Source organism: Corallincola spongiicola (assembly GCF_004284785.1).
GTDB classification, from domain to species: Bacteria; Pseudomonadota; Gammaproteobacteria; order Enterobacterales; family Neiellaceae; genus Corallincola; species Corallincola holothuriorum.
In genome coordinates this window covers 865,071-922,741 of the sequence record NZ_SHLY01000002.1, presented here as the reverse complement: position 1 = coordinate 922,741, position 57,671 = coordinate 865,071, and the positions used below count along the sequence as shown (strand labels likewise).

Sequence of the window (57,671 nt, the reverse complement as noted above, 5' to 3'; positions counted from 1 at the left end):
GAAATGAGTATCGGTTTGCCAACCCTGAAGTTCCCAAGCGCAGAGAGTTCCAATCTAAGCCGTGCAACGCACTATTAGCTGAAGAAACAGCAGTGACCAGAGCCACCGCCCGTCATCAATAGATTCAAACGACAAACGCCTAGGGCGCCAATCGCTCAATTTGCCAGAGGTCTTCACCTTCCATCGCTTTAGAGTAGAGGAAGCGATCATGCAGCCTATGTTCGCCACCCTGCCAAAACTCGATGGTTTCAGGCACAATTCGATAGCCGCCCCAAAAACTTGGCAACGGTACCTCCCCTTTGGAGAACTTCTGTTTTATCTCCATAAACTTAGACTCAAGCACCTGCCGCGCGCTGATACGACTGCTCTGCTTTGACACCCAAGCAGCTATTTGGCTATCACGGGGGCGAGTCACAAAGTACTTCAAAACTTCAGTATTGCTTAACTGCTCTACCTGCCCACAAACAGCCACTTGGCGATCAAGTGCATGCCAAGGAAAAAGTAGCGAGATACGAGGATTAGCAGCCAGGTGCGCCGCCTTACGGCTACCCAAATTGGTATAAAAGATAAATCCCTGAGCATCGAAACGCTTCAGCAAAACAATACGCTGAAAAGGTTGGCCACGCTCATCAACCGACGCCACCACCATCGCCGTTGGATCAGTCAATTTAGCATCGCAAGTTTGCTGCATCCAACGCTCAAACAATGGCCATGGCGTGTCGGGTAGTTCCGCCTCACTCAACCCGCCTGCGGTGTATTCGCGCCGAAGATCACTTAAATCACTCATAGGTAGCCGCTTGAAAAATAGAAAATGTTTTCCATAGTTTACGGCAGAGCAACCTATTTAGACCAATAAAACTGTAAGCTGAACCCCTCTAAGCTGTTGAAATTTTAACCGCTCCACCTTATAAAATGATCAACCGTAGGAAAGAGGAAGATAAAAAAGCGTCCAGCGATGAATCAAACGGCTCACTTTCCAATCCCCTTGGTGATATTGGGGGGTAAAGATCAACGCCCGGCAAAGCTGCCGGACGATGTCAGCGATAAGCACGCGTTGTCCGCGTATAAAGGCATGGCTATACGGATCAACAATCGCCCGATTATCGAAGTGATCATTGAGCGTATTAACGCCTGTGGCATGTTTGGCCCCATCTACATCGCCGGCCCGATGAACGTCTATCAACCGGTATCGGATCTGGCACATATCATCGACACTGACGGCAAACTAGATGAGAATGTTGATGCCGCACTGCAAAGCGTATCGCTATTGCATCCAAATGATCCCGTTGCTTTCTTTGCCTGCGACGTATTACCTGATCCCGAGACACTCAAGCAGCTCACCGAGCTATATCGTCAATCGGGTCACAGTGATATTTTCTTTCCATTGATCAAAGTACCGGAACAAACAGAGCAACTAGGCTCATCCGGCTGGAAACCCAAGTACCAAGTCATCCCCACAGGCGATACCGAGCCAACCACCGTACTGCCCAGCCACTTACTGATCATCAACCCCAAAGCGCTGCGCCTGAGACTGATTTTCACCCTAACAAGACTCGCCTACCAAACTCGCAACCGTGGAATAGAGCAGCGGAAAAGCACCATGATCCGTGGTGCCCTCTGGTTTCTCATCAAAGAGGATCTCAAGCAGTTAGCCAAGTTCAAGCTACCGCATCTCACCACCACGGTACTGAGCAATGCCATTGCGGGTGCCAGAGAACTGGCTTCGGGTTCCATCGCCCAGCACACGTTGGAGAGACGCCTGCGGAAAATACTGATCAAAGCCCGCCGCCGCGTGCGTCACCGCAGGCCGCTGGTTTATCTGCCCGTAGTGGATGCCCTAGAGCTAGCAAAAGATATTGATACGCTAGAAGAAGTGGAAGAGTTAGGCGCTGAGCTGACGGCGGATGAAGTATCAGCAAGCCCATCTAAAGATCCATAACAACACGTTCTGGTCACTGGGCAGTAAAGCAGCGCTTTCAGGTATCTGCTGTGGCCAACATAGATCATGCTCTCATCATCTAAATTAGCTGCCACAAAATCATAATAATGAATAACTTATTCAGATAAACTGAACCGATAAAAAGTGCTTGTCACTATAGGTTCTGGAGAGCAACTCAGTGCATTCGATTTTCAGTGGATTATTCCGCCACCCTGTCGCCTTGATGATCACCGCCGTCGGGCTTTGGATGCTCTATCCGCCTGTCGTCAATTATCTGGTTGATCAAACCAGTGTCTTCTATGTCGCTGCCGTTGCTCATTCATTTGCTGCTATCTGCACGCTCGCCTGCGTCGCGACACTCTTTATCGGCAAGGATAAGATCCCGTTGGCGAATGTCGCCACACCAGCAACATTTAAAACAGTCTCTGCGCCCACCCTCTTTTCTGGCATCTTGATTTGCGCCAATCACCTGTTGCTATACGCCGCATTGAGTGTTTCCGAAGAGTTTGATGTGATAGCCATTCTGGTCTTTGAAACCTGGCCGATCCTATTTTTCTATATCGATAGCGCCCTGCGGCGCGACAAGCGCAAAACATCCATTAACGACTATGTATTTTCTGGCGCAGCGTTCGCGGGGTTTCTGGTACTCACTGCACCCAATGTTGATATCGCAGACTGGCTACTACTCGACAGCCCGATGCTGAAAACCATGGGATTAGCTGCGGCAGGAGGCTTAGCAATGGCCATCAACTGCTATTTCCGCATGAAGTGTATGGATGCATGGAGCACGATATCAGAACAGCGTTCACTCAATCTCAGCAGCTTTAAACGCGGCTTACTGACAGAGGCAGGCGTCAGGTTGGTTGCCGCCCCGCTATTGATCCTGGTATTGCTATATTCAGGCGAGACGATCCCCAGTACCAGCATGAGCAATTTGTTACTGCTCGCCTTCGTCGGCATCGTCATTCTGGCCTTGGGCAGCTTGCTCTATGACCTATCCGTGTTTAATGCAGATAACGCATCCATTAGCGCATTGTGGTACCTAATGCCTGTAGGCGCAGTGCTTATCCTGGCGGTAATGCAGGGGCGTATGCTGAATCAATATGAGGCCGTCGCCTCCGCCCTGATCGTATCCTCAAACATTTTCCTGGCACTCAAATATCCTCTGCGATCTTCATTGCTCGTGCTTTTTGTCTCCGTTTGCACCATCGGCATCTGGATCCTGTTTGCGCCTGTCGCCACCATCAACCACTATTACGATCTATTGGCCGTATCAACAGTGTTCTTCGTCCTACTGGCAACTTTTGCACTGGATAGAACCACCTCACTTAACCGCGAGCGTGAAAGCCTACTCGGCGAGTTCAACGAACAAGTAATCGGTCTATTAGAACAACGTTCGGCAACTGATGAAGGCCAAGACAAAGCCTGTCCCCCCCCTGCGTACCTGAATGAAATCAAACAGTACGTGCTTTGGAATATGCACAGTTTTCTGCGAGCGTTTTCGAGTTTTCAACAGTTAGCGAGTAACCAGAAAACAGCCGAAAGTATTAAATACAATGTGCTGCCACAACTCAAACAAGATGAAGAGGTACGCGAACGCGTGCTTGGGTTGTTTAAGGTGGGCGACAAACTGCTGACGATGGAAAGCGACCGGATCCCGCCAGAAGAGTTCGTCATTTTAATCCTACTTGGTGCCACCAACGTTTTCTTTTCTCTGGTATTTCGTCCTGACACCCTATCCGCAGGACTATTCGCCTTAATAGTCGGTGCCTCAATGATCTATCTGCTACTGATCATTTTTGAGCGGGACAGATACGCCCAGATCAGACACGACCATGCCATGGTGTGTACCAATCTTGTGACCTATGTAGAACAGCAACTTCCCGATAAGGATGAAGCCAATACTGAGCAGACCGTCAAGCAGGAGATCCACCAGGCGATCACACTCAAATCAGGCAATATAGAAACCCGCGGCCGCGCCTATTGGATCTTCAGTGTGTTTGCGTTCCTATTCTTCGGATTTGGCTACGGTTTTCTTTACGAATCCCTGCAAGAGCAACGTTCACTGGAAACATCTCCCCTTACCTCAACACGCAGCATCCAGGAAACGGAAGTCAATATCGCGCTATTGGATTGGCCAGCGGCACAGATAAAAAGCCATATTTTGGCAGGGATCATCAATCATCACACAGAGCTAAACGCATCGGTGATCTCGGTGTCCAGCGAGCAAGCATTTCGAGCGATGGACGATGAGGATGGCATCATCGACATTCATCCAGACCTCTGGGTTGAGAACAACCCAGATATGATACGCCGCTACGTAAAAGCCTTTGGCTCTGTCGCCTTAGGTCAGCAATCGGTCACCGGATCACAAGGGTTGTGTTACACCGACTTTACCTCTGCGCATCCCATCTCTATGTCAGATCTATCAAGTCCCGCTATCGCCAAACAGTTTGATCTGTCCGGCGATGGCAAAGGTGATATATGGGTGGGCGCCAAAGGCTGGGCATCCGTCGACATAGAGCAGCGCCGCCTTTCAGCCTACGGTTTAGATAGCCACTACAACTACCATGTGTTTGACCCAGATGTGTTGCAGATGCTGGTGGAGCGTAATAATCAGAGTCAAAAAGCCAGTCTGTTCTTCTGCTACTACCCAGATGCCCTGTTTATTGATCAGCACGTTCACTTCCTCAACGAATCAACCCATGATGCGAAAAACTGGGCAGCTATCCTGCAGCCCCGCCACAGCAAAGCACCTAGTACAGGTACGTCTTGGCCAAAAACCCACATCAAACTGGCTTATCGCAGCAGTTTGGCGACTAAATCCCACGAATTGGTGACGTTACTTAATAGTTTTGCCATCAGTAACGAAGAGTTAGTCACCATGATGGCACAGGTCAAAGCTGGACAACCAACTGAAGAGGTCGCCCAGCAGTGGATCAGCAATCATCAAGACACGGTTTTGGAATGGCTAACGGGATTTCGGTTACCTGAAAAAGATCAGGTTAATTAACGCCCAAAGTATGGGCGGATAGAGCAGGCTAACCTAAGGAGCGAAGCGACGAAAACCTACGAAAATCCATCTGCGTGAGTTGGCTTGTTATAAGCCATTGCCCAAAGTAGAAATTATAGTAAATCCGACTGCTCCACTTGAGCAAGCTAGGAACAACACAAACAAGCCATAGTACATTCGAAACGCCGGAAAGAGGCCATTCTTGTACTTCTTCTTCGCAAGTTGGAACCTTTTGCTTCGGTCAACAAGTGCTCCTCCAAGAAGCATGAGACCCACGGTCACCACCATAAAAAGAATGAAACCATCGCCGTGCATTGCTGCGGCAACAGCTATGACTAGTCCAGCAGGCACTCCGAGCCAGAGCAGCAATTTCAGAATACGCAGATCTTTTGGGCGATTACTCAAACTCATAATGGCTTATAACAGCGTTCTAGACCGCGGTCAGTATCAACACCTGCCACCGTCCATTTGAATTGGCTCCACTATACCTATCTAACTTTAACCCTATCAAGCAGTTAGGTCACAGTCTTCTATACAGGTTTTGACGTTTTGAAATATAAAACTAAGAACTCGGCTCTCAAGGGAACCGACATTAGAATGGTGCAAGAGTGACTCGGACAAACCAACTTAAAGACAACCTAGACCTACACCCATGTGGTGGGTGATCGCCATGCAGGCACCACCAGCCCGATTGATTTTATCGCCGATGAATAAGCGAGGGGGCATGATGCACATAAAAAAAGAGGCACTCGAAGTGCCTCTTTTTTATCACGAGTTCTATCGTGATTTTTATTGCAGTTAAATGCGCGCGCCTAAAACAGCGTATAGATAAATGTTGCCAGTGCGCTCTGTTGTGTCACAACAACCAAAGAGCCAAGTAACGCCAAGATCACCACAATCGGCAATAACCACATCTTTTTTCTTACCCGCATAAAACGCCACAGGTCACCGATAAACTCTACCATTAGAAAGGGTTCTCCATCTGTTTCTTGTCCAGCGCTTGGCGGCGCTCTTTGTAACTGTCTCTTTTGGGATCAAAACCCTGCTTAAAGTGCAATTTGCCACGCCAGTACAACCAGCTACCCAATGGCAATAAGAGCAGGAAGAATACCACGCCCAAAATCAGCCGCGTATTGATCCAACCTAACGCCAGCGCGATCACTATCCATACCCGAAATAGCGGGTAGATAGCCACTGGCAGTAGCAAAGCAATCAACGCAATCAATGAGCCAGCATAAACTGGCCACAATGAACGCTCATAACCAAACCACCAGGGCAACAAGGCCCAGAAGAACAGGGCCAGCAGCGCAGCAAAACCTAAACCAAATTTACGCAGTTCAGTTTTATTGTCTGCCTCAATCATGGGCGCATTCATTAGTCGAGTTCAAACTCCCGTTGTTTTGCCGTAGCAATCGCCTCTGCAGGCATATCGGCTTTGTCGAGGCGCCAATGACCCAGCACCAAGGTATCCATCTCTGTCGATAAAAAGCAGTCGATAGCGTCATCAGGGCTGCATACCGGGGGTTCACCACGCACATTAAACGAGGTATTAATCACCATAGGTACACCGCTTTGCTCAGCAAAGGCGCTAATCAACTGATGGTATTTCGGGTTGGTTTCTTGATGCACCGTCTGCACCCTTGCCGAATAGTCCACATGGGTGATAGCAGGCAGGGTTGAGCGTTGATATTTCAACCGCTCAATGCCAAATGCGGGCATGTCGTCGCCTTCCGGTAGATGATGCTGTTTAGCGACGTCGGCGACCAGCAGCATGTAGGGGCTGGCACAATCCATATTGAAGTAGTCAGTGACATTTTCAGCCAACACCGATGGCGCGAACGGTCGGAATGACTCGCGATATTTGATCTTTAAGTTCATCACCGACTGCATCTGTTGGCTGCGTGGATCACCAAGGATCGAACGATTACCTAAAGCACGAGGACCAAATTCCATTCGACCTTGGAACCAGCCAATCACGCGGTCAGATGCCAACTCGCCTGCCACTTTCTGCATCAGGCGACCATCATCTAACAACTCGGCCGGCAGCCCCCGTTGTTGAAGTATCTTGTCAACATCATCATCACTGTATTCTGGCCCCAGGTAACTGCCCTGCTGCAGATCCGTGCCGTTCAACTCCCGTGGCTGGCCACAATGCTGATACACACCCGACATGGCAGCACCCAACGCCCCACCAGCATCCCCTGCGGCAGGCTGGATCCAGATATCGTTGAAAACGCCGGCTTCCAGTAGTTTGCCGTTGGCGACACAATTGAGGGCCACTCCCCCAGCGAGGCAAATATTCTCGCAACCGGTTTCAGCTTTCAGGCTTTGCGCGAGTTTAATTACCACCTCTTCGGTGACCACCTGGATCGAACGTGCCAGATCCATCTCTTTCTGTGACACATCAGACTCTTCACTACGGGGCTCGCCGCCGAAAAGCTGATGAAACTTAGAAGATGTCATGGTGCTACCCGTCACATAACTGAAGTAACTCAAATCTAAACGGAAGCTACCATCAGCCTTAATGTCGATAAGGTGTTTACGGATAAGATCTGCGTATTTGGGCTCACCATAAGGGGCTAAGCCCATCAACTTATATTCGCCAGAATTCACCTTAAAGCCGCAGTAATAAGTGAATGCGGAGTAAAGCAACCCGAGTGAGTGGGGAAAACGGATCTCCCAGAGCGGCTGCAGATCATTACCCTCACCCAACCAGGCGCTACTGGTCGCCCATTCGCCAACACCATCAAGACAAAGCACAGCGGCTTTTTCAAACGGGCTAGGAAAAAACGCGGAAGCTGCATGGGATTGATGGTGTTCAGCAAACAGCAGTTTGGGTAGTTCAGCCTTGCTAACGCCAGACATCTGGCTCAATTCGCGACGTAATAGGCTCTTAAGATACAACTTCTCTTTCAGCCAGATCGGCATCGCCCGCACGAACGAGGCAAATCCCCGAGGTGCTGACGCCATATAGGTTTCCAGTAAGCGTTCAAACTTAAGCAACGGCTTGTCGTAAAAAACGATATGGTCAAGATCGATCAACTGACAGCCTGCGGTATCCAGGCAATACTGGATCGACTGCACAGGAAACGAGGGGTCGTGCTTTTTACGACTAAATCTCTCTTCCTGTGCTGCTGCAATAATCTGCCCATCTTCAACCAGTGCCGCAGCACTGTCATGGTAGAGGGCGGAGATACCAAGAATTCGGGTCATGTCCTGCTTCACACTTCTGGGAGTGCGGGCAGTCTAGAGCCCCGCCAACATTGAAGCAACGACCAGTTTTAGCTAGTGTGAGGCGCTTAAAAACTTAAGATGGCCAACGCATTTATGGGTTCTCACAATATCAAATCTAGATCTCGTCTATTTCTAATCCTGACTTTGCTGAGCCCCGTCATATTTTTTGTCCTGCTTGAGCTCATTTTAAGAGCCGTAGGTTTTGGCCACACCTACCCGCTGTTCGTTGACGCCAAAGGAATGCCTGGCTATCTGCAAGCCAGCGATCAGGTGATCAAACGCTATTTCAACGACCCCAAACAAGCACCGAATGTCAGCATTGATACGATCTACTTCAAAAAAGAAAAGCCAGCGGCAACGTTCCGCGTAGTCGTTCAAGGTGGCTCTAGCGCGGCAGGTTTTCCTTATGGCCGTTGGGGTGGTTTAGCCGGCATGTTGAATGACCGGCTGGAAGCCAGTTTTCCAGACAAAGATATAGAAGTGATCACCACGGCCATGAGTGCGGTCAATAGCTACACCATGCTCGACCTAGTCGATGAGATCATCGCCATCCAACCGGATGCCGTGCTTATCTATGCTGGCCATAACGAGTACATTGGTGTCATGGGCGCGGGTTCAGCACTCACTTCAGCCCAAAGCCATGGTGCCAAGCTTTTGTTTTTAAAATTAAAAGATCTCCGCATCTATCAATTAATGCAACGGGTTATGGGCCTATTCAGCCCTGCACCACCCGCCGCTCAAGGTGGCGCCGCCCGCAGCACATTAATGGCAAAAGCAGCCGCAAATCGCGAAATCCCCTACCAATCTGAGATCTTCGATCAAGGGCAGCAACAGTTCGCCAGTAACTTGCAGTTAATCCTGAGTAAATATCAGCAAGCCAATATCCCGGTGATGCTAGGCACGTTGGCCAGTAATGAAGGTGACCAAAAGCCGTTTGTCAGTGATCCAACAAAAGAATCAACGACTGCGTGGCAACAGAAATGGCAAGTTTATGAACAAGCAATGGCGGATGGTCAGTACCCCAATGCATTAGCTGCCGCTAGCCAATTAGCACAACAATTTGATACCGCAAACAGCTGGTTTGCCGTCGGCCAAGCACTGCTCGCCAGCGGAGAAAACGAAGCAGCGCGCAACGCGTTATTGGCGGCAAAAGATCGCGATCAACTGCGTTTTCGCGCCCCTGAAGAGATGAATACCATCATCAAAAATGTGGCTGAGCAGTTTTCTGCGCCGTTAGTCGATGTACAGCAATATTTCGTTATGCACTCAAAAGACGGCATCATCGGCAATAGTTTGATGCTGGAACACTTACACCCCAATAAACGCGGCTATTTTCTTCTGGCAGAAAGTTATTTTAATACCATGAAGAAAACTGCTCTTCTGCAAGATTGGTCGCAAGCCCAGCCAAGTGCAAAAGCGTGGCGCGAAGTGCCGATAACAGAGGTAGACGCGATACTGGCAGACTATAAAATCGCCACGTTAAAAGCGGACTTTCCATTTACCGCCACACCATACAAAGTGAGTTTCCCGACGCCCAACGACACAGTGACCCAGCTGGCACTAGCCCGCCAGTCAGGGCAGCAGGGTTGGATCGCCAACATGCAAAGCTTGCTCGGCTATTACCGGCAGCAGCAAGATCACCCACAGGCCCTCATCGTGGCACGTATGCTGGCACAAGCGTTCCCCAGTCAACATGGGCCGCAATTCGCGTCAGGGATGCTATTCCTCGGTTTAAAAGAGTACCCGCGGGCAATCAAGTATCTACATAAAGCCTTGGCGCTGGAACCACGCAATAGTGAAGCAAGAAAAGCCTTAATTTACGCCTTGGCCAACACCGGCGCCAGCCAACAAGCAAACGCCGAGCTGGAAATATTGCAGCAACAACTGGGAAACGACCCCGTGATTAAAAGCTTGGAACGAACCATTCAAGCAGCAAAACAGTAAAGCGCGATATTAACGGCCGTAGTATCACGACCTTAACGTGGTGCGGCCGTCATTTATCGTCAACGCAGCGTTCCCACCGACAGACCTAAACCGCTGTCGCCAATGTTTAAATAAACGCACATGTTTACTTCATTCTAATGACCATCTATGTTAACTAATATGTTTATTTAATAAATGGTCACACCCTACATTGACCACCCGCTCCCATGGCCAAAGCTGGCATCGGGCTGAGAATCAAGGAGTTCCTATGCAAGCAAGTGCAGATAAGCTGTTGTACCTGCTAAAAACCCGCGGTGCACTGACGGCGCAGCAGTGTGGCGAAATACTTGAAATGACCTCCATGGGGGCGAGAAAACACTTGCAACAACTGGCTGCGCAAGCGCTGGTTAGCTATGAAGATATCGCCAGTAAAAAAGGCCGTCCCAATCGCTTTTGGCAACTCAGCGACAAGGGACATGCCCGTTTTCCTGATCGCCATGCCGATCTAACTCTGCAGCTGATTGATTCGGTTAAAGCCGTGTTTGGTGACGATGGATTAGACCAGCTGATAGCCAAACGAGAGAGCGAGCTTACTGCCGCCTATTTAGCTGCACTTAGTGACCTACCGCTGGCCCAAAGAGTGCAAAAACTTGCCGCGCTAAGAGAAAAAGAGGGATATATGGCGTCGGTTCAACAGATAGAAAACGGCTGGTTGCTGATTGAAGATCATTGCCCTATCTGTGCTGCAGCGCAACAATGCCAAGGCTTTTGCCGTGCAGAACTGCGCCTGTTTCAAACCTGTATTGGCGAGCATGGGACGGTAGAAAGAACGGAATATTTACTCGAAGGTGCTAGGCGCTGCGCCTACCAAATAACCATGAGGATGTAAGATCCTCCCTCTCAATGCGGTCGTATATGTATTCAGGAAAGCTTTTTGCATGCCGATAATAGTGTAGACGGTTAGTTGACACCGACAGGTGCAAGGGGGATCGGATGAAACACTCCCCAGTAGTAGTACAAAAACAGCAATACCCTCTAAACCAGCAAACGACACCGCAAGATGTCAGAGTTAGGCGACCATTAAAGCATGCCGCCAACTGGGTCAATCAAGTGGTTGCCCAACTAGAACAAAATGGCGGCGTCAGCTTTCGCGACCGGCAGGGTCACCTGATTTTGGTCACCAAAAGTGCCAAACACAGCGGATACTGGCAAGCAACCTGGTTTAAACCTGAAGGCCCTTACCAAGACCAACTGTCCCACACAGCAAAAAAGCTCATTCTTAATTTAGCGCCGATGATATGCGAATGGCTAACGCCAAGCGGATTTGAAAGACAGGTCAATCGCTGGCTTCGTCTCAAGCCACATCCGCTATAAATTGGATAGTAAGCAAAGGTATCGCTCGCATGCTTTTTTAAACAGAATGAATTAACGGTTGGAGCTTCTACCGTTAATTGCTTAAACTGGCCTCAATCTCAAGCTATTGCAGAGTGTTTGTATCTTATGAGTCCGATCCACGATTATGGTCGTAGCTTTCCTTTAGGCCCCACAATTATTGATGGCGGTGTAAATTTCAGCCTCTACAGCAAAAACGCCACAGCCGTTGAGTTGCTGCTTTTCAAATCAGCTGAAGACGCCACGCCAAAAGTCATGACGCTCAAGCCAAGTGTCAATCGCACGGGTGACTACTGGCACATATTTGTCAAAGGGTTGGGCGAAGGTCAGCTCTATGGCTATCGCGTTTACGGCCCGTATGATCCAGCAAGAGGCCTGCGTTTTGATCCACAGAAAGTCCTGTTAGACCCATACGCTCAAGCTGTCGCCATGGGCGATAACTATAGCCGGAAGGCGGCCATGGTTCCCGGCGACAATGTCGGCCAGTGCATGAAAGGGGTTGTGGTAGAGCACCGCGGATATGATTGGGAAGATACTGGTCCACTGAATCGGCCATTGGCCGAAACAGTCATCTACGAGATGCATGTCAAAGGCTTCACTGCTAATCCGAACTCAGGCGTTAGCGCTGACAAACGCGGCACCTATGCCGGTGTAATTGAAAAAATTCCCTACCTGAAAAGCCTGGGTGTCACCGCTGTTGAACTGTTACCCGTTCAACAATTTGATCCAGAAGATTGTCCAGAAGGCGTTTCCAACTACTGGGGCTATGCGCCAATCAACTTTTTCTCTCCCCATTCACAGTACAGCTCCGACAAATCACCCACGGGGGCATTTCGTGAGTTCCGCGATATGGTCAAAGAGCTGCATAAAGCAGGGATTGAAGTCTATTTGGACGTGGTGTTTAACCATACCGCTGAAGGCGACAGCAATGGCCCAACCCTTAGTTACAAAGGGCTAGGTAGTACAACCTACTACATCCACGGTGATGACAAACGCGACTTCCACAACTACTCAGGTTGCGGCAATACGATCAATGCCCACAACTCAGTGGTGCGCCGGATGATCCGTGACTGTCTCAAGTTCTGGGTGCAAACCATGCACATTGACGGTTTCCGTTTCGATTTAGCCTCCGTAATGTCTCGTGGTCAAAAAGGCGAAGTGCTGAAAGATCCACCGGTACTCTGGTCAATTGATACCGACCCTGTGCTTTCTGGTACCAAGATCATTGCCGAAGCATGGGACGCTGCAGGTTTATACCAGGTGGGCAGCTTTATTGGTGGCCGCTGGCAAGAGTGGAACGGCAAATATCGGGATCATGTGCGTAGTTTCTTGCGCGGCGAAAAGGGCTACGTCAGCCGCTTTGCCGACCGCCTAATCGGTAGTCCTGATCTCTATTACGATCAGCACCGCAGTCCGCACCGCTCGATTAACTTTGTCACCGCCCATGATGGTTTCACTCTCAATGACATGGTCAGTTATAACGAAAAGCATAACGAAGCCAACAATGAGGGCAATCGTGATGGTGACAATCACAATCGCAGTTGGAACTGTGGTGTAGAAGGCCCCACCGATGATCCTGAGGTGTTGGCGTTGCGTGAACGTCAACGCAAGAATTTCATGACTGTGTTGCTGGCTTCGCTGGGTACACCGATGCTCACCATGGGCGATGAAATTGGCCGTACTCAGCACGGTAACAACAATGCCTACTGCCAGGACAATGAGCTGAGCTGGTTTGATTGGGATCTGGTGGAAAAGAATGCCTCTCTGTTGCGCTTCACACAGAAGATGCTGCGCTGGCGTCAGCAGGATCCAGCGATGGATCAGCAGCGCCACTACACCTTGGCAGACGTGTTAGATAGCACCAAGATCCAGTGGCATGGTGTTCATCCGCAATCGCCAGATTGGTCGGAGAATTCCAATTCATTAGCCATGACCATTCGTGATCCCAACACCGGTGAGCTAGTGTATATGGCGATTAACGCTTGGCATCAGGAACTGGAGTTTGAACTGCCGGATCCTGAATATGGACGCTGGCATCGTATTGTTGATACCAGTCAACCGTCGCCCTATGACATCATTGAAGACCCTGAATGCGCAGAAGCGGTAACTTACCGTATCTATCGCGTTAAAGGACGCTCAGTGGTTATGTTGGCAGCCTACGAAGATTAGGCTAAGCGAAAGGGCCTCTTGCCGCTTCAATGAGTAAAACGACAAGGCCCGCTAGCGGGCCTTTTTGATAATGTGGTAACCATGGACAACAGTGACACTTTAGACACCATTGAAATAAAGCCCGTGGTCAACCGCTATGGTTTGACCCTCTCCCTGCTCGGAGGGGTCAGCGCCTTGTTAAGTTTAGTGGTGATATTTCTGCTGACCTCGATCCCGAAACTACCGTTCTATGTCATGCTGGGAGGCTCAGTTTTTACCCTGCTGTTAGGGCTGTTAAAACAGTTAGAACCCAAGGTAAGTTTGCGCTTGTGCCCCAACTATCTGCAGTTTTATCACCGGCACGGTCAATGGACGCTAGCGTGGCAAGATATTCAGCGAATAGATATCCCAACCCTTGGTTTAGAGGACAATTATCAACCCCTGAGCTATGTTGGTATCAGACTCACCAGTCAGCATCGCCTACTGAGTAACATCTCACTGCGACTGGCTAGCCGGATCTTGCTGGAACAACGTCCAGTCCTGATGCAAGCGATTAAAAACGAATGTGCTGATGGCACCTGCCCTAGTGAATTGCTGTTCGAAGGTGATCAGTTTACCGATGATCAAGGCACTCACTACACCGGCCTACTCGCCATGTTAGGACAACGGATGCAACGTTTAAGGGAGATGCTGGGATATGATATTTATTTGCCAGAAAACTCACTGGACAGACCCGCCGAAGAGTTCATTGTTTTACTGCGTAAATATCACTCGCAAGTTCAACAGCTGGATGCTTAAATAGGCGATGAAACACCAGCTTAAAACTATAAGAAACAAAGACTCAGGGAGAAACCCAATGTACAAGAAGACATTACTATCATGTGTCGCTGGCGCTCTTATCGCTACCGGCGGTATTGCCGTAGCAAAAGAGAGCCCCTATGCTGACCCAGAGCCAGCGATCGAATATCGCCAGAAATCATTCTCTTTAATTGCCGCTAATTTTGGTGATCTCGTGGCAATGCTAAAAGGTAAAAAAGAGTATGACGCAGCGGTCGCACAGCGTCGTGCTGATGCCGTCGCCGCCCTGTCACATTTGCCATTAGAAGCATTTGCCGTCAAAGGCAGCAACGAGGGTGATACCAAAGCTAAGCCCGCGATTTGGAGCAGCTGGAGTGACTTTGAAGAGAAGATGGCCGCTCTGCAGAGTGCAAGCACCGAACTAGCGAAAGTCGCCGGTAGTGGCGACATGGATGCCTTCAAAACAGCGATCGCCGCCACAAGTAAAACCTGTAAAGGTTGTCACGACGACTACAAAAACAAGTAGTGTTCCTCTCGTCGTTGTTAAAAAAGCCGCTGAAAGCGGCTTTTTACATATAAATCCGAGCATAGTCGTTATTGCCTACTAATTTGCGGATTCTATTATCGCCTTTATCGGTGATACCAAGGCGCTAGCGAACAGCTTGTGTTGCTCCGCACGCCAATGTATTCCCTCTTTTGGGCAGCTATGAATGACGCTGGCAGCATCAAAAAAACCGCAATTCAGCTCAGCTGCTTTGGCCTTAAACCGCTGGCCAAACTCTGCCGACTTTAACTCGCCATCACGAAACATATCGGCGAAATATCCAACTTCACGGATTGGCGGCGGTGCAATTAATAAAAGTTTTGGCGATATCGGTTTAACCCAACTTTGAAATGTCAGGATCTCATTGCCAAGCCTGCCTACCCCTTCGGCCACATCAAAAGCAGACAAGCCTAAGCGATGCTTAAGGTCATTTGTCCCCAGCAGCAAAACCACTAAATCCGGCAGGTGGGACTCCAAACAGGGGCGCAGATAGCGCAGGCCATTTTTTTCGCCCTCCACCGGATCATCATGCACCGTGGTTCTGCCGGGTTGCCCCTCTTCAATGACCTCAAAGTCAGCAGGTAGCAGACCACGCAATCGTCCCGGCCAGCGTTCAGAGGCAGCAAAGCGTCGGTCTTTTCCGGGCACGGCACCCCATGTATTTGAATCACCGTAACAGAGAATGGTGGGCATCAGTTAACTATCCATTAGCAAGGAATGAGGTAAGAGGCAGAGCACACACTCAAGATCACCAGGGTATACTGGGTTGCCACCAGTAATACAGCACACCACCCCCGATCAACAGCACCAACCACCACAACCAGCTAGCACGGAAAGTGACTTCAGGCTCACCGTTGCGCAGACGTACGCCGCTGAACATGGCGGAAATAAGACGATGACCTTTAACTTCATAAACAATGACAGCCAACAGGTGCAGAGCAACGGCCGCCAATAACAAATTGAAGTTCACCTCATGCCACCACCCCATAAAGCTTGCCACATCATCGCTGACTAAACTGTACAGTGGTCCCTCGGTAAAGATATCGTCGCTGGTAAATAGTCCAGACCCAAACTGCAACCCCATCAGCAGGAGCAGTAACATCACCATCCAGCCACCAGCAGGGTTATGGCCTAACTGCGTATGCGGCGAGCCGCGAAGATAACCCCAAGCGGCTATCGGTGAACGCAAAAATTGACTAAAACGTGCAGTATCACTACCGATGAACCCCCAAACAATGCGGCTAGTCCAGAGGGTGATCAGACAATAAGCCAACCAGAGATGCCAATCCATTTCGCCGAACTCAGCGGTCGCCCACATCGCTACAAATAGACCCGCTTGGCACCAGTGAAACAAACGCACAGGAAGATCCCATACGCGTATGCTGGCTTGCTTGACATCGAGGTTCTCAGCCATGGGTACAGACCCTGATTTTTCAACTATTGGAATAAGCAATTTAGCAGAAGTGGACGACCCATCACAAACTGTCAGGGAACTTTACGATGCGGAAAAAAACGTGACCGAAATCAATTCCAATGGAACTCTGACCGCGATAGTCTGTCTATGCAATAAGTGATAACAGTGACAAGAGGAGAATGCCTATGCGCATCGAAATCACCGCTAAACACATTGAAATCACCGAAGCTCTTCGCGAGCGTATTGAATCTCGGTTTGATAAGTTAGAACGTCTCGACATTTCTCTCATTAATCCCCATGTCATCCTCTCGCAAGAGAAAAAACTGCATCAAATTGAAGCCTCCATTACCGTGCCAAACGACAAAATCTTTGCCAAGGCAGAGCATGAAGATATGTACGCGGCCATTAATTTGCTGGGACAGCGCCTGGAGCGCCAACTGAATCGCTACCAACATAAGCCTTCCGCCCACCGTGGCAGCCGCAGTGGCAAAGATCAGTGTCGCCAAGGATTGATCGCCGGAGAGCCACTTGTTGAAGAAGCGCTCTATGACGAGCCCTATTTTGAAGAATCAGTAGACGACGTCGAAAACGCTGCATAAGCATGATGTCAAGCAAATGAGCGGGGATAATCCCCGCTCTTCTGTATCGTCGCCTTGACACATCCCACGATCCACCATAGATTGAGCATCATGAAGATCCAAACGCTGTTTTTCTTTCTTTTTGCCTTTACCACCGGTTCACCGGGGGGCGATTTCGTCGTGTAAAGACACAAAGAAAGACGAATTGATAAGCCTCCCCATTGTGGGAGGTTTTTTTTTACCAAATTTCAGGAGCCACTAGGATGGATAAGCCGCTTTCACTGGATGATATCCGCAAAGAGATCACAGAGCTGGACACGACAGTTTTAAAACTGTTGTCGCGTCGACGTGAACTGTCCTTGGATGTCGCCCGCAGCAAAATTGAAGCGACCCGCCCGGTGCGAGACCAGACCCGAGAAGAAGCTTTGTTAGTCACGCTGATAAAACAGGGGCGCGAGCTTGATCTGGATGCCCATTATGTCACCCAGATTTATCACACCATCATCGAAGACTCAGTGCTAACGCAGCAGGCAATGTTGCAGCAGTTGGCCAATCCAGAAAACCGTAAACCAGTTTACCGTGTGGCCTTCCTTGGTGACAAAGGCTCCTATAGCTACCTGGCAATGCGCAAATACTTCTCCCGCACCTGTGATGATTTGGTAGAACGGGGCTGCACTAGCTTCAGTCAGATCATCAATGAAGTGGAATCAGGCACAGCCGACTACGCCATGTTGCCCATTGAAAACACCTCCTCAGGCGGTATCACTCAAGTTTACGACGTCCTGCAACACACCACCTGCTCCATCGTTGGTGAGATGACATTGCCAGTCGAACATTGCTTGTTAACGGCTGTGCCCTCCTCTGAGAGCCAAATCAATACCATCTACGCCCATTTTCAACCGGCACAACAGTGTAGTGAATATCTGGATTCGTTAACCGGTATTAAAATTGAGTCTTGTGATGCATCCTCCGCTGCATTTCTGAAAGTCAGTGAACTTAAAGATCCTCATGTGGCAGCGATTGGCAGTGCCGATGGTGGTGAGCTGTATGGCTTAACTCCAATCAAAACCGGACTGGCCAACCAAAAAGAAAATTTCAGCCGTTTTATCGTCATCGCGCGCAAACCGGTACAGGTGGCAGAGCAGATCCCAGCAAAAACCACGCTGATCATGTCGGTGGAACAAAAGCCGGGCTCCTTGGTTGAAGCCCTGTTAGTGATGCGTGAGCACGGACTCAATATGTGCAAGCTGGAATCACGCCCTATCCAAGGCAACCCATGGGAAGAGCTATTTTACATTGATGTAGAGGGCAACCTGCAAAGCAGTCATATGCAGAGTGCCTTGGAAGCCCTGACCCGGATCACCCGTTACCTGAAAGTATTAGGCTGTTATCCGTCGGAAGAGGTCAGTCCCACCCATGTGCCGCTAGATAAGCTGCCATTACCCAATAATACCGCCACATCAGCGAGCAAAACCGAAAGCGCGGCGGCTTCTGCTCATTCATTGGTTGCCAGAAATGGCCACCCTGACACTGAAATACGGGTACGTCACACCGTCATCGGTAGTGATCAGTTCATCACTATCGCAGGTCCTGGCATCATTGAATCACAGGAGCAGTTAAATGCCTGTGCGCAACAAGCCAAAGAATGTGGGGCAGCCATTTTGCGCGGGGCGCTCTATCCGCCACAAATCAACCAAGATGGCAATCTTCCTAACGAACAGCAGAGCCTGCAGTACCTGCGCGAAGCTGGCCTGCGCTTTGACCTACCATTCATCACTGAAGTACACCACCCTGAGCAAGTCACGGAAACGGCGCGCCAAGCAGATCTGCTGCAGATCGGTGCTCGTAACATGCAGAATATTGAGTTGTTGCAAGAAGTGGGTCGCACCCATCGCCCGATCATTCTGAAACGTGGATTGATGGCCAGCTTAGATGAGCTGTTGCAAGCCGCAGAAGTGATCATGGCGCAAGGAAACCGGCAAGTGATCCTATGTGAACGCGGTATCCGCACCTTTGAAGGCGCCAGTCGACAAACCCTTGATCTGGGCGCCATCCCCGCCTTGAAAAGCATGACTCATCTGCCAGTGATCGTCGACCCCACGCATGCTATCAGCCATATCAATCAGCTAGCACCGCTGGTATATGCGGCAAAAGCGGCAGGTGCCAACGGCATTATTCTCGATATTCACCCGCAACCAGCAGCAGCACTGTCTGACGGTGAAACTTTAGACTTTGATGGCTTTGCCGAGATCATGAGCGAACTGCGTCAACGCTAACGTTGCCAGATAGAGCGAGCCTTCGTCGATGTCGAATGCTCGCTCTAGATAGCATCACCAAACCAAGGAAGCAGGGGTAATGGAAAACACCAAAAAAGGGATCTACAAAGCAACTCTGCTTGTTCTGCTCGCTATCATCATAATCGGCCTGTTAATTCCAAGCCAAATGACGATCCCGGTCAAGGGCGCATCAAGCAATGATTGGCATCCCGATACATTTTGGTATGAACCCTGGGGCAGCTCAGGCGTCCATAAAGGTATCGACATTTTTGCCAGCAAAGGGACACCCGTTATCGCAGCGACTAGCGGCCTTGTGCTTTATTCCGGCGAATGGCAAAAAGGCGGACATGTGGTGGTAGTACTCGGCCCCAAATGGCGGATCCACTATTACGCTCACTTAGCTTCGCGCAGTGTCAGTAGCGCCAGCTGGATATCCAAGCAGGAACAACTGGGGACGCTCGGCGATACCGGAAATGCAGCAGGCAAGCCTCCTCATCTACATTACTCTCTGGTGACTTTACTGCCCTACTTGTGGCGCTATAGCACCCAAACCCAAGGCTGGAAGCAGCTTTTCTACCTCGATCCTAACGCCTATTTATCCAATCGCTGAACCAGCGACCTGCACAAACTCCTCATTTTGCCAACGCAAAGCTCCTCATTGGGAGTCAGCTCGCAATTCGGTTGCTTCATCAGCAGCACCTCTACCGACTGCTAATATTAAAGTCAGCAGCTAATCAGCAGCGCCTGATTGATTAGGTTTTGCTTTAGATTTTTATCACAGATAACAGCTAATCAATGGAGTGCTGCTTTGGATAGAAAGGTAGTCGTTTTGAATACACCAAACATCCCCGCTGACGAAAAAAAGCGGTTGGCAGCGTTAAAGCTGGCAACGATCGATGAACTAACGGGAACCGGTAATCGCCTGGGATTTATCTTCTTGGCTCAGCACATGCTCAATCTGTGTGCGCGTCAGGGAGCACCAGCCACACTGGTTTGTTTTGAACTGAATAACCTCAATGGCGTAGAAGGAGCCCCTCAGAACCTTCACACCTTGAAACTGTTTGCAGAACAGATGCGAAAAACGTTTCGTGTCAGCGACATGACTGCGCGAATGTCCAGCAATCAGTTCGTTGTGCTACTAACCAATACCCCCCTAGCCCATGCAGAGTTGGTATTGGAAAAGTTCCATGAACATATCGCGGCAATACCCGACAAAGCAGATATGAATAGGCTGAGTTTTTCCGCCGGTATTGCTGGTTTCTTTCCAAACCGTTCTACCGAGATCGAAGATCTGATCACGGAAGCAACTGCACAGATTTATCCCCATCATCTACATATGGAGCAACGGGCCTAAATCTCACCGGCTAATTGAAGTGCGGTGACGCACCATGAGCAGACAAACAAATACCAAAAAGCGCCGACCACGGCGCTTTTTTATTGCTGCTATCGCTTAGCATAAGCTAACGGATAGCTAACGACAGACACAATGATAGCTGTCCAGTAAAATGGTTGAATGCACCAAAGTCGTCACTGCTCAGTGGCCGCTCTGTTTCAGCCCTATCACTGTACACCACCCCCAAACACTTACCATTCACGGCCAATGGCGCAACGAAGAATGCTGAGTCTTCACACAAACCCCGTAGCGCTGGCGTAACCTTCTGCCGCCATTGTTCACTCTCAGGCTTGTCCACCCAAAATGGCAATTGCTGATTGTATGCATCGTCAAATACCGTCGCCAACGACGTTAGCGGAAAGACAAAACCAGTTTCAATGCGCCCGGCATTGGCACAGGAAACAAATCGCGGGGTCAACTTATCCTTTTTCTGGTTCACCATCAGCACGATCACTCTATCCATGCCAACGCCGCGATGCAGGCCCTCTATCGCTGTGTTCACCAGTAAATTGAGATCCGCGCGTTCCATCGATAACTGCGTCAGTTCCCGAAGCATTTTCAACTGCATCACTTCGTCAGACAGATGGTGAGGCGCTTCATCACTCGAAAAACGATTAACGTCAGCTTCTGGATCGAGAAATTCGGTCAACGACTCCGCCCCATAGGACACCGCCAACTCAACCGAATCCTGGGTGCATTTCTTAATCCGCCGCTTTAAACCTGGAATGGGAACTCCAACCAATTCAGCCATCTCAGATAGACACATCTGCACATCTATCTTGGCATTGGGGTCAGTCAGCGCTTGGCTGTAATTTGAAGCAAGTTCGATGGCACGCATCTCTGGCGTGCGGCGATTAGGATCTTCGATCGACCGCACCAACATATCCCCCATATTCCAGGAACGGGCTAAGCCAGCACTGATCTTGTCGAAGGTGGTTCCGAGTATCTCCTGCGATATCTTTTCCCGAGGTGCTCGGCCATTGGTCAAAGCCTCATCTAATCGCTCAGTGACACCGCCTCCCATTGACCAAAATGCTATCTCTCCCAACTCATGCAGTAGCGCCGCGATATAGACCTCTTCCTGAGTATCTTCATCATGCTCGCCAACCAATACCCGCGCCAGCATCGCTGCGTGAAATGACTTTGCCATCAAACGCAGTAAGCGTTTATGCACCGGCTTACTGATATCCCGGTTACGCAGCATGCTGTCGATCATCTTGGCAGTAATACAGATATGTTTAAGGGTGTTGTACCCCAAGATCACGGCGGCCCGGCTCACCGTAGTGACACGGTTGCGCCCAACACCATAACTGACACTATTCACCACCCGCAGGATACGTGAAGTTAAGCCTTGGTCATGGAGTACCGATTGCCCCAAACTGGCAAGCGAGGCGGTATCATTGCTCGCCATTTTCTCCAGATTTCGCACGGTAGCTGCCAAAGCTGGCAACTCGTGCTCACTGATTTTTTCAACCCAAGCTTCCGTGCCTTGTAATTCATGCTTACTCATATCACGTTGGCACTTCTATATTACGCCTACTATTAAGCTTAGGCGTTTTGTTACTTTTCATTAAACAAGCAGAAACAAAACTGCAACCCTACTAGCAGCATGACCTACAAATCTGCAGTGCGCAAAGCCTAGGCGTCGCCGCGTGATCCAAGTTATGACGTTTTTCGCAAATCAGATAAGACAAGCGCTACCAAGATCACACTTTTATTGGTAAATTATTCAGCAATCAATCTTGTAAACGGAGCTGCGAGCGGTGGCCATGAAGGCGAATAACAGCCTCAAATCACACCAAGTCACTTGCCAAGACCAGCCCTTATACCCACACAGATAAAGAGAATTCAGATGCAAACACACTTTTTTGCACGTATCGCGCTGGCGTTCAAAGTCATTTTCAGCCGCCGCTTCACCAACACCTTAGTCGCCTCATCGGCTGCCGAGAGCGAAACAGCACCAGCAGTAGAGCCAGCAGTCACGCTCACCAGTAGCAACAGTGATGGTGCCCTACAGATGCTTGCTCTGCTCCAAAAAGAGGGGCGACTGCTCGATTTTATTCAGGAAGATGTCACCAGCTTCAGCGATGAGCAGGTGGGTGCCGCTGCCCGCGTCGTCCATCAGGGTTTAAAGAAAGCGATCAGCGAACACGTCACTTTAGCGCCAATCACCAGCAGCCTTGAAGGTAACCCAATAACCGTGCCTGAGGGCTTTGATCCACAAGCCTATCGCCTCACGGGTAATGTCAGTGGCAGTGCGCCATTCCATGGCACCTTGTTACACAAGGGCTGGAAAGCAAACGCTATCAATCTGCCGCAAACCATCGAAGGCTACGACTTTAACGTGCTGGCAGCCGCAGAGGTGGAGCTATGAGTGAAGCGCAATTTACCGTAGGGATCGACCTGGGCACGACCCATTGTGTGATGGCTTTTGCAACCATCAGCGACGATGGCGAACCACAGCCACAGCAGTTATTTACTATTCCCCAATTAGTCGGTCCAGGCCAAATTGAAGAACGCAATGCGCTGCCCTCATTCGCCTACCTGCCCCACGAGTCAGAGCTGCCGCCATCACAGCGCCAGCTGCCATGGGGAGAGTTTCCCTATGTTGCCGGTCAACTGGCGAGAGAACTGGGAGCAAAGACACCGACCCGCCTAGTCAGCAGCGCTAAAAGCTGGCTCGGTCATGGTGAAGTGGACCGCCGCTCAGGGTTGCTACCGTTGCAAGCCCCGGAAGATGTTAGCAAGTTATCGCCCTATGAAGTCAGCAAGCACTATCTGCAGCATCTGACCCGCGCCTGGGATCAGCGCCACCCCGATGCGCCCTTAGCCAAGCAGCAGCTCACGATCACAGTACCGGCCTCCTTCGACCCCTCGGCACGGGAACTGACCGCCTTAGCGGCACAAGAGGTCGGCCTGCATCAAGCCACACTGCTGGAAGAGCCACAAGCCGCGCTGTATAGCTGGATCTCAGGTAGCCATGGTGACTGGCGCAATCAGGTGTCTACCGGTGATGTCATTCTGGTGATCGATTTAGGCGGTGGCACCACGGATTTGTCACTGATTGCCGTCACTGAAGAGGATGGCGCACTGGCATTGAATCGCATCGCCGTCGGTGACCACCTGCTATTGGGTGGTGACAACATGGATCTGGCGCTGGCTCATACCGTTCGCCAAAAACTGGCACAACAAGGGACGCAACTGCAACCCTGGCAACTGCTGGCGCTTTCCCATGGATGTCGCCAAGCCAAAGAGACACTGTTCTCACAACCTGAACTCACTGAAGTGCCAATTGTGGTTCCCAGCCGTGGCTCCAGCCTGATTGGCGGCAGTTTACGCACCGAGCTCAGTCGTGCCGAAGTGGATGCAGTATTAGTCGAAGGCTTCTTCCCACGTACCGACATAGAAACCCCTGTGGTACATCGTGCGCGCGGGGCACTGACCAAACTAAACCTGCCTTACGCGCAAGATCCTGCAGTCACTCGTCACTTGGCTGCCTTTTTAAGTAAACAACGTCACGCCACCGATGAACTAAGCGATGTTCAGTTGCCGGCTGGGGCACGTTTTCTTCACCCCACTGCGGTACTGTTTAATGGTGGTGTCGTCAAAGCCTCACCACTCACCAACCGTATTGTTGAGGTGCTGAATCAGTGGCTGACTGATGATGGCGCGGCACCAGTAAAAGTGCTGGCAGGTAACGATCCCGATCAAGCGGTAGCCCACGGTGCAGCCTATTACGGCTCGGTTCGCAGTGGCAACGGTGTGCGCATTCGAGGCGGTATTGCTTCCGCCTATTATGTCGGCATCGAGAGTGCCATGCCTGCGGTACCCGGCATGGAAGCGCCGATTGAAGCCTTTTGTATCGCACCTTTTGGCATGGAAGAGGGCACTGAAGCCAGCTTACCAACCCAAGAGTTTGGTCTGGTTGTTGGCCAGCCGGTACGCTTCCGTTTCTTTAGCTCAACCGTGCGCCGCGACGACCAACCTGGCCATATTCTTGATTTCTGGAATGAAGGTGAGCTGGAAGAACTGCCCGCCATTGAAGCACTACTCCCCGCCGAAGGAAGAACTCCCGGCGATGTGGTTCCCGTGCTACTACAAGCCAGTATCAATGCCCTTGGTACGCTGGAGCTTGCCGCTATGCCGATCGATGGCAGCGAGCATTGGCAAGTTGAATTTGATACCCGTGGTGAATCCGCTTGAACTTAAATTATGAGGGTAACCACCCTCTACCAGCTAATTCATGACGACATCAAACACCGAGTCAGCGCGCTATGTGATAGGTATCGATCTCGGTACCAGCAACATCGTGCTGGCCTATGCCAAGCTCGGCCGTTCGGCGAAGCCGTCAGCTGCGGCCTCCGCATTTCAGGTATGGCCGATCCCGCAATGGCTGGATAAAGGCCAATGGGGTACAGCCCTTACCTTGCCAGCGCTGCGATATCATCCTGGTGCCGAAGTGTCCGCTGCACAGCAACAGCTACCCTGGCCCAGCAGTCAGCTACAGCAACAGTTGCCGAATGCCTTACTTGGGCACTGGGCACAACAGTTGGGTAGTGCGATGCCCGGTCGGTTGGTGCAAAGCGCGAAAAGCTGGCTTTGCCAGCAGACAGCCGAGACAGCATTGCCATGGCGCGCCGAAGCACATGTCGCAACGGTCTCACCGCTGCAGGCCACTGCGAGTTACCTCGATTATCTGCGTTGTGCCTGGGATCATCAGTTTGCCGATGCACCAATGGCACAACAGCAGTTACAGATAACCGTCCCAGCGTCTTTCGATGATCACGCCCGCGCCCTAACACAAGAAGCGGCAGCTCTGGCAGGTCTAAATCAACCGGTACTGTTAGAAGAGCCGATTGCAGCCACCTATGATTGGCTATTGCGCGAAGCAGACAGCGATACACTCGCAGATCGTGAACAAATGTTAGTGTGTGATATTGGCGGAGGCACCAGTGACTTTACGCTAATAAATATCAAGCCATCTGCAGAGCAAAAGCGTCCGCAGTTGGAGCGTGTGGCCGTTGGCGAACATCTGATGCTCGGCGGCGACAACGTTGACTTGGCGCTCGCAGTACAAGCGCAGCGCAAGCTTAACACGAGTGATAAAGCTGCTCGCCCCGATTTTAAACAGCTACAGCAACTGAGTCAGCAAAGTCGGCAAGCAAAAGAAACACTGCTGGCCACAGATCCGCCAGACGAATTCAAGATCAACCTGTTAGGCAGCGGCAGTGCCTTGATTGGCGGCACCCAGCAAACCCGTTTAACCGCTAAAGAAGTGGAACAGCTGGCACTGGATGGCTTCTTTCCCTTAGTCGACAGTACTGCCTACCCACAGCAACGCAAAGGTGCTTTAGTACAAACAGGGTTGCCCTATCCTGCTGACGCAGCGATCACCCGCCACCTGGCAGCTTTTCTTGCGCCGCACATCAAACAGACCGGGATCACACCAGACACCCTGTTGCTCAATGGCAGCCCGTTTCATAGCCCACAGCTACGCCAGCGTTTAATCGCACAGCTACAACAGTGGTCAGAACGGCCAATTACTCTGCTGGAGAATCCCGCACCGGATCTGGCAGTTGCCCGCGGCGCGGCTTACTACGGCTGGTTAAGACAACAAAAACAGCAACTGATCCGCAGCGACAGCGCCCGCAGTTACTTCGCCATTGTCGACAGCCAAAGTGGTAAACAGGCTTTTTGTATTCTGCCCAAAGGTAGCGCAACAGATCATAGCCAGACTCTTAGCACACCGGATTTCACCCTCATGTGCGGTGAGCCGGTGCAATTTGAGATCGCCAGTGACCACGGTGCCACACGCTATCAACTCGGCCAACGCATTGCTGACAGCCACCAACTGCACCACCTCCCCAAACTCACCACTGAGCTAGCGGGTAGCGGCATGGTGAACGTCAGACTTAGCACCCGACTGACCGAGCTGGGACAGCTGGCTGTCGCTTGTCAGGCGATTGATGAGCCCACGCAACAGTGGCCGATCAGTTTTAACCTCCGCGCCCATGAACAGGCAGACATAGCCCCAGCTTGTCAAAGCACACCAACGGCCGCATTCAAGCTTATTCATCAAGTATTCGGTAGCAGCAAAGCTGTACTCAATGTCTCTGAGCTACGCAATCAGCTGGAGAAACAGCTGGGAAAACGCGACAACTGGAGTGCTGATACCGCTAGGCATTTGGCCGATCAATTACTGGAAACTGCCGGTAAGCGCCGCCGTAGCCTAAAACATGAGCGGATCTGGTTTAATCTGTCAGGGTACTGCCTGCGCCCCGGCAGCGGTATGCCCAATGACAATCAGCGGATCTCACAGCTGTGGCAGCTATATACTAGCGGCTTGCAGTATCAACAAGAAAATCAAGGCTGGCGCGAATGGTGGGTGCTTTGGCGTCGCGTTGTTGCCGGTCTAAATGACGAACAGCAAGCCACATTACTTGATGATATCGGCATGGTATTGGTGCCGGGATATGCCCGCAGCGCAGGTAATAAGCCACGCCAACAAGCAGGTATCGAAGAGCGGATTCGCTTAATCGGCGCGCTAGAGCGGATCCCGGTGGAAGTCAAAACGGAAGTGGGCAATCTGCTATTGGATAAATTGCAAAAGCAGGATGAATTAGCAGCTTCCTCCTGGGCGTTGGCCAGAATCGGCGCCCGCCGACTTGCCTATGCCACGCCAGAATTTCGGATCACTGCTGACGTTGTCAGTGAATGGTTGCAAACCCTACTCACTCTGGATTGGAAGCAACACCCACAACTCTGCTTTCCAGCGGTTACTATGGCTCAGCCTACCGACAGCGCATTGGCAGTGAATGACGACTTACGCCGCCAAGTGAGCGATAAACTGCGGCGCGGCCGCCGCAACGAGGGCTGGTTACGCTGGTTGTCCGACGACGCAGATCAAGCCGGTGACCAGCAACAGATCTGGGGAGACAACCTACCGACGGGCCTGCGGCTGGCAGAAGATTGAGCGGCAATACCAAAGCTGCATCGGCGACATGGTGAAGCCATCAAAATCAGCAATTTCGGCTCACAATTCACATTCCCGAAACAATAGCCTTTGCAGCAAAAATAAGCTGTCGTTAAATAGCCTCCTTTATCCTATAGCGAAAAGTCTTGCCTATATGCTTAACGGATCAAAGTCTCGGCATCACACCCTCGGCAAGCATTCACCCGCTCGGTCGACAATACAAAAGGACTGAAGATGTATTGTGTCAATGTAGAGTCCCTCTATTGGGGAGATAAAAATGCGCTTGAGGATCTGCCTCCGGTCGAAATCAGTTTTGACACCCAGCAGGTCTCCGTAGAACAGATAATAAGCCGCGCTGTCACCGCTCAAGTCAACGCGCTGCAGCAAACCAACCACGAACAACGCCAACGTTTTCAACGCCAGTATCTCTCTACCGATGAGATAGAGCAGCAAGCCAGAGATGGCCGCATTAGTATGCACAACTGCCATCTGCCGCCGCTGGATCTGGCTACTTGCATTGGTGACGCCATCAGCGGGTTTGGCAAGGGCCACTTTTTTATCGCTGTCAATGGCACCCGACCAGTCGCTCTGAATGATCAAATCATTCTTATGCCCAACAGCAAAGTGCAATTTGTGCGATTAATGCCCTTAGTAGGAGGTTAGTAAATGGAAGACTCAACTCAGTTAGACGCACTCGCGCTAAAACTTGGCCAATGGGGGTTGCATTGGCTGCCCGCTCACCCCCTGTTTGGTAACAGCTTGGACCTGCGTACTCGCCGGTTAAAAAAAGAAGATCCGGATCGCCTGCCTGAACTATTTAAAGACGCAGCAGAAGCGATCACAGCAGAATTTGGCAAACAAGCTCTGATGGCCACCGCAGCCTTCTACTGCACCCCTAAAAGCCGCGGCTTGCCTCTTATTTATTCAAGAGATAAGCAAGAAGAGAGCCGGGTTCACAGCCACTTGCTTACCATCTGCGAAGGCCTGCTGGTACTCAAAGGTGATACCCACAGCAACGCCATACTGATGACACGACTAAAAGGGCAGCTTACCCGTTCCCTGCCAATAGAAAATTGTGAAGCATTGTTAGGCGGGATGTTCAACCATTTCAGTTTTGGGCGGGAAGCCGAATATGGCTACCTGAAACCCACAACCACTCAACTCTGTGAAATGCTAGCCGAATGCTGGGATCCGGCAACTGATAGCGCAAACGCTGAGGCCTTATTGAATTCAGAATGGAACAGCGAATTCGAGTGGATCGATAATTATGATGAGAAAGAGCAACTTTGCAGCTATCAAATCCACGATTATGCACTGCAACCTCTGATCCTGAAATCGGTTTACGACGCCATCGCAAAAGATGCGTTTAGCTATGAGGCCTATTGCCAGTTGGCTGATCTGGATAGCTATCTGGTCATGGATGATGACTTCATGTACCACAACGACGACGGCAAACTATCGCAACCACTCTCTGCTGCGCAGGCGGCTCTTTACGGGTATATGCAACAATGGACATGGCAGCGTTATCAGGCGTTGGATCTACCCGTTGAGATGGCTCTGGGCAGTAACGACGACGCCTATCGATATCGTGAAAAGCAGCTCAGATCTCTCACACACTGCTCGGACTTCAATCTTCCCGGTGCTCGCTGGCTGGTGCAAACCTGCGAACATATCGAACGGTTAGGATTGGGAGCGAAACAGGTCAATGCCGACAGCTATGATAAGCTATCTAGGCTGTTGTATAACTTTGCCCGCTTCCGCTGTTTTGAGGCCGATGAAAATGTCGAACAACTCGCTGTTCAGCTAAAAAAATTCAAACCTGCAACCTTATGGTTACTCTTGCCATTCGCAGGCAAAACACAGAAGGCGATACTCAATGTACTGGAAGCAGAATCGCTAATCCCGCTGATTGAATTTATCGCTCTTCTGGTCAGAGATACTCCCTATAACTCGGAGCCACAGATCCACACCTTTGATAATTCCGAGAGTGAAACCTGCGGCGTGGTTGACCTGCACGCTTTCCATGCTGCGGTCAAGGATCTGCCAGCCAAACTTATCACCACCTATTTCAAATCACTGAAAGGGTCAAAACTCGGCTATACCCGCGCCATCTATCTTTGCGAAGCCATTCTAGGGAACAACCAAAAAGTCCTAGAAAAGAGCATCGACAAACATAATCAGATCGCAGTAAAGGCGCTCGGCTTACTTCCCATCAACACCGACCAGGACGCGGTAAAGCGTTACACCACCCTGCGTCAGGTCTGGAAAGAGTGCAGCAAATATGGTGCTGAACGTCAGGCAAATACTCGAGCAGCAGTCACTGTAGGCCTGAAAAACCTGGCACAAACGGCCGGCTATCCAGATGTTGCCCGCTTAGAGTGGGATATGGAGTCAAAGCTCAGCGAAGCAAACGCCCAGCTGCTGTCCGAGCAGAGCATCGGGGACTGGACCGTGAAAGTCGATATTATCGGACTGAAAAGCAACCTGCAGGTGCACAAGGACGGGAAACAACTGAAAAGTGTCCCCGCAGGTTTACGCAAATTTGCCGAATACACTGCACTACGGGAGCAAATGAAAGAGCTTGATGATCAAGCCCGTCGATTTAAGCAGGCTCTTGAAAACATGATGTGTATGGGCGAAATCCTCAGCCCGGAAACGCTGAGCAAACTCGCTCAGATTGCCTCCGTCAACTGTTTGCTTGCCAACCTGGTAGGCATTGACAATGACGGACAGCTTGGTCTGATCAACGCCACGGAAGCGACACTGACAAGCCTTAATGGCAAACTTCCGATCCAGGGAGATCTGCGCATTGCCCACGTAGAAGATCTGTACAAAACCAAGCTGCTTAGCGAGTGGCAGCGCGCCTTGGTGGAGATAGGGCGAGTACAGCCGTTCAAACAACTATTCCGTGAACTCTATGTACCGACCCCGGCAGAACTAGATTCATCACCGAAAAGCCACCGTTACAGTGGCAGAACAATTAGCACTTCCGTGGGCTACCGACTGTTACAGAGTCGCGGCTGGAACGCGTTTGGCGGCGAAGGTGACTGCGTCTGCCGTAAGTTATTTGCTTCGGCGGGGATCCATGCTTACTGGTCATTCCCGGAAGTACACCACTTCTTCAGTGAAGACGAGGTACAAGTTGCCGATGTAATTGAATTTTTCAATGCGGACGGGGCGATGGCGATCGCCGATGTGCCCTCTAGGCTGTTCTCCGAAGTGATGCGGGATGCTGACCTGGTGGCGTCAGTGGCTGTGGTCGATGACGACGGCGCCTATTGGTCAGCAGAACTAAGCGCGTCGCGGATCGATGTCGTTCGCGAGGTGATGGCCAAATTAGGCTTCGACAACCTCTCTTTTGACGGCCATTTTGTCTACGTTCAGGGCAAGCGGGCGAAATATCGCATCCACTTGGGCAGTGGCAATATCCACATCATGCCCGGCGCCTACCTCTGTATCGTGCCGCAAAGTGATCGCAAGGCAAAGCCTATCTATCTGCCATTTGCTGAAAGTGATCGTAAAGCCACAGAGGTGATCTCTAAAGCGATTCTGCTATCTGACGATGACAGAATCAGCGACGACACCATTACGCAACAGATAGACGCAGCAGTGAAAGCTTAACGGAGCGGAGGAAAAATCTCATCGCTGGAGATATCGGCGATAGAGTGACATTAGCAGGACCATGCAAGCTCTTGACGGCATTCTTGCCGTCAAGAAGCATCAGCCGTGGGAGTTGTGTAGATGACCGCGGCGCTTCAATTGAGCGCTCCAAACTGCCTCAACCGTTGCAGAAGCTGAGCCGCAGCAAAAACACACCACTCTTGATACACTCTTTCTACTTTCAGCAAAAAGAAAGAACAAGTAATGACCGAATACGAAAAGATGCTTAACGGCGAGCTGTTTAATGGCGGCGATGCCGAAGTGGCGCGGGTACGGGATAACGCCTTTGCCCTGCTCAAACAGATCAATCATCACGGCGTATTTAACAAATCTAAAAAGCTATTTCGGCAGCTGCTGGGCGAGCTAGGCCAAGGCTCAATTATCACTCCCCCGTTTCGCTGCGAGTTTGGCCAGCAGATCCGTTTGGGCGAACGCACCTTTCTCAATATGAACGTGCTGATGCTTGATGGTGCGACCATCACATTAGGCAATCACGTCTTGGTGGGCCCCAATGTGCAGTTTTATACCGCGTCACACTCTATGGATTATGAGAGCCGTCGCCGCTGGGAAACCTTTTGCAAACCGATCACGGTTGAAGACGATGTTTGGATCGGCGGCAATGTAGTGATCAACCAAGGCGTCACCATAGGCGCACGTTCAATTATTGCTGCTAATTCAGTGGTCAATCACGATGTTCCTGCCGACACCTTGGTTGGCGGTGCGCCAGCTCGGGTGATACGCAGTCTGCTAGAGGAAACGCAAGAAAAATAGTGGCTGTGCAACACATTAGCGGCGAGCAGCTAGCCACTGCTCAAAGTCATACACCGACATCGGTTTGGCAAACAGATAGCCCTGATAAATAGTGCAACCAAGTTTCTTCAAGCGGATCGCCTGTCGGTCATACTCCACCCCTTCGGCCACCACATGTAAATCCATATTCCGGCCGATAGCGATCATCGATTCCGTTAGAGGTGAGCTGTCGCTGTTCTGCAACTCATCAATAAACGCTTTATCTATCTTCAAAATATCAATGGGCAGATCACGTAAATAGGCCAACGAGGAGTATCCGGTGCCAAAGTCATCCATGGCTATCTGGATCCCCAATGAGCGCAGCCGTTTGAATTTTTTAATGGTGTCCTCAACATCAACAAGGATCCCTGTTTCGGTGAGCTCCAAAGTGATCATTGCCGGATCTACGTCACCGATCCGGATCATTGATTCAAGGTGTTCAACAAAATTGGGCAAGGCAAACTGCCAGGGCGACACATTGATAGAAAGGTGACCAGCAAACGGCAACCCTTTGGCCAACCAACCTTTCAGTTGCGCTAACGCCTCTTGCAACACCCAATCACCTAACGCGTGGATCAAACCCGACTCTTCGGCGATAGGAATAAACTCTGCTGGAGAAACAAAACCAAGTTCAGGATCATGCCAACGCAGCAGTGCCTCGGCACCAAACATCTGGCCGTCGGCGGTCAGTTGTGGCTGGTAATACAAACTCAATTGATCAGCATGCAGTGCTTTCTTCAATGCATTCTGGATCACCAGTCGATTCTTCGCCTCATTTTCCAGCTCAACTTGATAAACAACATGCCTGTTGCGCCCCGCTTTCTTTGCTTGGTAAAGCGCCAGCTCCGCGTGACGCAGCACATCCAATGGTGTCTGCTCTGACTGAGGAAAGGCACACACACCAATGCTGGCACCAATATCGATCAGGTGATCGCCGACTTGTAATGGCTGATTCACTAGCTCGGCCAGTTGCTCTACATAAACGGGCTCACTGTTGTACTCATCAACCAGTACAAATTCATCCCCGCCAACACGGGAGATAAATAGATTATCAGCAAAAGTAACGCGCAGCTGCTTAGCTAAGGCGCGAAGTACTTCATCACCGACGTCATGCCCTAATACATCATTGATGTTCTTAAAATGATCCATATCGAGCAGATAGAGTGAAGCAAGCTTCCCGCTTCGGCGCAGCCGCTTAATTAATACACCCACCCGCTCATAGGTCAGCGCGCGGTTCGGTAATAACGTGAGGTAATCTTCGTACGCCATTCTGCGCACTTGGACTTCGGCAGCGCGACGCTGCAATTCCGCTCCCGTACGCGCAGCAAAAATCTCTAAAATATTCTGTACGGTATCGGTATGCCGCAGGGGCTTAGTATCGAGAATAACGACTAAGCCTAAAGGTTTACCCTCTTCATCAAACATTGGCGCACCAATGTAGCTTTCGATCCCCATTTCAATCAAAAGCTGATCATCCGGAAACAGGTGCTGAACATTGTTCGGGTAACAGCAAATGTCGTTGCCCACTACATTCGCACAGGGAGTACCAACCAGCTCATAAGAAAAATTGTTACTGATCTTACCGTCAACCGACAGTGCTAATGTCGACACTTGCGAATACTGCTCGTCCAGTAACCCAATAAACGCATATTTGGCATCAAATAACTTGGTTAACTGCACCACCATCTTGTCGTAAAAATCATTGCCAGTGCCGCTGGCCACCCCTTCAGCTATCTGCCGCAAGCTGTCCGTATACAGATGGCGTTCAGACGCATCCTCACAAATGATGGCAATATTCTGAGGGCTTCCAGCCGGAGAATTAATCACAAACAGTCTGAACTTAAGCCAACATTCGTTCTCCTTCGTCAACGCCATTTCAGCAGCAAACTGGTTGCTGGGCACATCGGGCAACCAAATAGCACCCTGCGCAGATATATTCTCACTGGATAGATCCGTCTCTGGATAAAGCGCGCTTAGCTGCGCAATCATATTGATGCCAAGCAGTTCCTCTCGCCAGAATGTTTGGCTGGTGGCATTCTGTTTAATCACCTCACCATCCAGTGAAGTGATGACAATGGGTACAGGGGACTGATAAACCACTTGCGCCAGTTGTAGATGTGAAGCCTGGTGGCGTGCGCTCTCCGCTTGTGTCTGCTGCAATACATTGGCCTGTTGTTTCATCGTAGTGCGCTGTTGACGGGCCTCATGCGCCAAGTTAACGCTGATCATTACGATGATGATCAGCATGCCAAAGCCAATAACGTAAACAAAATCTATCATGCCACTATCTATCAACGCGCCAACAACGGCACCGACAAATAGCAGCAGTATGCCAACGCCAAATAGCAAGCTTTCTCGCCATGCGGCTGCACGTAACAGATCAACAAACCGCCACAATGCCCATGCTAAAAACAACACGCCAAAAGCATGAACCACAATCCCGTAGCGGGATTGTTCAGCGTGCAGGCGCACCAATGACTCACTTGTAACAGCCGATTCAATAAGGCCATGAACCTGACTAAAGCGCACACCAAAAGGCTCGAGCAGATTCAAAGTGAAAATCAGCAAAGAAAATACTGAGATCGCAGTCAGCACAACCAAAGAGAGAGGGCGCTTGGTGTAATACTCGATGAACAGATAAAAAGTGGGATACAGAAAAGTGATGGTAGCAACTTGCAGTTTCAGTGCTAAAACAGCATCAGCCACAGAGTCTGCTGAATGATAAAAATAGGTAGATACTTGAAAACAGGCAGCCAGAAAACAGAGCAAAGCATAGACACGATATAGCTGCCTGCGCTCGCCATAAATAGCCATCAGTAGCGCGTTTAACGCCGCAAAACCCATGGCCCCAGCGGTGATGATGTAGCTTAATAAGATCAAAAAGTAATAGGCCTACGCATTCATCAACCAGCAAACTGGTTCTATTTGCTAATAACCTAATTAAATATGAGATAGCAGCAAGCATTACGCAAATGCACCTGATCATAGTGGGAGCTAATTCAAACCGCACAAGGCACAACATGCAGAGTGATTACTCTCACCTCGGATACCCTTCATAAGTGCAGCGACAAATCGTCAATCAGTGTTGTCAGTGGCTAAATGCGCTTCCTGTTGTGCCTGAAACGCTGCCACCGCCTGTTGAATTGTGTCGAACTCGTAAGCACTGTATTTTTCCTTCGCTTCAACAAACCAGTTAGAGTGAAAGTGTCTGCGCAAGTTGCGTTTTGCCTGAGCATGAGCCAATACAATACCTTCGCTCGCTAGCTGCTCGCGCAACTCTCGATATTTCAGCAGCGCTGTGCCATCAATGATATTCACCGGGCTGGCATCCACCACCACCCAATCCACCGGCTGTTTGGCTTTCGCTATCAAGTAGCGAACCCGCTCACAGAAATAGTCGGCATTAAAAAACAGCAGATTTGAATCGAAACGGTAAAGCAGTAAACCGGGACACGTCACCGCCCCCGGAAAATCATTAATATCGTGATAGCCCTTAACGCCCTCTTTCTGTCCCAGCACCGAATCCTTCGGCTTTGCTCCAACCGACAACAACCAAACTAACGACAACACAACGGCCACCAAGACACCGTCAAGCACACCAAGTATCAACACCCCCAACGTAGTAATCACCGAAACGGCAAACTCCTTACTACTCATCCGGTACAGCACCCGCAACGAGTCGAGATCAAACAACCCCACCGCAGACACCATGATGACGGCCGCCAACCCCGCTATCGGTACAGATGCTAACGGGCCAGTAGCAAAAAAGAGGATCAACAGCATGGCGATCGCCGCCACAATACCAACTAGCTGCGTCTTCCCGCCCATCGCATTATTCACTGCAGTCCGAGAGTCGGCGCCGGTCACGGGGAAGCCCTGTGCCAAGCCGCTTGCCAAGTTACAGGCACCAAAAGCAATTAACTCTTGATTCGGGGCTATTTGGTAACGATTGCGGCTAGCAAAGCTCTTTGCCGTTAACACCCCGCTAGTAAAACTGATCAAGACAAGCCCTGCCGCGTCGCGAAACAGCTCCCTGTAGATCTCAATATCAAATATCGCCCAATGTGCCGAAGGCAAACCCCCAGGGATCTCTCCGAGCACAGCAACGCCCCGCTGCTCCAGTTGCAGCCCCATCACAGCAACAATACCGACAACAACCACCACCATGGCACTGGGTACCAAAGGTACAAATCGGCGCACCATGAGTAATAAAATCAACAAACTAACAGCCAAGATGGTTGTTACCGGATCGGCATTTGTCACTTGGATAAAAAACTCAGGCAGCTGCTCCCCAATCCCACCGCCAGCACTCTGGTAACCAAAAAATTTAGGCAGTTGACCGACAATAATTATCAAGGCGATACCGTTGAGATAGCCAGTCAGTACGGGTTGCGACAGGAAGTTCGCAATGAAGCCCATACGGCCGATCCCAGCCAGCATGAACAGTGCGCCTGTCATTAAGGTCAATACCACCATCATCGCCAGATACTGATCGCTGTTACCGTTCGCCAGTGGTGCCAAGCTGGCGGCGACCATGATGCAGGTAGCGGCATCAGGGCCAGTCATCAACTGGCGAGAGGATCCAAACAGGGCGTAGGCTAACAGAGGAAATATCGCGGAATAGATACCCACAACCGGGGGGACGCCAGCCAAGCTGGCATAGGCAATACCGACCGGCAAAGCAATTGCGGCGACCGACAGCCCCGCGGTCATATCACGACTAAACCACTGACGCTGATACCCTTTAAAACTCGCTAGTCCTGGCAACCAGCGTGTTACTCCCTTAGATCTAGCATGCATTGATGCGCCTCCATGACTCGGTCAATGTCTTTAAATACTAGAATAGAATGCTGGCAACCAGTGTGAAGTTGATCCGCCTGCTCACACCTAAATTTACGATTTAGTCAGCGACATCAATACCAGCTCGCTGAACGCTATCGCAATGGTTGCTGGGAGTCAGGTTAGGGTAACGGATTGTGGCCTCTCAACCGTTACTCAACCACACTAGCAACAAGCTGAATAAAGGCATCTGGCGTAGGCTCGCATCCCTCTCCGCGGTTAAGGTGATTGTCATCTGCCCACTCACAAAATACTGTCATTTCTTTCTCGTCAGCAGGCTCACCTAGCTCCAAGACAAAATAGCGATAACTTGGTTTTTCCACCTGCTCTAACGACGCAAGCGGTTCCGTCAATACCACCAGAATCATCATGGCTTCAACGATCGCCCGTGCTGCAGGCATCTCAATCAGTAGCGCCGGGTAGTCGGCAATTTTCAGGGGCGTAACAGCCAGCTCTGCGATATCAAGGTCTACCGAAGCCTCCCCTTCACACTGCTGGCATACTTTCTCCCACAGCATATCGACAACAGCTTGCGAGTCGGATGCCATCACGCGAAAGAACTGCTCAGGATCTGAATCACAAAAGTAACGAAAGGCAATATGCGCCAGGGTGTAATGGTGGGCTCTAGGTTCATCAAGCAAGGCGGCTTTTTTCTTTTTATTCCAAAACATCAAGCGTTTCCTTTAATGTCACATGCATTCAGATAAAACGAATAGCAGAGCTCAGTCTCCACCTCCGCAGTCAGAGCCTGAGCCTCCTCCTGAGTCACTGCTTGAATCGGTACTGCCACATATTTCAAAAATGGAAGAGGAATACAGCACCTCTCGTAATGATGACAATGCAACGCCAACAAGCAGTAGGCCCATAACGAGCAGGTGATTATCTATATGGTAAAGATAAGCTGAGGCAGCCACCGTAAGGCAATTACCGAGCCAACCCCAAAACACGGACTCGCCCCACCGCGCAGCTAAAACAAGCAGGAGGCACACCCCACACATCCACAAATGCCCTTTCACCGCGCCAATAAAGGCCAAAGCAAACATGACATAACTCACTAACGCTGTGATCCGCATCCTTTCCGGCTCCTATACTGCCCGCAAGAAAAACCGATCGGGCACAATAATGAATTCCATTTGTAATCGAACTATTGTCGTGAATTCAGGCCATACGCTCAACACAGTTGGTAGATAAATGTGAAATAGAAAAGACTCACTGACAACGGCACGATACAAGGCCAGTAAGTGCTCTCTGTGTTATTCACTCTTCCTGCTGTTGTATCTGCCACATGCGGCTATAAATACCGTTAGCCGCTAGCAGTTGTTGATGAGTGCCCTGCTCAGCCACTTCGCCCTGCTGCAGCACAATGATTTTGTCTGCGTCCTGAATGGTAGATAGGCGATGGGCGATCACTAAGCTGGTATGGCCTTTAGTGACATTAGCCATGGCTGCCAAGATCGCTTGCTCGGACTGGCTATCAAGGGAAGAGGTCGCTTCATCAAACACCAGTATCGGTGGCCTTTTTAGTATGGTGCGGGCAATTGCTACCCGCTGCTTTTCACCCCCACTGAGTTTTAAGCCTCGCTCACCAACGGTGGTATCCCAGCCTTGCGGCAGTTGTGCAATAAAAGTGGATAGGTGCGCCAGTTTGATAGCTTCAGCCACCTCTTCATCACTGGCGTCAGGGCGACCATAACGAATATTTTCCAGAATCGAATCATTAAATAGCACGGTATCTTGCGGCACGATCCCTATCGCCGCCCGTAATGACGCTAACGACACCTTAGCAATCGGTTGTTCATCGATACAGATCTCGCCGCTATTGGCATCATAAAAGCGAAACAACAATTTCATTAGCGTCGATTTGCCCGCGCCGCTCTCCCCTACCACTGCGACTTTCTGCCCCGGGGCGACACTAAAGCTGATCCCTTTCAGAATGGGACGATCGGGATGATAGTGGAAGCTGACATCATTGAAGCTCACCGCGCCATCGGTGATATTCAGGGTGGCAGCTTGTTCTACTTCAACCACTTTGGGTTGCTTGGTCAGCAAGCCAAACATCTCATCGATATTAGCCAACGAGCCTTTCATCTCGCGGTAAACAAAACCCAAAAAATTGAGCGGCATAAAGAGCTGCATCATAAACGCATTAATAAGAACAAAGTCACCTAGGGTCATCGCTTGTTGCGTGACTTGCCAGGCGGCCAGCCCCATCATGCTGGTCATAGCGATGGCGATAATCAGCGCCTGCCCGACATTAAGGGTAAACAGGGAAAGTCGGTTTTTGCGTTTAGCCTGCTCCCACGCGGCTAGCGAGCTGTCATAACGATCAGCTTCAAACTGCTCGTTACCAAAATACTTCACCGTTTCGTAATTCAGCAGGCTATCGACCGCTCTGGTGTTTGTAGTGGAGTCTGCGGCATTGGCCTCACGCACATAGCGCGTACGCCACTCTGTCGCCACCACGGAATAAGCGACGTAGGTGGTCACCGACAACAGGGTGATCACGGCAAAAGGCCAGCCGTAGTTGTAAAACAGCACCCCCACGACCATCAATAGTTCCAGCACGATAGGGACGATATTGAATACCATAAAGCGCAGCAAAAAGTTGATGCCAGAAGTACCGCGCTCTATGTCGCGAGACAGCCCCCCCGTGCGGCGATTGAGGTGAAAATCCAAATCCAGGCGATGCAGATGCTCAAACACCCGCAAACCAATACGGCGAATAACGCGTTCGGTGACACGCCCAAACAAGGTGTCTCGAAACTCACCAAACAGCACATTGGAGAAACGCACCAGACCATAAGCCAATACTAATCCCAGTGGCAATGCTAGGGTCTCGACTAAAGGCTGAGCCGAGCGATCCATCGCATCGACCAAATGTTTGAGCACAAACGGCAAGACAACACTGGCCACTTTTGCCAGCATCAAGCACAGCACGGCCAAGCCCACCCGACGCTTGAATTCCAGCATATAGGGCCATAGCATTTTGATCACAGCCCAGTTTATTTTCGCATTAGGATCGGTTGGGGCATGGCGCTGTCGCATATAGGAAAAGACTCCGAAAAGAATAAAAAGCGGGAAAAAACGGAAATGAGTTACCGAGGTTACCTTAGATTACAGTCTGTACCAATCAATGTGATCCGGTATCATCACTGCCACGAATACAATGTACGAACCAAGCCAAACTGCCAACCATGCACCTGCCGATTGTTGCTCATCCTGATTACAGTTTTCCATTTCCCGCCGGACACCGATTTCCCATGGATAAGTTTGGCTTGCTGCAACAACGTATGCGCGAGTTAGGGATCCTAAAACAACATAATCTATTTCAGCCGACACCATGCTCCGCGGCAGAATTAAGCATGGCACACAGCTATCACTATATTCAGCGCTTCAGCATAGATGCGTTGAGTGACCAAGAGTTACGCCGCATGGGGCTCCCATGGAGTGAAGGCCTACGCCAGCGCACCTTCCTGGCACCTAACGGCACTCTGTTGACTGCCGAACTGGCACTGAAATATGGCGTCGCCTGCCATCTCGCAGGCGGCACCCATCACGCCCATTACGACTTTGGCTCCGGCTTCTGCATCTTTAACGACCTCGCCTATGCTGCCCGCCAACTGATCCATTCCGGCAAGGCTAAACGGATACTTATCTTTGATTGTGACGTTCACCAAGGTGATGGTACGGCACGAATACTTGAGGACGATCCAGAGGTATTCACCTGTTCGATCCACTGTGAAAAGAACTTTCCCCACCGCAAAGCCATCAGTGATCTGGATGTCGGATTAGAAAAAGGGCTCGGGGATGGTGACTATCTAAAGACGGTCGAAGAGACACTACTGCAGGTCATCGAACAAGCCCAGCCTGAACTGGTTATCTACGACGCCGGGGTGGATGTTTATGCCAACGATCCTTTGGGGCTCCTTAATATCACCCTCGATGGCATTCGTGCCCGCGACAAGTCAGTGATCAATACCTGCCTGAAACTGAAGATCCCCATTGCCACCGTGATTGGTGGCGGCTATGACGAAGACCAGATAGCACTCGCCGCTCGCCACGCTATTGTGATCGAAGAAGCAGCAAAGCTGTTTATCTAGTTTTGAGCCAGTAGCGCTCACTGCCACCCCCAGCTCAAAGCAAGCTAAATTAGCCACAACTTATTTAAAGCATTCCAAAAAATCGTCTTTTAAATAGCCAAATCCAAACTATGGTTACTTCGCAATACCCACAACCAAAGGAAGGTTATTATGAAAACACTAGCCAAATTTGCGATTACCCTATTCATCTCTCTCTATGGTAGTGCTGTATCTGCCAATTTTATCGAATTCACCCTCGAAGAAGAGATCGACATTGAGATAGATAGGGATGTGATTGGGCAAGAAACTGTTGTAGGGAATTTCTACTATGACATCGTCAACACCGCCATTGTCGCTGGAACAATGCGAATTGGAAGTGATGAATTTTTACTCAATACCGACCAGGGAATTGGTAGCAGTCACTTTTTCCATGGTGTGCTATGGATGGGAGGGTTCGAGATCGCTTTCTCTGCCAGCTTTGTCTCACAAACCAATCCAACGGAGTACTTTGACTTAGAAGGATTAGATTACGAGATCTACCTACCTTATCCCTGCATAGAGTTCGATAGCTGCACATCAAACCTATATGACGACATATCAGCGTGGCAAGATGCAATTGCAAATGGCGCAATCTTAGAATATGCCCATGAAGGTTTCGCTAAATATGACGCAGGAAAGAGTGGTAATTTTCACTCAGGCGGAATAGTCGACAATGCATATCGAATGCTGGATGAGCTACCTCCAGAATATCAAGCGGTAAAAGTGCCTGAAAGTTCAGCGGCTTATGCTCTGCTATGGGTTGCAGGTTGCCTGATGAGACTTCGCAGGCAATCACATAGCGCAGCCAAATAGGCTGAAAGCAAAATTAACATCGTTCAACTAATCAAGGACCACTGAAATATCTGCTGAGATGACACAATCGTTATCTCAGCAGGTTCTATCAACGAGAAAGATACGCTGTGCAGCACTATCACAGGTAAGATCTCAAACTTAGGCCGATAAGTATTACCACGACTACGATAGCCATGCTCCAAATTCCACATGCTTTAACATCATTCTGCATACTTATCTTAAACTCCGAAAGCTCAACCATGCAGCTAGTCGTCGGCACAGCTTCCACTTGGTCACTTCGTGTATGGATATGCTGCCAAATCGCAGCTATCAAAGTTGACCTGGTGGTCGTGCCATTGCAGCAGCAAGGTTACCAATCACAGCTCGCTAAGCTATCAAGCACCATGCTTGTGCCCGTGCTTTATGACGGCGATATCGAAATCAATGATTCTCTCGCTATCACTGAATACCTAAATGAGTTAACTGATGGCGCGCTCTATCCAGAGGTACAAGCTGACCGAGCAAAAGCACGCAGCTTAATCGCAGAACTTCATTCAGGGTTTTTGAATATCCGGCAAAACTGCCCTTTTTCTACTCGCCCAGTGGCACCCATCACAGATACCGCTGCAATCGCAGCAGAGCTGGCCAGACTCCATGACATCTTCACTAACGCAGCAACACCTTTCATGTTTGACACCCCTGGCGCAATCGATGCGTTCTATAGCGTCATGGCTTATCGACTGAACGCATACGGGATCCATTTCGATGGCGACGCAGGCCGCTACCAACAAGCGTTGTTAGCATGGCCTCTGCTAAACGATGCAATAGCGCACGCTGAGCAATGGCAACAAACGTAGCGAGATAACATTTAGGGTTAATATCCTTAGTTAACAATCGGTAACAGATGTTCCCTAGGAAAACATTGTATCTCAGCCATACTCTATCCTTTGTTTGTTAATGATCGTTCACTACAGACTGATGCCAGTGGTCATACACAGGTAAAAAATCAGCTGCAATAAAAAACTTCATCTCCACAGGGACTTGTACATGAAAAAACATTGGTTATCGCCTTTGCTGCTGACCGCATGCATGGGATCCGGCGCAGCGTTCGCCGACAGTTCAGCCGCAGAAAACACCCATCTACTTCGGTTTGCTGATATTCATAAAGACAAAGTTAGCTTTGTCTATGCGGGGGATATCTATATAGCCGCCACTGCCGGCGGAACAGCCACAAGACTAACTTCCGATAAAGGCTTGGAGCTGTTTCCCAAGTTCTCTCCTGACGGCTCGCAGATCGCTTTTTCTGCCGAGTACAGCGGTAGTCGCCAAGTCTGGGTGATGAACACCGACGGCAGTGATCTAAAACAACTCACTTATTACAACGATGTCGGGCCGATGGCACCCCGCGGTGGTTTTGACTATCGCGTATTGGATTGGACACCGGATGGCAAGCATGTGCTATTCCGCGCCAACCGACTGCCCTGGGGTAAACGTATGGGGCGCCCGATGTTGGTACCCGTCAACGGGGGTATGCCGATCCCCCTAGCTGTACCTGAAGGGGGTGGCGGTATGCTCTCACCTGATGGCAAAACCTTAGTTTATACACCGATTGACCGAGAATGGCGTACCTGGAAGCGTTATAAAGGTGGTCGCGCCCAAGATGTCTGGACCTATGATTTAGCCACCAACCAGAGTCAACAACTCACCCACTACGACGGTACCGACAATCAGCCGGTATGGGTTGGCGACAACATCTACTTTGCGTCTGACCGCGAATATACCCTCAATCTGTTCCAGTATCAGGTTGATGGTGACCCGATCAAAGTCACTGACCACAATGACTTCGATGTGCTGTGGCCCAGTGCCGGTCCAGAAGCGATCGTCTATGAAAGTGGCGGCTTGCTTTATCGCTACCAGCCAGGTGATAAAACCAGCACGCTATTAGATATTAAAGTCGCAGGCGAACGCCCCTATCGACAAGCAAAGTTCCGCAATGTCGCCAAATTTGTTGAATCGTTCGACCTGTCCCATGATGGCAAACGTGCGCTGTTTGCGGCTCGTGGAGAACTATTCACTGTGCCGGAGAAAAACGGCCCAACACGCAACTTGTCAAATACGCCAGCCGCACGAGAGCACAGCACCAGTTGGTCACCCGATGGCAGATATGTCGCTTATCTAAGTGATGCCACCGGAGAATATGAGCTCTACATCCAGCAGCAAGATGGTAAGCAAGCGCCACAGCAACTCACCAAAAACAGCAGCATCTGGAAATTTGCTCCGGTATGGGCGGGTAGCTCAGACAAACTGGCTTGGGCAGATAAAAATCAAACCCTATGGCTCACCTCTTTGAAAGGCAAAAAGGTTGAGGTCGACAAAGGGCGCTTTGATGATATTACCTATTATCAATTTTCTGCCGATGGCCGTTATCTGGCGTATGTCAAAATCGCCGCCAACGGCTTACCGCAGATCTGGCTTTACGACAGTAAAAATAATCAGCGTACAACCTTAAGTAATGGCCGGACCGCCGACTTTGAACCAACGTTCGATCCACAAGGACGCTACCTCTACTTTCTCTCCAATCGCGATTACAACCTGACCTTTGGCGATCACGAGTTTAACTACCTGTATAGCCAATCCACCCGCATTTACGCAGCCCCCTTGCACGACGGCGTGACCATGCCGAGTGCCTTGCTCAGTGATGAAGTCACCGTTGGCAAAACTGATAACGGAAAAGATAAGGACAAGCCGTCAGCCAACAAGCCAATCACCCTAACGGCAGCGAAGATGGAGATGCTGGCGCAACCATTAGCCGCAAAAGCAGGGAGTTACACCCATTTGGCCGCCAATGAAAGTGACCTGTTCGTATTGGCAGGCGCAGAACCCCCATATGCGTTGCAGATGATCAGCCTTGAGCATGATGCCAAAACCAAAGAGGTGACCACGGGTGTGAGTGCATACCGGTTGGCCGCTGGCGGTGAAAAGTTGCTGGTTAAGGTCAACGGTGATTTCTCCATCATTGATGCCAAAGAGCAGCAGAACCCCACTAAAAGCAAACTAGATACGGCTAACATGCAGATGCGTATCGACCCGGCGATTGAATGGGTACAGATGTATAACGATGGTTGGCGTACGCTGCGGGACTGGTTCTATGATCCCAACATGCACGGTCAGGACTGGCAGGCGATCTATGACAAATACCGCCCATTGGTCGACCATGCCGGACACCGCACAGATCTTGACTACATCCTCAGTGAAGTTGCTGGCGAAATGAATGCTGGCCATATCTATGTACAAAGTGGTGAGCAGCCCAAGGTTGACCGTGTAGAAGGTGGCTTATTGGGCGCTGATATAAAGAGCCACCCGTCAGGCAACTTTATCATCAGTAAAATCTTTAAGGGTGAAAACTGGCACGATGCGTTCCGTTCGCCGTTAACCGAGCCAGGTGTAAACATCAGTGAAGGTAATTTCATTACCGCGGTGAATGGCATCCCAAGTAATTCTGTTAGCAATATCTACGAGCTACTACAAAACAGTGCCAATAAACCGATCACCCTCAGCGTATCAACCGCAGCCAATGGCAAAGACAGTCGTGATCTGTTGGTTAAACCAATCAAGAGCGAAACCAACCTGCGCTATCTAGACTGGGTTGCAAGCCGCGCCGCTTATGTGGATAAGCTGTCTGGTGGCCGTGTTGGTTATGTGCACCTGCCTAACACGCTGTTTGCCGGCAACCGCGAGCTGTTCAAGCAATTCTTACCGCAGGTGAATAAAGAAGCCCTGATCATTGATGACCGATACAACGGCGGCGGCTTTATCCCTGAGCATATGATCGCCATGCTCGCGCGCGAACCGCTTAACTATTGGAAGCGCCGTGGTGCCGAGCCCAATGCAACCCCCTACTACAGCCATGTTGGCCCGAAAGCGATGTTAATTAACGGCTACTCCAGTTCTGGTGGTGATGCCCTACCCTACTACTTCCGCAAACTAAAACTGGGGTCACTGATCGGCACACGCACATGGGGTGGCTTGATTGGTATTTCGGGTAACCCAAGTCTGGTGGATGGCGGCATGGTGATCGCATCAACTTTCCGCTTTATGGATACCGATGGCAATTGGGCGGTAGAAAATGAGGGTGTATCGCCAGACATCGAAGTGATCGACCGACCTGAATTGATCTTTATGGGTAAAGATCCCTCAGTAGAACGCGCGGTAGAAGAGCTGTTAAAACAACTACCGGAAAAGCGTGCCGCCGCACTCCAAGCGCCACCGGCACCAACTAAGTTCTAAGAGCTTGGTGCTAAACACCTAGCTTCGCAAAAAAAACCCGGCATCAGCCGGGTTTTTTATATGCAATTGAAAGTACCAATAGCTCGCTATAGCGATTTCACATCCATGTTGTACAGAGTAAAACCAAAGATATCGGCATACTGTTCTATGATTTTACTGGTTGGCGTGCCTGCACCATGACCCGCTTTGGTTTCTATGCGGATCAAAACAGGGTTAGGTCCGGCCTGTTTCTCCTGCAACTGCGCCGCAAACTTAAACGAATGTGCCGGCACGACTCGGTCATCATGATCACCGGTTGTCACCAGTGTTGCAGGGTGATTAACTCCAACAGTTACATTATGTACCGGCGAATAGCCAAGCAGATAATCAAACATCTCTTTGCTGTCTTCTGATGTACCGTAGTCATACGCCCAACCAGCGCCGGCGGTAAAGGTGTGATAACGCAGCATATCCAATACGCCTACCGCAGGCAGCGCGACCTTAAACAGCTCTGGACGCTGTGTCATGACCGCGCCCACCAGCAGACCACCGTTTGAGCCACCACGAATAGCCAGGTAATCACTGGATGTATATTGCTCCGCAATCAGGTATTCAGCCGCGGCAATAAAGTCATCAAACACATTTTGCTTCTGCATTTTGGTGCCTGCATCGTGCCAGGCTTTACCATACTCTCCACCGCCACGAAGGTTCGCTACCGCATAAACGCCGCCCAGCTCTAACCAGGTTGCATTCACCGAGCTGAAATAAGGCGTTAGGCTGATGTTAAAACCACCATAGCCATACAGAATAGTCGGTGTTTTGCCGTTCCTTGGTGTGCCCTTTTTGTAGGTGATAATCATCGGGATCTTAGTGCCGTCTTTGGATTCGTAGAATACCTGTTCTGATTCATACAGCTCAGGATCAAACGGCGAATTGGATTTGCGATAGACATCACTGCTGCCCGTCGCGACATCCAGACTAAAAATGGTGCCTGGTGTTTTGTAGTTGGTGAAGGTGTAATACACCGTTTCCTGCTTGGCTTTGCCGCCAAAACCACTGGCCGTGCCCGGGCCAGGCAATGCGATTTCACGCAGCAGCTTACCCTGCATATCAAATTGCTTCACTTGCGATATCGCATCGACCATATAGCTGGCAAACAGGCTGCCCCCTGCCGTGACGACATCCAGCACGTTATCAGTTTGCGGGATCAGATCTTTCCAATTTGCCGGCGCGGGATCGGTAAAACTCACTTCAACCACCCGCTTGTTTGGTGCATCAAGGTTGGTCACCAACAACAAACGCTCACCGTCGGAGCTCAATAGCTCAGTATCAGAATCGGTATGATCCAGCACGGTGACGAGCTGACTCTCTGGCTTAGAGAGATCTTTGATATATAGCTTATTACCGGAGGTTGAAACCGCAGCGCCAATACTTAAGTAACGCCCATCTTCACTCACTTCAGCGAACACGTAACGGTGCTTTTGTTCCGGCGTACCACCAAAAATCAGCGCATCAGCTGACTGTGGCGTCCCCAGCGTGTGAAAGTACACTTTGTGCTGATCTGTCTTTGCTGACAGTTCACTGCCTTCAGGCTTGTCATAGCTAGAGTAATAGAAACCTTCATCACCCCGCCAACTGATACCACTGAACTTAACATCCACCAGCGGCTCACCTTTCTGCGCCAACGTCTTCACGTCGATGATGATGATCTTACGCCAATCACTGCCACCTTCAGAGATCTGGTACGCCGCCAGTTGTCCCGTTTTAGAAAAACTGATCCCGGACAGGGAAGTTGTGCCATCGGCACTGAACTTGTTTGGATCTAAAAAGACCGATGCGTCACCTTCTGGCTTACCATTGACCAGCGGCTGACGATACAAAACATCCTGATTTTGCAGACCATCATTCTTATAGAAATAGCTGAAATCCCCCTCAATAAACGGAGCGCTCACTTTTTCATAATCGATCTGCTTTTCAAGCACCTGTTCAATCTGTTCCCGGTAAGGGATCTGCTCAAGGTAACCAAAGGTCACGGCATTTTGCGCAGCAACCCAAGCCGCCGTTTCATCACTCCGGTCATCTTCTAGCCAACGGTAAGGGTCACCCACTAGGGTTTCAAAATAGGTATCGACCGTGCCGTCTTTACGCGTTTCCGGATAAACCAGCTGAAAGCCTGCCGCGGCCGCATCAACTTCTGTGGCAGTTGGTGTATCGATGTTGACCTCCGAGGGGGTTGGCTTGTTATCACTGCAGCCAGTAAGTGACGCTACTAGTGCCAACGACAAGATCTTATATTTCATAACATTCCTTGATGAAACCAAGTACACATATCTAGAAGAAATTATGCTTTGCGAAGAGGTTTGTCCAGCATCAGACCCGTGACTTTTGTAACAGCGGTGTAAATCGAAGTGTTCAGCAGCAAAACGAATAATTAATTACTTAGATTAGCCAAAGTAGTCACACTACTGCGGACGGGCAAACACCTGGGTCCAATAGCGACCATAACTGGCGCTGCTGTTTTCAACACAGGCCAACCCCATCTCGGTCACGTTAGGATTCATAATATTACGGCAGTGACCGGGGCTGTTCATCCATCCATTAACCGCCTGTTGCGCATTAAACTGACCCGCGGCAATATTTTCACCATAAGAACGCCAATCGTAGCCTTGCTCCGATATGCGATCCCCCGGCGAACTGCCATCCAACCCGGTATGATCAAAGAAGTCGTAGTTTGCCATGTTAGCTGAATGTCCTTCAGCGGCTCGGTCTAACAGGGCATTCATGGATAAAGCATCCACCGCTGGAAAGGCCTCTTCTCCACACATTTGCGATTGTGCGCGGAGCTGATTGATCAAGTGGATGACCGCTGACAAATCGTCATCACAAAGCACTTGTGAGTAGTCGATATTCTCGGGAGAGGGTTGTTCGTTGTCCTGCTCACCCTCTTCGCCATCACCCTCACTAGCTTGCTCATCGCCGCCGCTTTCATCACCTTCACTAGGCGTTTCGGCTTCAGGCGTGTCTGTGGTTGGCGATACTTCACCAGAAGATGAACCTCCGCCACAGGCGATCAGAAAAAAGGAGGTCACCAACACAAAAAAGAACTTAGTCATACTTATTACTGTCCCAAAAAAGCCAAGCTAGCTCGCGCAATTAAAGCTCAGCATATCTACTCAAGGTAAAGAAAGATAATCAGCCGGAGCTGAAACGCTCAATCAGGGCGTCACCATGATGACGAACTGCTTGCCTTTGTATTTTGTCAGTGTGGGCTCGCCCAACTTGTATTTGCTGATCGATTGCATCAGCTCAGCTAAGTAATTCTGACTTGGCGTGCTGCCTTTCACCATCAACACCCCGTCAATCACCTTAAATTTGCTGATAAGGATCTCACCAGGCACCTCTGCGCCCACTTGGTTAATCCAGTCTGCGTCACTTAGTACCTGCTTTTTTCTATCTTTAGCCGGTTTAATAAAACCCAGACTTTGAGTCTTAGTTTGCGGCTCCAAAATGTAAAAATGAAACAGTTCCTTGGATGCGCGCGCCGCTCCAGTATGCCGAGGAAGAACACCACCAAAGCCATTTTCAACCAACAATTCACTGAATTTTTGTCGCGACTTCGCTGAAGAACTCTTTCCTGTAAGTAAAACACGAGGGCCTTTCTTTTCAATCGATACTACGGCCACACCTTCGGGCGTAAATCCAGCAATTTTACGCTGCAGATCATCAAGCCTATCAGCGACCGAATATGAGGTGAACGAGGCATTGGATTTAATCACCTGCGTAGAAAAATGGGTGACACCATTTTCATCAACCCAAGAATAAATACTTTCCGCTTGAGCTGCGCTCCCCAAAACTAGACTTATGAGAATAAGCCAACGATAACAACACTTCACCTTAACCATCCATCCCTTGGAAGAACAAAACTACAACGAGTAGTCAAGACTGTTTAAGCGGCGCATTATTCCATAAACCGTCAATAATTTCACGCGCCGTCAAAAAAACACCACGCGTAATAATCTTTGCAGAAAAAGCGCCATACACTAGCTCAAAGCCAGTCACCATCAGTGTGATAGAGAGATATTTTTCAGTTTTATGCTCGCCAGCCAAAATTGATTTAGATCAGCTCAACCTCAATGGTCAAAAAATATACCCCTTTATGGTAATACTCATATCCCGACGGCTTACTTAACCTCAATATAACTGAGGTTAATTCGGGTAGAAGACGATGACTCTTAAACAAGATCCACGCTGCTATACCAACGTCTGTGTAAATGGTCTTTGGTATCACTATGATCACTGCAGTGACAAAGCCTATGTGCTGAGAGGCGGCACCTCGCCGGAGGTCACGCTAGAGAAAGAGCCGCGTACGGAAGATGAACTAGTAGAGATGCTGAGGCATACTACACCTCCGTTTTAAATCACTGCAGTAAATTAGATGAGCCAGAGTGGGTCGAACAAGCGCAATACAGATTGGATATTGTGGAGTGCATTACCAGCCTACTTTATTATTTGGCTGATCTTTCCCATCATAATGGCCGGCCCGCAATTTTGGTACTTAGGCAGCAGCCTAGGTGTGATTTATGTCGCCATGCATTGCTACGAGATGAAGTATCGCGGCCATTGCGGGCTATCTTCTGATGCCACCGCGGTTCCCGTCACGCTAGTCGCCGCCGGTTTGCTATTTTTTGTCAGCCACCGCACAGATATTGGCATCGATGCCTCTCATATTGGTGACGGTCTCATTTGGATGCCACTCGCATTCATCACGGGTCACATCGCCGCATTCTTAGTGGTTATGACATTGAGTGCTTTGTTCGAAGACCAGTAACCAGTCTGCGTCGCAACAAAGCACTCACGGTCAACCCGCTAGCTCGCAGGTGTGGCTTGGTAAGCACCCGTTAGACTATTAAAAATGATACGAATAGAGCCCGCCGTACCAACTTTCATGTTCGCTCCATCAAGATCAGCGATACCATCACCATTGTCATCACCGAAATTGCGTGACCAATCGTCATAAACATCAAGTTTAAAATCGGTATAACCATCAAAATAGACAACAATCGACCAGGTATAATCATCGATCAAGGTCATTGGGATAGAGTTCCACCCCGTTGGTTGCCCACGGAAATAGACCTGAGGGTAACGCTGCAACAATGGCCGCTGCCCGATCGCATCGCCCGTGCTGAATAAACGATAATTTTTGCCGTAGTAGTTATCAATCTGGGTCTGTTGGCCCGAGCTATATTCCAAATAGAACTCGAAATGGCGGTAGTACTCAATATATTGTTCGCCCGTCCAAACACCACTGACACCGTTCGCGTCAGCAACGGTATGACTTAAAGTTAACTCTCTACGATAGCTATGCTCCCAGTCATCACCGGTATAAACCATGGTGACCTTATCCGCACTGCCTTGATGACGTGCCCGCGCCTTTACCGAAATCAACGAAGAATCACGATAAGCATCATCTAACGCTACCGCTTGATGCTTAAAATCAGTCTGAGTGGTGCCATCAAATTGATAGTTCTGCAGGCCATTATTATCCCAATAAGTTTGACCATTAACCTGATATTTAATAGCAAACTGGACACCAGAGACCGAGCCGGAGAGAGGCAAACGAAAGCTAAATGCTTCGTACCCATGACTGGTTGCCGCAACATAAAATGCAGGATGATCAACCCACTGGCCATCTTCTGCCTGATAGTGCAACCAAACCTGTTTAGATGGGCCGATATTCTTAACTTCAACGGCGCCTTCCAGCTCAGAATAGTCAAATCCGTTTTCATAGTAAGGTGTAAATTGAGCATGTTTCAGGCGAACCTCTTCAGCAGCCTCTGCAGCAAAAGCAGACAGAGACATCAGCAGGCAGCCGACAACGATTTTTAGTGACATAGCTTTTCCCAACATATCGCTTTCCTTGGAATATTTTGTATTTATGCCGCTACTTATGGCGCAGCGTGCATCGCAAAATATAGCAATGTGCGGAAGTAAGAATGGCGAGAATTCGGTCTAAGAACGAAATTAGTTCGCACTATGGTACTGATACCACAACCCTACAACAAAGCCGATCGGCTGTAACTCAGGACACTAGACAGCAATCTAATGAAATATAAGAGACAAGCAAAATAGCTAAAAATCATAATGATAAAGTAAAAAAGGCGACTAAAAGCCTGCAGAAAAAACAGGAAGGAAAGGCGAACCAAAATGTTATCGATACCAAAAAGATGCGCTATTAAAGACAGCCAACATTCAACCTGCCGACTTGTTTGGGCAGGTAGCTAAACGGTTCATTTTCGTTGCGACAAAGTGGCATCGCACTGCATCACCAGGATGGTTCTCAGAGACGATTTCAGTGGCACGGGATAAGGCGACGAAATAGTACTTAACCTGCCCACGTGACACTCATCGACCTTTATCCAAAAAGATCGAGCAGGCAACAATCTCAACTAACGAACTGTTACCGCCATCAACATATTGACCTTTTTTTATACAAATTAGGGTTAGGTTTTATTAGCCTCAGGATAAATAAGGTTAAATAGGTGGCTAACGATGACACTGAAACAAGACCCGCGTTGCTATAGCAACGTCTGTGTGAATGGACTGTGGTACCACTACGATCACTGCAGCACCCGCGCTTATGTTTTAAGAGGCGGCGCGACACCGGAAGTCACGTTGACAAAAGAACCGAGAACGGAACAAGAGTTGGTCGAAATGCTGCAAAGTATCACCCCTCCAGTCTAACCTATCGGGATATAAAGCCTTCTTCATCGTCAAGCTACGGGATGAAGAGGGTTACGCAAAGAAACATCTATCAGTTTCCTGCTAGCTTAACTACTCGCTCGTTCATTCCACGTTTGACGATTGCTTGTCATCAGGAATATGAACAATACAGCGCCACGACCAACGGTAGTCATTCGCACATAAAAATACGCCCTCTCCCAGCCTGACTATCCTGCGGTATTAAGTCACCTCATCACTCTATTTAGACTCACCACTTCATCATCGGTATGGGGTTAAATGGATTTTTCTTAAAGTGCTGCCAAGCCAGTTGGCGCAAGCGTTGATGAAAGCCGGCATTAGGAAATACCGCCTTAACCTGTTCAATAAATGGTTTAGGAATGCCTTTGCCGATCTTACCAAACGACACATCCACCAAGTCGGCTTGTCTGAAGATTTCAACCAGTGGAAAACGCGGGTCCGTGTACGGGCGCAGTTTATGATGCATATCGATCATCAATAGTACTTCCTGCTCCCAGTCGACACGACCGCGTTTTTCCAGGTAATTCTTGGCTAAAGCCATTGAAGGCGGCAAATAGTCGACGGAACCTTCCGGCCATATACCTAAATCATGAAAGCAGGCGGCAATAATCAATTTCTCCCGCTCATCACCACGGCACTCATGCAACGCAAAACAGAAGTGCAGCATGCGGTACACATGATTCTTGTAGCCTTGATAATCAGCCATCAAGGCTGTTTGCCAAGAACCAAGTATCTCTTCAATCAGCGGGATCTCGGTTTCTATTTCTGGCTGTTTCATTGTCCGCTCCGCGCCTTACCATCAGTATGATCCGCTTGTTGCGCCTCTAACAAATCATCGTATCCAGCTGGGGGCGGCGTCCATCCCCTTTCTTCATGGGAGTGTGTATCACTGCGATCTTTCTTCATCGCCTGTACCAAGGCACCATCTAACTTGATAAAGAGCTCTTTGTAACTGGCGCTGATCCCCTTCTCATGCTTGGTACTTATCCAGTCCGCACGTAACTCAGGATGGTTGTCCAACTCTACCTGGTTGAAGGCCTGCTTAAGATTTTCAGCCTGAAATGGGTGATACCCGAGCGCCTTCAACGCTTCTCCCCCCATGTAAAGTGCCGAATGATAGGTCTCTTTCACAACAATATCCGCGCCGGCATGCTCAAGTTGATACTCATCACCACGGTCAAATGCTCGGGCCAGCACCGTTAGATTCGGGTAGTGTCGCTTCACTTCTTGCACTAGATGGATCGCGCGTTCTCTGTCGTCAATTGCCACCACCAGTAAGCTTGCCTCATCGATGCCCGCGGTATGTAACAGCTCCAACCGTGTCGCATCACCAAAGTAACTCTTAATACAGATTTGTCTAAGCAAATCAACACGCTGCGCCTCATGATCCAATACTGTGGTAGAGACACCATTGGCAAGTAGCAGGCGATTAACTATCTGACCGAAACGTCCAACGCCCGCGATAATCACCTGGCCCTTTTCGTCAATCACATCCTCTTCTTGCTGCTCATTGGTCGCCTTTTCCATTTTTGGCATCAATACCTTTTCCAGTAAAATAAACAGCAGTGGCGTTAGAAACATGGACAGCGCCACCACCATCGCCAATAGCTCAACCATCTCTGCCGTTAGCACATTGATCTGCAGCGAAAACGCCAGCAACACAAAGCCAAATTCACCTGCTTGAGCCAAACTCAGCGTTAAGATCCAACGATCACTGCCGCGCACCTTAAAGACAATACTCAGCAGATAGAGCACCAGCGCTTTGGCAAAAATCACCGCCACCGTCACACCGATAAGAAATCCGAGGTTATCCACTAAGACAGTGAAACTGATCCCTGCCCCAACAGTAATGAAGAATAGCCCCAGCAACAGCCCCTTAAACGGCTCAATATTGGACTCAAGCTCATGCCGAAACTCACTGTTCGCTAACACAACACCCGCCAAGAACGTCCCCAAGGCAGGCGATAGCCCCACCATACTCATCAACGCTGAAATACCCACCACCAGCGCAAGCGCCGTGGCGGTAAACACCTCTCGCAAACCTGACTTAGCGACAAAGCGAAACAAAGGCGTACTTAAGAATTGGCCCACAATAATCACAATGCTGATCGCACCTATCACTGCTAAGCCATAAATCATGGGGGGTAAATCTGCCAATGAATCATCAGCATGGTGCTCACCTGCAGCGCCAGCCATCTCAGCACCGCCATGGACAAGATCAGCAACAACGTCAGGCTCGGGCATCGCCAAGAAGGGTAAAAATGCCAAAATGGGGATGACGGCAATATCTTGAAACAACAACACAGAAAAGGAGCTACGCCCACCTTCGGTATGGGACCAGCCTTTCTCACCATGGCTTTGCAGTACAATCGCTGTCGACGACAGCGCAAATATCAAACCAATAGCGACGGCCATGCGCCAATCAACAGAGAACAACAAAGCCGTGCCTGAAATCAGCAATGCGGAGCCAGCCACCTGCATACCACCCAGCCCGATGAGCTTACTACGCATTTGCCACAGCATTTGCGGCTGCAGCTCTAGCCCCACCAAAAACAGCATGATAACCACACCAAATTCAGCAACGTGCTGTAGCGTTTCAGTTTCAGCCCCAACCAAACCAGTCAAAGGACCGATAACGACACCGGCCACCAAATAGCCCAACACCGAACCTAAACCAAAGCGTTTGGCCAGCGGCACCATAATGACGGCAGCCACCAGATAGACGAATGCTTGCCCTAAATACGCCGTCATATGACCTCCGATATGAGTTCGTCTAACTGTTCAGTCAGACTGCTCATCTTGCAGCCTTTTTCGATGTCAAAACGCCCTTCGGTCATTGCCAGAAGTAACCTCTGCCATGCGTCGACATGTTGTTTTAGACGCTGTTCTGCAGCAGCTGTGCGTGAACCGAAAATGGCGAAAGGTGGTAAATACCGCATACCGCACACATCCGCCATTTGCTGCAACGGCTGCAATAATTCATCCAAGCGGAAATGATTGTAGCCTTCAGCCTTGTATGCCTGCTCAGAACCACCAGCCGTCAACGCGTTCAAAAACCACTTACCCTGCAACGCATCACCGCCCTGCCCATAAGCGAATCCGTACTCCAATACCAAATCTTGCCATTCTTTTAAGAGCGCGGGCGTGGAGTACCAATACAAGGGAAACATAAAGATAACGATGTCATGGCTTAGCAGTCGCTTCTGCTCTCGATCGATGTTGATGTAATAATCAGGGTACTCTCGGTATAGATCCACACAGGTCACGCCATCGATTTTCTTAGCGGCCTTATAAAGCGGCAGGTTTACCTCTGAGCGATGCTGTGAGGGGTGAGCAAAAAGCAGCAATATCTTTCGTTTCATAACAGCCTGACTCTAGATTTTTCACACTGCAATTAATCATGGCAAAAGATGACTATTAAACAAGCAGTTAGTTTTATTTGGCTCAACGCACCAAAGCGACTTAAAAGACGTAACAGCGCATCACAACAACACTTTGCTAGTCTTTGCCACTAACCACCTGTTCTTTTTTAACTAACGATGAAAGAAAACCAAGCAACAATCGGTCTCATTTCCCGAGCTACATTTATCTTTTTTACAAGGACAATTTATCCATGTTGAAACAATTTGTCGGCGGACTGCTCGCTGCACTTATTCTCATCCCCACCGCCGTAATGGCAAAAATCGCCGATGACGCAGAATCGGTTAGCCCATTAATGAATGGTCAAACCGTGCCAGATGTTCAGGTGAAAGATCTGCAAGGTACTGCAATTTCTCTACTTGAACTAAGCAAGCAGAAGCCTACTGTGATTATTTTCTACCGTGGTGGCTGGTGTCCGTTTTGTAATGCGCAGCTGAGTGGCCTGCAGGAGATAGAATCCAAGTTGGCAAAAATGGGTTATCAATTGCTGGCTATATCGCCAGACACCCCAGCGCAGTTAGCCGAAACCAGTAAAGACCGAGAGCTGGGCTACCAACTGTTGTCGGATCGTTCGTTGGCAGCGAGTCAAGGGTTTGGTCTGGCGTTTTATCTAGATGATAAAACGGCTGAGCGTTACCGCGGAAAAATGGGGGCAGTTTTTGCGTCTGAGCAGGGGGATGATCGCATCGTACTGCCGGTACCCGCTGTTTATGTGGTCGATCAACAGGGCTTAGTTCAGTTTAATTATGTCCATCCGAACTACAAAGTCCGCATTCAGCCCGAGCTACTGCTAAAAGCTGCCGAACTGGCGTTACACAAATAGTGCCCGATTTGACATAGAGATGCCCTTGGCCGCAGCGCCAGGGGTATCCGTGAATCGACGATTAATCTTAGGTTTATCACCCCTCCAATTTCCTCCTCCAACATTACACACCTGCTACTCTTATAGTCATCACGTTCACTCTCCAGCCAAGGACGCGCTATGACACCCCATCAATTTCCCAGCCATGGCAAGCTTCAGTTATCGATATCGGAAGGCTTGTTGATCATTGAAGGCGAAGGCCCGGCCAATATAGAAATGATCATGGAGTACCAAGCAAGGGTGCAGAGCTACCGCGAACTATTAAAAGAGAAACCGTGGGGCAGTTTGGTGTTGCTGAAAGGGATCCCGCTACTGCCTATCGAAGCCAAACAAGCGATGATTACCACCATTAGACATGCCACAACACTCAACCTAGTAGCAACGGCGGTGGTTATTGCAGATCCGCACTATGCAACGACAGTAGAGAGCTTTTGGACATCTATCTATGAAAATACCGAGCTACCCTACGCCTTCTTTACAAATATTGATGAAGCCAAGCAGTGGCTGCACCACCAAATTTCACAATCAGAAAGAAATGGAA

47 protein-coding genes and 1 other annotated feature (2 of these 48 cut by a window edge) are annotated in these 57,671 nt (G+C 49.8%); of the genes, 27 read left to right on the top strand and 20 right to left on the bottom strand.

From position 1 onward, the window contains the following. On the top strand, nt 1-122 hold the final stretch of the coding sequence (locus EXY25_RS09745) for an START domain-containing protein (RefSeq protein ID WP_130566587.1). It extends 589 nt beyond the left edge of the window; 122 of the gene's 711 nt are visible here — the last part of the coding sequence; its start codon lies off the left edge, out of view; it ends in the stop codon at nt 120-122. Between the two features lie 17 nt (nt 123-139). Here EXY25_RS09745 and pdxH read toward each other — a convergent pair whose 3' ends face one another. Continuing rightward, entirely contained in the window at nt 140-787 is a 648-nt protein-coding gene (gene pdxH / locus EXY25_RS09740) for a pyridoxamine 5'-phosphate oxidase (RefSeq protein WP_114338764.1), read from the bottom strand. Between the two features lie 168 nt (nt 788-955). Here pdxH and EXY25_RS09735 point away from each other — a divergent pair, with 168 nt between their 5' ends. After that, complete coding sequence (locus EXY25_RS09735) at nt 956-1,939, top strand: nucleotidyltransferase family protein (RefSeq protein WP_130566586.1); 984 nt, start codon at nt 956-958, stop codon at nt 1,937-1,939. A gap of 178 nt (nt 1,940-2,117) precedes the next feature. After that, nucleotides 2,118-4,952, top strand: a complete 2,835-nt coding sequence (locus EXY25_RS09730) for a glycine betaine ABC transporter substrate-binding protein (protein WP_130566585.1) — start codon at nt 2,118-2,120, stop codon at nt 4,950-4,952. A gap of 87 nt (nt 4,953-5,039) precedes the next feature. On the opposite strand, the gene EXY25_RS18755 is transcribed toward EXY25_RS09730, so the two are convergent. From EXY25_RS18755 to EXY25_RS09720, 4 genes are all read right to left on the bottom strand, one after another. After that, nucleotides 5,040-5,363 (bottom strand): hypothetical protein, encoded by a 324-nt coding sequence (locus EXY25_RS18755; protein WP_165419316.1) that lies wholly within the window; start codon nt 5,361-5,363, stop codon nt 5,040-5,042. Between the two features lie 401 nt (nt 5,364-5,764). After that, nucleotides 5,765-5,917, bottom strand: coding sequence for a DUF5989 family protein (locus EXY25_RS18750; protein WP_165419315.1), 153 nt, complete (start codon nt 5,915-5,917; stop codon nt 5,765-5,767). Then, on the bottom strand, nt 5,917-6,315 hold the full coding sequence (locus EXY25_RS09725; protein WP_130566584.1) for an SxtJ family membrane protein: 399 nt from the start codon (nt 6,313-6,315) through the stop codon (nt 5,917-5,919). The genes EXY25_RS18750 and EXY25_RS09725 overlap by 1 nt, the downstream gene beginning before the upstream one ends. Nucleotides 6,316-6,326: 11 nt before the next feature. Further along, complete coding sequence (locus EXY25_RS09720) at nt 6,327-8,165, bottom strand: carbamoyltransferase family protein (protein WP_130566583.1); 1,839 nt, start codon at nt 8,163-8,165, stop codon at nt 6,327-6,329. A 99-nt stretch (nt 8,166-8,264) separates the two neighbouring features. Between EXY25_RS09720 and EXY25_RS09715 the strand changes: the two genes are divergently transcribed. The 6 genes from EXY25_RS09715 to EXY25_RS09690 all read left to right on the top strand — a co-directional run bounded on the left by EXY25_RS09715 (nt 8,265) and on the right by EXY25_RS09690 (nt 14,973). After that, nucleotides 8,265-10,130, top strand: a complete 1,866-nt coding sequence (locus tag EXY25_RS09715; protein WP_130566582.1) for an SGNH/GDSL hydrolase family protein — start codon at nt 8,265-8,267, stop codon at nt 10,128-10,130. A 247-nt stretch (nt 10,131-10,377) separates the two neighbouring features. Further along, nucleotides 10,378-10,998: a helix-turn-helix transcriptional regulator gene (locus EXY25_RS09710; RefSeq protein ID WP_130566581.1), complete on the top strand. Its 621-nt coding sequence runs from the start codon at nt 10,378-10,380 to the stop codon at nt 10,996-10,998. 104 nt (nt 10,999-11,102) lie between these two features. Beyond that, nucleotides 11,103-11,483: a hypothetical protein gene (locus EXY25_RS09705; RefSeq protein WP_130566580.1), complete on the top strand. Its 381-nt coding sequence runs from the start codon at nt 11,103-11,105 to the stop codon at nt 11,481-11,483. Between the two features lie 126 nt (nt 11,484-11,609). Further along, entirely contained in the window at nt 11,610-13,670 is a 2,061-nt protein-coding gene (gene glgX, locus EXY25_RS09700; protein WP_130566579.1) for a glycogen debranching protein GlgX, read from the top strand. Nucleotides 13,671-13,751: 81 nt separating this feature from the next. After that, complete coding sequence (locus tag EXY25_RS09695; RefSeq protein WP_114338775.1) at nt 13,752-14,447, top strand: DUF2982 domain-containing protein; 696 nt, start codon at nt 13,752-13,754, stop codon at nt 14,445-14,447. A gap of 58 nt (nt 14,448-14,505) precedes the next feature. After that, nucleotides 14,506-14,973 carry a c-type cytochrome gene (locus EXY25_RS09690; RefSeq protein ID WP_130566578.1) on the top strand — a complete coding sequence of 156 codons (468 nt, stop codon included), beginning with the start codon at nt 14,506-14,508 and terminating at the stop codon, nt 14,971-14,973. 78 nt (nt 14,974-15,051) lie between these two features. On the opposite strand, the gene EXY25_RS09685 is transcribed toward EXY25_RS09690, so the two are convergent. Next, nucleotides 15,052-15,684, bottom strand: coding sequence for an SGNH/GDSL hydrolase family protein (locus tag EXY25_RS09685; protein ID WP_114338777.1), 633 nt, complete (start codon nt 15,682-15,684; stop codon nt 15,052-15,054). A 55-nt stretch (nt 15,685-15,739) separates the two neighbouring features. Next, complete coding sequence (locus tag EXY25_RS09680) at nt 15,740-16,405, bottom strand: cytochrome b/b6 domain-containing protein (protein WP_130566577.1); 666 nt, start codon at nt 16,403-16,405, stop codon at nt 15,740-15,742. 185 nt (nt 16,406-16,590) lie between these two features. Between EXY25_RS09680 and hpf the strand changes: the two genes are divergently transcribed. From hpf to EXY25_RS09660, 4 genes are all read left to right on the top strand, one after another. Next, nucleotides 16,591-17,004, top strand: coding sequence for a ribosome hibernation-promoting factor, HPF/YfiA family (hpf, locus tag EXY25_RS09675; protein WP_114338779.1), 414 nt, complete (start codon nt 16,591-16,593; stop codon nt 17,002-17,004). Nucleotides 17,005-17,096: 92 nt separating this feature from the next. Beyond that, nucleotides 17,097-17,223: a sequence feature (Phe leader region), on the top strand. A 23-nt stretch (nt 17,224-17,246) separates the two neighbouring features. Beyond that, complete coding sequence (gene aroF, locus EXY25_RS09670; RefSeq protein WP_114338780.1) at nt 17,247-19,259, top strand: 3-deoxy-7-phosphoheptulonate synthase; 2,013 nt, start codon at nt 17,247-17,249, stop codon at nt 19,257-19,259. A 79-nt stretch (nt 19,260-19,338) separates the two neighbouring features. Then, nucleotides 19,339-19,869 carry a M23 family metallopeptidase gene (locus EXY25_RS09665; RefSeq protein WP_130566576.1) on the top strand — a complete coding sequence of 177 codons (531 nt, stop codon included), beginning with the start codon at nt 19,339-19,341 and terminating at the stop codon, nt 19,867-19,869. 198 nt (nt 19,870-20,067) lie between these two features. Next, nucleotides 20,068-20,613 (top strand): GGDEF domain-containing protein, encoded by a 546-nt coding sequence (locus EXY25_RS09660; protein WP_165419314.1) that lies wholly within the window; start codon nt 20,068-20,070, stop codon nt 20,611-20,613. Between the two features lie 106 nt (nt 20,614-20,719). Here the strand turns inward: EXY25_RS09660 and EXY25_RS09655 are convergent, their stop codons facing one another. After that, the gene (locus EXY25_RS09655) at nt 20,720-22,162 is read right to left on the bottom strand and encodes an HDOD domain-containing protein (protein WP_114338783.1); all 1,443 of its coding nucleotides are present in this window, start codon (nt 22,160-22,162) and stop codon (nt 20,720-20,722) included. Nucleotides 22,163-22,504: 342 nt separating this feature from the next. Between EXY25_RS09655 and EXY25_RS09650 the strand changes: the two genes are divergently transcribed. From EXY25_RS09650 to EXY25_RS09625, 6 genes are all read left to right on the top strand, one after another. Next, the gene (locus EXY25_RS09650) at nt 22,505-23,026 is read left to right on the top strand and encodes a DUF2760 domain-containing protein (RefSeq protein ID WP_130566574.1); all 522 of its coding nucleotides are present in this window, start codon (nt 22,505-22,507) and stop codon (nt 23,024-23,026) included. After that, nucleotides 23,023-24,855, top strand: a complete 1,833-nt coding sequence (locus tag EXY25_RS09645; RefSeq protein WP_130566573.1) for an Hsp70 family protein — start codon at nt 23,023-23,025, stop codon at nt 24,853-24,855. Before EXY25_RS09650 ends, EXY25_RS09645 begins: the two co-directional genes overlap by 4 nt. Before the next feature lie 40 nt (nt 24,856-24,895). Further along, nucleotides 24,896-27,625: a hsp70 family protein gene (locus EXY25_RS09640; protein ID WP_130566572.1), complete on the top strand. Its 2,730-nt coding sequence runs from the start codon at nt 24,896-24,898 to the stop codon at nt 27,623-27,625. A gap of 234 nt (nt 27,626-27,859) precedes the next feature. Next, entirely contained in the window at nt 27,860-28,288 is a 429-nt protein-coding gene (locus tag EXY25_RS09635; RefSeq protein ID WP_130566571.1) for a hypothetical protein, read from the top strand. 3 nt (nt 28,289-28,291) lie between these two features. Then, complete coding sequence (locus EXY25_RS09630) at nt 28,292-31,246, top strand: DUF4132 domain-containing protein (protein ID WP_130566570.1); 2,955 nt, start codon at nt 28,292-28,294, stop codon at nt 31,244-31,246. Between the two features lie 243 nt (nt 31,247-31,489). After that, nucleotides 31,490-32,056, top strand: a complete 567-nt coding sequence (locus EXY25_RS09625) for a sugar O-acetyltransferase (RefSeq protein ID WP_130566569.1) — start codon at nt 31,490-31,492, stop codon at nt 32,054-32,056. Between the two features lie 15 nt (nt 32,057-32,071). On the opposite strand, the gene EXY25_RS09620 is transcribed toward EXY25_RS09625, so the two are convergent. From EXY25_RS09620 to EXY25_RS09600, 5 genes are all read right to left on the bottom strand, one after another. Beyond that, a complete protein-coding gene (locus EXY25_RS09620) occupies nt 32,072-34,954 on the bottom strand; it encodes an EAL domain-containing protein (RefSeq protein WP_130566568.1) in 2,883 nt (960 codons plus the stop codon). A gap of 195 nt (nt 34,955-35,149) precedes the next feature. Beyond that, a complete protein-coding gene (locus tag EXY25_RS09615) occupies nt 35,150-36,874 on the bottom strand; it encodes a SulP family inorganic anion transporter (protein ID WP_130566567.1) in 1,725 nt (574 codons plus the stop codon). Between the two features lie 191 nt (nt 36,875-37,065). Beyond that, complete coding sequence (locus tag EXY25_RS09610; protein WP_130566566.1) at nt 37,066-37,584, bottom strand: hypothetical protein; 519 nt, start codon at nt 37,582-37,584, stop codon at nt 37,066-37,068. 51 nt (nt 37,585-37,635) lie between these two features. Next, nucleotides 37,636-37,986 carry a hypothetical protein gene (locus EXY25_RS09605; protein ID WP_114338791.1) on the bottom strand — a complete coding sequence of 117 codons (351 nt, stop codon included), beginning with the start codon at nt 37,984-37,986 and terminating at the stop codon, nt 37,636-37,638. Nucleotides 37,987-38,170: 184 nt separating this feature from the next. Beyond that, on the bottom strand, nt 38,171-39,958 hold the full coding sequence (locus tag EXY25_RS09600; protein WP_130566565.1) for an ABCB family ABC transporter ATP-binding protein/permease: 1,788 nt from the start codon (nt 39,956-39,958) through the stop codon (nt 38,171-38,173). Between the two features lie 149 nt (nt 39,959-40,107). Here EXY25_RS09600 and EXY25_RS09595 point away from each other — a divergent pair, with 149 nt between their 5' ends. The 4 genes from EXY25_RS09595 (at nt 40,108) to EXY25_RS09580 (ending at nt 46,110) form a co-directional block, all read left to right on the top strand. Next, nucleotides 40,108-41,013, top strand: coding sequence for a histone deacetylase family protein (locus tag EXY25_RS09595; RefSeq protein WP_130566564.1), 906 nt, complete (start codon nt 40,108-40,110; stop codon nt 41,011-41,013). Nucleotides 41,014-41,163: 150 nt separating this feature from the next. Beyond that, nucleotides 41,164-41,844, top strand: coding sequence for a hypothetical protein (locus EXY25_RS09590; protein ID WP_130566563.1), 681 nt, complete (start codon nt 41,164-41,166; stop codon nt 41,842-41,844). Between the two features lie 239 nt (nt 41,845-42,083). Next, a complete protein-coding gene (locus EXY25_RS09585) occupies nt 42,084-42,680 on the top strand; it encodes a glutathione S-transferase N-terminal domain-containing protein (RefSeq protein ID WP_130566562.1) in 597 nt (198 codons plus the stop codon). Between the two features lie 190 nt (nt 42,681-42,870). Beyond that, nucleotides 42,871-46,110: a S41 family peptidase gene (locus EXY25_RS09580; protein ID WP_246019533.1), complete on the top strand. Its 3,240-nt coding sequence runs from the start codon at nt 42,871-42,873 to the stop codon at nt 46,108-46,110. Between the two features lie 86 nt (nt 46,111-46,196). Here EXY25_RS09580 and EXY25_RS09575 read toward each other — a convergent pair whose 3' ends face one another. The 3 genes from EXY25_RS09575 to EXY25_RS09565 form a co-directional block, all read right to left on the bottom strand. After that, entirely contained in the window at nt 46,197-48,389 is a 2,193-nt protein-coding gene (locus tag EXY25_RS09575; protein ID WP_130566561.1) for a prolyl oligopeptidase family serine peptidase, read from the bottom strand. Nucleotides 48,390-48,551: 162 nt separating this feature from the next. Continuing rightward, nucleotides 48,552-49,202, bottom strand: coding sequence for a CAP domain-containing protein (locus tag EXY25_RS09570; protein WP_130566560.1), 651 nt, complete (start codon nt 49,200-49,202; stop codon nt 48,552-48,554). A gap of 102 nt (nt 49,203-49,304) precedes the next feature. Further along, nucleotides 49,305-49,982: a DUF4124 domain-containing protein gene (locus tag EXY25_RS09565; RefSeq protein WP_246019532.1), complete on the bottom strand. Its 678-nt coding sequence runs from the start codon at nt 49,980-49,982 to the stop codon at nt 49,305-49,307. 332 nt (nt 49,983-50,314) lie between these two features. On the opposite strand from EXY25_RS09565, the gene EXY25_RS09560 reads away from it, so the two are divergent. Together EXY25_RS09560 and EXY25_RS09555 are read left to right on the top strand one after the other, a co-directional pair. Beyond that, complete coding sequence (locus tag EXY25_RS09560; RefSeq protein ID WP_130566558.1) at nt 50,315-50,506, top strand: hypothetical protein; 192 nt, start codon at nt 50,315-50,317, stop codon at nt 50,504-50,506. An 18-nt stretch (nt 50,507-50,524) separates the two neighbouring features. Then, nucleotides 50,525-50,917, top strand: coding sequence for a hypothetical protein (locus EXY25_RS09555; protein ID WP_130566557.1), 393 nt, complete (start codon nt 50,525-50,527; stop codon nt 50,915-50,917). A 38-nt stretch (nt 50,918-50,955) separates the two neighbouring features. Here the strand turns inward: EXY25_RS09555 and EXY25_RS09550 are convergent, their stop codons facing one another. From EXY25_RS09550 to EXY25_RS09530, 4 genes are all read right to left on the bottom strand, one after another. After that, on the bottom strand, nt 50,956-51,996 hold the full coding sequence (locus tag EXY25_RS09550; protein WP_130566556.1) for a carbohydrate-binding protein: 1,041 nt from the start codon (nt 51,994-51,996) through the stop codon (nt 50,956-50,958). 1,081 nt (nt 51,997-53,077) lie between these two features. Then, nucleotides 53,078-53,626, bottom strand: coding sequence for an HD domain-containing protein (locus EXY25_RS09540; protein ID WP_130566554.1), 549 nt, complete (start codon nt 53,624-53,626; stop codon nt 53,078-53,080). Beyond that, nucleotides 53,623-55,599, bottom strand: coding sequence for a cation:proton antiporter domain-containing protein (locus tag EXY25_RS09535; RefSeq protein WP_130566553.1), 1,977 nt, complete (start codon nt 55,597-55,599; stop codon nt 53,623-53,625). Before EXY25_RS09535 ends, EXY25_RS09540 begins: the two co-directional genes overlap by 4 nt. Continuing rightward, nucleotides 55,596-56,210 carry an NAD(P)H-dependent oxidoreductase gene (locus EXY25_RS09530; protein ID WP_130566552.1) on the bottom strand — a complete coding sequence of 205 codons (615 nt, stop codon included), beginning with the start codon at nt 56,208-56,210 and terminating at the stop codon, nt 55,596-55,598. The genes EXY25_RS09535 and EXY25_RS09530 overlap by 4 nt, the downstream gene beginning before the upstream one ends. Nucleotides 56,211-56,461: 251 nt before the next feature. Between EXY25_RS09530 and EXY25_RS09525 the strand changes: the two genes are divergently transcribed. Next, nucleotides 56,462-57,091, top strand: coding sequence for a peroxiredoxin-like family protein (locus EXY25_RS09525; protein WP_130566551.1), 630 nt, complete (start codon nt 56,462-56,464; stop codon nt 57,089-57,091). A 159-nt stretch (nt 57,092-57,250) separates the two neighbouring features. Then, a protein-coding gene (locus tag EXY25_RS09520) for a hypothetical protein (RefSeq protein ID WP_114338807.1) crosses the window boundary here: on the top strand, nt 57,251-57,671 show its 5' portion. Its footprint extends 14 nt past the window's final position; the window shows 421 of its 435 coding nt (coding positions 1-421); the start codon lies at nt 57,251-57,253; its stop codon lies beyond the right edge, outside the window.

Excerpts from the sequence above, each read along its gene's own strand:
- pdxH (WP_114338764.1), bottom strand. The coding sequence starts at position 787 with ATGAGTGATTTAAGTGATCTTCGGCGCGAATACACCGCAGGCGGGTTG.
- EXY25_RS09735 (WP_130566586.1), top strand. The coding sequence starts at position 956 with ATGAATCAAACGGCTCACTTTCCAATCCCCTTGGTGATATTGGGGGGT.
- EXY25_RS18755 (WP_165419316.1), bottom strand. The coding sequence starts at position 5,363 with ATGAGTTTGAGTAATCGCCCAAAAGATCTGCGTATTCTGAAATTGCTG.
- EXY25_RS18750 (WP_165419315.1), bottom strand. The coding sequence starts at position 5,917 with ATGGTAGAGTTTATCGGTGACCTGTGGCGTTTTATGCGGGTAAGAAAA.
- EXY25_RS09725 (WP_130566584.1), bottom strand. The coding sequence starts at position 6,315 with ATGATTGAGGCAGACAATAAAACTGAACTGCGTAAATTTGGTTTAGGT.
- EXY25_RS09720 (WP_130566583.1), bottom strand. The coding sequence starts at position 8,165 with ATGACCCGAATTCTTGGTATCTCCGCCCTCTACCATGACAGTGCTGCG.
- EXY25_RS09715 (WP_130566582.1), top strand. The coding sequence starts at position 8,265 with ATGGCCAACGCATTTATGGGTTCTCACAATATCAAATCTAGATCTCGT.
- EXY25_RS09710 (WP_130566581.1), top strand. The coding sequence starts at position 10,378 with ATGCAAGCAAGTGCAGATAAGCTGTTGTACCTGCTAAAAACCCGCGGT.
- EXY25_RS09705 (WP_130566580.1), top strand. The coding sequence starts at position 11,103 with ATGAAACACTCCCCAGTAGTAGTACAAAAACAGCAATACCCTCTAAAC.
- glgX (WP_130566579.1), top strand. The coding sequence starts at position 11,610 with ATGAGTCCGATCCACGATTATGGTCGTAGCTTTCCTTTAGGCCCCACA.
- EXY25_RS09695 (WP_114338775.1), top strand. The coding sequence starts at position 13,752 with ATGGACAACAGTGACACTTTAGACACCATTGAAATAAAGCCCGTGGTC.
- EXY25_RS09690 (WP_130566578.1), top strand. The coding sequence starts at position 14,506 with ATGTACAAGAAGACATTACTATCATGTGTCGCTGGCGCTCTTATCGCT.
- EXY25_RS09685 (WP_114338777.1), bottom strand. The coding sequence starts at position 15,684 with ATGCCCACCATTCTCTGTTACGGTGATTCAAATACATGGGGTGCCGTG.
- EXY25_RS09680 (WP_130566577.1), bottom strand. The coding sequence starts at position 16,405 with ATGGCTGAGAACCTCGATGTCAAGCAAGCCAGCATACGCGTATGGGAT.
- hpf (WP_114338779.1), top strand. The coding sequence starts at position 16,591 with ATGCGCATCGAAATCACCGCTAAACACATTGAAATCACCGAAGCTCTT.
- aroF (WP_114338780.1), top strand. The coding sequence starts at position 17,247 with ATGGATAAGCCGCTTTCACTGGATGATATCCGCAAAGAGATCACAGAG.
- EXY25_RS09665 (WP_130566576.1), top strand. The coding sequence starts at position 19,339 with ATGGAAAACACCAAAAAAGGGATCTACAAAGCAACTCTGCTTGTTCTG.
- EXY25_RS09655 (WP_114338783.1), bottom strand. The coding sequence starts at position 22,162 with ATGAGTAAGCATGAATTACAAGGCACGGAAGCTTGGGTTGAAAAAATC.
- EXY25_RS09650 (WP_130566574.1), top strand. The coding sequence starts at position 22,505 with ATGCAAACACACTTTTTTGCACGTATCGCGCTGGCGTTCAAAGTCATT.
- EXY25_RS09645 (WP_130566573.1), top strand. The coding sequence starts at position 23,023 with ATGAGTGAAGCGCAATTTACCGTAGGGATCGACCTGGGCACGACCCAT.
- EXY25_RS09640 (WP_130566572.1), top strand. The coding sequence starts at position 24,896 with ATGACGACATCAAACACCGAGTCAGCGCGCTATGTGATAGGTATCGAT.
- EXY25_RS09635 (WP_130566571.1), top strand. The coding sequence starts at position 27,860 with ATGTATTGTGTCAATGTAGAGTCCCTCTATTGGGGAGATAAAAATGCG.
- EXY25_RS09630 (WP_130566570.1), top strand. The coding sequence starts at position 28,292 with ATGGAAGACTCAACTCAGTTAGACGCACTCGCGCTAAAACTTGGCCAA.
- EXY25_RS09625 (WP_130566569.1), top strand. The coding sequence starts at position 31,490 with ATGACCGAATACGAAAAGATGCTTAACGGCGAGCTGTTTAATGGCGGC.
- EXY25_RS09615 (WP_130566567.1), bottom strand. The coding sequence starts at position 36,874 with ATGCATGCTAGATCTAAGGGAGTAACACGCTGGTTGCCAGGACTAGCG.
- EXY25_RS09610 (WP_130566566.1), bottom strand. The coding sequence starts at position 37,584 with ATGTTTTGGAATAAAAAGAAAAAAGCCGCCTTGCTTGATGAACCTAGA.
- EXY25_RS09605 (WP_114338791.1), bottom strand. The coding sequence starts at position 37,986 with ATGCGGATCACAGCGTTAGTGAGTTATGTCATGTTTGCTTTGGCCTTT.
- EXY25_RS09600 (WP_130566565.1), bottom strand. The coding sequence starts at position 39,958 with ATGCGACAGCGCCATGCCCCAACCGATCCTAATGCGAAAATAAACTGG.
- EXY25_RS09595 (WP_130566564.1), top strand. The coding sequence starts at position 40,108 with ATGCACCTGCCGATTGTTGCTCATCCTGATTACAGTTTTCCATTTCCC.
- EXY25_RS09590 (WP_130566563.1), top strand. The coding sequence starts at position 41,164 with ATGAAAACACTAGCCAAATTTGCGATTACCCTATTCATCTCTCTCTAT.
- EXY25_RS09585 (WP_130566562.1), top strand. The coding sequence starts at position 42,084 with ATGCAGCTAGTCGTCGGCACAGCTTCCACTTGGTCACTTCGTGTATGG.
- EXY25_RS09580 (WP_246019533.1), top strand. The coding sequence starts at position 42,871 with ATGAAAAAACATTGGTTATCGCCTTTGCTGCTGACCGCATGCATGGGA.
- EXY25_RS09575 (WP_130566561.1), bottom strand. The coding sequence starts at position 48,389 with ATGAAATATAAGATCTTGTCGTTGGCACTAGTAGCGTCACTTACTGGC.
- EXY25_RS09570 (WP_130566560.1), bottom strand. The coding sequence starts at position 49,202 with ATGACTAAGTTCTTTTTTGTGTTGGTGACCTCCTTTTTTCTGATCGCC.
- EXY25_RS09560 (WP_130566558.1), top strand. The coding sequence starts at position 50,315 with ATGACTCTTAAACAAGATCCACGCTGCTATACCAACGTCTGTGTAAAT.
- EXY25_RS09555 (WP_130566557.1), top strand. The coding sequence starts at position 50,525 with ATGAGCCAGAGTGGGTCGAACAAGCGCAATACAGATTGGATATTGTGG.
- EXY25_RS09550 (WP_130566556.1), bottom strand. The coding sequence starts at position 51,996 with ATGTTGGGAAAAGCTATGTCACTAAAAATCGTTGTCGGCTGCCTGCTG.
- EXY25_RS09540 (WP_130566554.1), bottom strand. The coding sequence starts at position 53,626 with ATGAAACAGCCAGAAATAGAAACCGAGATCCCGCTGATTGAAGAGATA.
- EXY25_RS09535 (WP_130566553.1), bottom strand. The coding sequence starts at position 55,599 with ATGACGGCGTATTTAGGGCAAGCATTCGTCTATCTGGTGGCTGCCGTC.
- EXY25_RS09530 (WP_130566552.1), bottom strand. The coding sequence starts at position 56,210 with ATGAAACGAAAGATATTGCTGCTTTTTGCTCACCCCTCACAGCATCGC.
- EXY25_RS09525 (WP_130566551.1), top strand. The coding sequence starts at position 56,462 with ATGTTGAAACAATTTGTCGGCGGACTGCTCGCTGCACTTATTCTCATC.